This is a genomic window from Corynebacterium anserum (assembly GCF_014262665.1).
Taxonomy (GTDB): Bacteria; Actinomycetota; Actinomycetes; order Mycobacteriales; family Mycobacteriaceae; genus Corynebacterium; species Corynebacterium anserum.
On sequence record NZ_CP046883.1, the window covers coordinates 1,557,128 to 1,614,798 of the forward strand.

Annotated in this window: 47 protein-coding genes, 2 tRNA genes and 1 pseudogene (2 of these 50 running past the window's edge); 26 read left to right on the top strand and 24 right to left on the bottom strand. The window is 54.8% G+C overall.

From position 1 onward, the window contains the following. Nucleotides 1–327: the final stretch of an acyl-CoA dehydrogenase family protein gene (locus tag GP473_RS06480; RefSeq protein ID WP_185770103.1), read on the top strand. It extends 849 nt beyond the left edge of the window; the window shows 327 of its 1,176 coding nt (coding positions 850–1,176); its start codon lies beyond the left edge, outside the window; it ends in the stop codon at nt 325–327. A gap of 291 nt (nt 328–618) precedes the next feature. Here the strand turns inward: GP473_RS06480 and GP473_RS06485 are convergent, their stop codons facing one another. Then, on the bottom strand, nt 619–1,278 hold the full coding sequence (locus GP473_RS06485) for an isochorismatase family protein (RefSeq protein WP_185770104.1): 660 nt from the start codon (nt 1,276–1,278) through the stop codon (nt 619–621). A 3-nt stretch (nt 1,279–1,281) separates the two neighbouring features. Next, a complete protein-coding gene (glyA, locus tag GP473_RS06490) occupies nt 1,282–2,568 on the bottom strand; it encodes a serine hydroxymethyltransferase (RefSeq protein WP_185770105.1) in 1,287 nt (428 codons plus the stop codon). 133 nt (nt 2,569–2,701) lie between these two features. On the opposite strand from glyA, the gene coaA reads away from it, so the two are divergent. Further along, a complete protein-coding gene (gene coaA, locus GP473_RS06495) occupies nt 2,702–3,790 on the top strand; it encodes a type I pantothenate kinase (RefSeq protein WP_185770106.1) in 1,089 nt (362 codons plus the stop codon). Between the two features lie 146 nt (nt 3,791–3,936). On the opposite strand, the gene GP473_RS06500 is transcribed toward coaA, so the two are convergent. From GP473_RS06500 to mca, 3 genes are all read right to left on the bottom strand, one after another. Then, entirely contained in the window at nt 3,937–4,710 is a 774-nt protein-coding gene (locus GP473_RS06500) for an isoprenyl transferase (protein WP_185770107.1), read from the bottom strand. Nucleotides 4,711–4,730: 20 nt separating this feature from the next. Then, nucleotides 4,731–5,141, bottom strand: a complete 411-nt coding sequence (locus GP473_RS06505) for a hypothetical protein (RefSeq protein ID WP_185770108.1) — start codon at nt 5,139–5,141, stop codon at nt 4,731–4,733. A 76-nt stretch (nt 5,142–5,217) separates the two neighbouring features. Further along, on the bottom strand, nt 5,218–6,018 hold the full coding sequence (gene mca, locus GP473_RS06510) for a mycothiol conjugate amidase Mca (protein WP_390625318.1): 801 nt from the start codon (nt 6,016–6,018) through the stop codon (nt 5,218–5,220). A gap of 268 nt (nt 6,019–6,286) precedes the next feature. Between mca and GP473_RS06515 the strand changes: the two genes are divergently transcribed. Beyond that, nucleotides 6,287–6,733, top strand: a complete 447-nt coding sequence (locus tag GP473_RS06515) for a DUF4307 domain-containing protein (protein WP_185770109.1) — start codon at nt 6,287–6,289, stop codon at nt 6,731–6,733. Between the two features lie 331 nt (nt 6,734–7,064). Then, the gene (gene greA, locus GP473_RS06520) at nt 7,065–7,586 is read left to right on the top strand and encodes a transcription elongation factor GreA (RefSeq protein ID WP_185770110.1); all 522 of its coding nucleotides are present in this window, start codon (nt 7,065–7,067) and stop codon (nt 7,584–7,586) included. Between the two features lie 152 nt (nt 7,587–7,738). Here the strand turns inward: greA and GP473_RS06525 are convergent, their stop codons facing one another. Next, the gene (locus GP473_RS06525; RefSeq protein WP_246394992.1) at nt 7,739–8,659 is read right to left on the bottom strand and encodes a Bax inhibitor-1/YccA family protein; all 921 of its coding nucleotides are present in this window, start codon (nt 8,657–8,659) and stop codon (nt 7,739–7,741) included. A 292-nt stretch (nt 8,660–8,951) separates the two neighbouring features. Between GP473_RS06525 and GP473_RS06530 the strand changes: the two genes are divergently transcribed. Further along, entirely contained in the window at nt 8,952–10,541 is a 1,590-nt protein-coding gene (locus GP473_RS06530) for a succinic semialdehyde dehydrogenase (protein ID WP_186276740.1), read from the top strand. 3 nt (nt 10,542–10,544) lie between these two features. Here GP473_RS06530 and GP473_RS06535 read toward each other — a convergent pair whose 3' ends face one another. Continuing rightward, nucleotides 10,545–11,297 (bottom strand): SDR family oxidoreductase, encoded by a 753-nt coding sequence (locus GP473_RS06535; RefSeq protein WP_186276741.1) that lies wholly within the window; start codon nt 11,295–11,297, stop codon nt 10,545–10,547. Between the two features lie 41 nt (nt 11,298–11,338). Continuing rightward, on the bottom strand, nt 11,339–13,309 hold the full coding sequence (locus GP473_RS06540; protein WP_186276742.1) for a bifunctional ADP-dependent NAD(P)H-hydrate dehydratase/NAD(P)H-hydrate epimerase: 1,971 nt from the start codon (nt 13,307–13,309) through the stop codon (nt 11,339–11,341). Between the two features lie 465 nt (nt 13,310–13,774). On the opposite strand from GP473_RS06540, the gene GP473_RS06545 reads away from it, so the two are divergent. From GP473_RS06545 to GP473_RS06565, 4 genes are all read left to right on the top strand, one after another. After that, nucleotides 13,775–15,838: an acyltransferase family protein gene (locus GP473_RS06545; RefSeq protein WP_185770114.1), complete on the top strand. Its 2,064-nt coding sequence runs from the start codon at nt 13,775–13,777 to the stop codon at nt 15,836–15,838. Nucleotides 15,839–16,242: 404 nt separating this feature from the next. Then, complete coding sequence (locus GP473_RS06550) at nt 16,243–17,349, top strand: hypothetical protein (RefSeq protein ID WP_185770115.1); 1,107 nt, start codon at nt 16,243–16,245, stop codon at nt 17,347–17,349. A 1,466-nt stretch (nt 17,350–18,815) separates the two neighbouring features. After that, on the top strand, nt 18,816–19,025 hold the full coding sequence (locus tag GP473_RS06560) for a hypothetical protein (protein ID WP_186276743.1): 210 nt from the start codon (nt 18,816–18,818) through the stop codon (nt 19,023–19,025). Between the two features lie 249 nt (nt 19,026–19,274). Then, on the top strand, nt 19,275–19,502 hold the full coding sequence (locus GP473_RS06565) for a hypothetical protein (protein ID WP_185770118.1): 228 nt from the start codon (nt 19,275–19,277) through the stop codon (nt 19,500–19,502). Nucleotides 19,503–20,299: 797 nt separating this feature from the next. Here the strand turns inward: GP473_RS06565 and GP473_RS06570 are convergent. Next, complete coding sequence (locus GP473_RS06570; protein ID WP_185770119.1) at nt 20,300–20,656, bottom strand: 3'-5' exonuclease; 357 nt, start codon at nt 20,654–20,656, stop codon at nt 20,300–20,302. A gap of 1,008 nt (nt 20,657–21,664) precedes the next feature. Between GP473_RS06570 and GP473_RS06575 the strand changes: the two are divergent. Then, nucleotides 21,665–22,114, top strand: a pseudogene (locus tag GP473_RS06575) (helix-turn-helix domain-containing protein); the annotation flags it as partial. Here the strand turns inward: GP473_RS06575 and GP473_RS09370 are convergent. The 11 genes from GP473_RS09370 to GP473_RS06625 form a co-directional block, all read right to left on the bottom strand. Then, complete coding sequence (locus GP473_RS09370) at nt 22,099–22,605, bottom strand: DUF2938 family protein (protein ID WP_221891930.1); 507 nt, start codon at nt 22,603–22,605, stop codon at nt 22,099–22,101. The pseudogene GP473_RS06575 and the gene GP473_RS09370 overlap by 16 nt on opposite strands. Nucleotides 22,606–22,730: 125 nt before the next feature. Then, complete coding sequence (locus GP473_RS06580) at nt 22,731–23,135, bottom strand: hypothetical protein (protein WP_185770121.1); 405 nt, start codon at nt 23,133–23,135, stop codon at nt 22,731–22,733. A 592-nt stretch (nt 23,136–23,727) separates the two neighbouring features. Then, nucleotides 23,728–23,801 (bottom strand) — tRNA-Leu (locus GP473_RS06585). Nucleotides 23,802–24,015: 214 nt separating this feature from the next. Continuing rightward, nucleotides 24,016–24,996 (bottom strand): Ppx/GppA phosphatase family protein, encoded by a 981-nt coding sequence (locus GP473_RS06590; protein WP_186277294.1) that lies wholly within the window; start codon nt 24,994–24,996, stop codon nt 24,016–24,018. Nucleotides 24,997–25,053: 57 nt separating this feature from the next. Next, on the bottom strand, nt 25,054–25,602 hold the full coding sequence (locus GP473_RS06595; RefSeq protein ID WP_185770122.1) for a DUF501 domain-containing protein: 549 nt from the start codon (nt 25,600–25,602) through the stop codon (nt 25,054–25,056). Nucleotides 25,603–25,717: 115 nt separating this feature from the next. Beyond that, on the bottom strand, nt 25,718–27,214 hold the full coding sequence (locus GP473_RS06600) for a hypothetical protein (RefSeq protein ID WP_186276744.1): 1,497 nt from the start codon (nt 27,212–27,214) through the stop codon (nt 25,718–25,720). Between the two features lie 125 nt (nt 27,215–27,339). Next, nucleotides 27,340–28,311, bottom strand: coding sequence for an ABC transporter ATP-binding protein (locus tag GP473_RS06605; RefSeq protein WP_186276745.1), 972 nt, complete (start codon nt 28,309–28,311; stop codon nt 27,340–27,342). A 204-nt stretch (nt 28,312–28,515) separates the two neighbouring features. Next, on the bottom strand, nt 28,516–29,418 hold the full coding sequence (locus tag GP473_RS06610) for a septum formation initiator family protein (RefSeq protein ID WP_246394734.1): 903 nt from the start codon (nt 29,416–29,418) through the stop codon (nt 28,516–28,518). Nucleotides 29,419–29,794: 376 nt separating this feature from the next. Continuing rightward, on the bottom strand, nt 29,795–31,072 hold the full coding sequence (gene eno, locus GP473_RS06615; RefSeq protein ID WP_186276746.1) for a phosphopyruvate hydratase: 1,278 nt from the start codon (nt 31,070–31,072) through the stop codon (nt 29,795–29,797). Between the two features lie 161 nt (nt 31,073–31,233). Next, entirely contained in the window at nt 31,234–31,992 is a 759-nt protein-coding gene (locus GP473_RS06620) for a lytic transglycosylase domain-containing protein (protein ID WP_246394735.1), read from the bottom strand. A gap of 161 nt (nt 31,993–32,153) precedes the next feature. Then, on the bottom strand, nt 32,154–33,032 hold the full coding sequence (locus GP473_RS06625) for a metal-dependent transcriptional regulator (protein ID WP_186276747.1): 879 nt from the start codon (nt 33,030–33,032) through the stop codon (nt 32,154–32,156). Between the two features lie 187 nt (nt 33,033–33,219). On the opposite strand from GP473_RS06625, the gene GP473_RS06630 reads away from it, so the two are divergent. From GP473_RS06630 to GP473_RS06640, 3 genes are read left to right on the top strand one after another with little or no spacing between them, the layout of a single operon-like run. Further along, entirely contained in the window at nt 33,220–34,155 is a 936-nt protein-coding gene (locus tag GP473_RS06630) for a metal ABC transporter substrate-binding protein (RefSeq protein ID WP_185770127.1), read from the top strand. Then, the gene (locus GP473_RS06635; protein WP_185770128.1) at nt 34,152–34,865 is read left to right on the top strand and encodes a metal ABC transporter ATP-binding protein; all 714 of its coding nucleotides are present in this window, start codon (nt 34,152–34,154) and stop codon (nt 34,863–34,865) included. The genes GP473_RS06630 and GP473_RS06635 overlap by 4 nt, the downstream gene beginning before the upstream one ends. Then, nucleotides 34,862–35,713 carry a metal ABC transporter permease gene (locus GP473_RS06640; RefSeq protein WP_185770129.1) on the top strand — a complete coding sequence of 284 codons (852 nt, stop codon included), beginning with the start codon at nt 34,862–34,864 and terminating at the stop codon, nt 35,711–35,713. Before GP473_RS06635 ends, GP473_RS06640 begins: the two co-directional genes overlap by 4 nt. 168 nt (nt 35,714–35,881) lie before the next feature. Here GP473_RS06640 and GP473_RS06645 read toward each other — a convergent pair whose 3' ends face one another. Both GP473_RS06645 and mfd read right to left on the bottom strand, forming a co-directional pair. Next, nucleotides 35,882–37,402, bottom strand: a complete 1,521-nt coding sequence (locus GP473_RS06645; protein WP_186276748.1) for a MazG nucleotide pyrophosphohydrolase domain-containing protein — start codon at nt 37,400–37,402, stop codon at nt 35,882–35,884. A gap of 129 nt (nt 37,403–37,531) precedes the next feature. Then, entirely contained in the window at nt 37,532–41,287 is a 3,756-nt protein-coding gene (gene mfd / locus GP473_RS06650; protein WP_186276749.1) for a transcription-repair coupling factor, read from the bottom strand. 90 nt (nt 41,288–41,377) lie between these two features. On the opposite strand from mfd, the gene GP473_RS06655 reads away from it, so the two are divergent. The 13 genes from GP473_RS06655 (at nt 41,378) to GP473_RS06715 (ending at nt 55,303) form a co-directional block, all read left to right on the top strand. Then, nucleotides 41,378–41,449 (top strand) — tRNA-Gln (locus GP473_RS06655). A 118-nt stretch (nt 41,450–41,567) separates the two neighbouring features. Then, nucleotides 41,568–42,950, top strand: coding sequence for an MFS transporter (locus tag GP473_RS06660; RefSeq protein ID WP_246394736.1), 1,383 nt, complete (start codon nt 41,568–41,570; stop codon nt 42,948–42,950). A 224-nt stretch (nt 42,951–43,174) separates the two neighbouring features. Beyond that, a complete protein-coding gene (gene glmU, locus GP473_RS06665; RefSeq protein ID WP_246394996.1) occupies nt 43,175–44,656 on the top strand; it encodes a bifunctional UDP-N-acetylglucosamine diphosphorylase/glucosamine-1-phosphate N-acetyltransferase GlmU in 1,482 nt (493 codons plus the stop codon). Nucleotides 44,657–44,774: 118 nt separating this feature from the next. Next, on the top strand, nt 44,775–45,746 hold the full coding sequence (locus tag GP473_RS06670) for a ribose-phosphate diphosphokinase (RefSeq protein ID WP_185770133.1): 972 nt from the start codon (nt 44,775–44,777) through the stop codon (nt 45,744–45,746). 114 nt (nt 45,747–45,860) lie between these two features. Further along, nucleotides 45,861–47,018 (top strand): AI-2E family transporter, encoded by a 1,158-nt coding sequence (locus GP473_RS06675; protein ID WP_186276751.1) that lies wholly within the window; start codon nt 45,861–45,863, stop codon nt 47,016–47,018. 339 nt (nt 47,019–47,357) lie between these two features. Continuing rightward, on the top strand, nt 47,358–48,017 hold the full coding sequence (locus GP473_RS06680; protein ID WP_185770135.1) for a 50S ribosomal protein L25/general stress protein Ctc: 660 nt from the start codon (nt 47,358–47,360) through the stop codon (nt 48,015–48,017). A 314-nt stretch (nt 48,018–48,331) separates the two neighbouring features. Beyond that, entirely contained in the window at nt 48,332–48,895 is a 564-nt protein-coding gene (gene pth, locus GP473_RS06685; protein ID WP_185770739.1) for an aminoacyl-tRNA hydrolase, read from the top strand. A 7-nt stretch (nt 48,896–48,902) separates the two neighbouring features. Continuing rightward, entirely contained in the window at nt 48,903–49,652 is a 750-nt protein-coding gene (pth, locus tag GP473_RS06690; RefSeq protein ID WP_186277297.1) for an aminoacyl-tRNA hydrolase, read from the top strand. A 106-nt stretch (nt 49,653–49,758) separates the two neighbouring features. Next, nucleotides 49,759–51,189 (top strand): TrkH family potassium uptake protein, encoded by a 1,431-nt coding sequence (locus tag GP473_RS06695; RefSeq protein WP_246394737.1) that lies wholly within the window; start codon nt 49,759–49,761, stop codon nt 51,187–51,189. A gap of 46 nt (nt 51,190–51,235) precedes the next feature. After that, nucleotides 51,236–51,892: a potassium channel family protein gene (locus tag GP473_RS06700; protein WP_185770742.1), complete on the top strand. Its 657-nt coding sequence runs from the start codon at nt 51,236–51,238 to the stop codon at nt 51,890–51,892. A gap of 39 nt (nt 51,893–51,931) precedes the next feature. Next, entirely contained in the window at nt 51,932–53,581 is a 1,650-nt protein-coding gene (locus GP473_RS06705) for a peptide chain release factor 3 (protein WP_185770136.1), read from the top strand. Nucleotides 53,582–53,779: 198 nt separating this feature from the next. Beyond that, nucleotides 53,780–54,421 carry a TetR/AcrR family transcriptional regulator gene (locus GP473_RS06710; RefSeq protein WP_186276752.1) on the top strand — a complete coding sequence of 214 codons (642 nt, stop codon included), beginning with the start codon at nt 53,780–53,782 and terminating at the stop codon, nt 54,419–54,421. Between the two features lie 153 nt (nt 54,422–54,574). Continuing rightward, on the top strand, nt 54,575–55,303 hold the full coding sequence (locus tag GP473_RS06715; RefSeq protein ID WP_185770138.1) for a nicotinamide mononucleotide transporter family protein: 729 nt from the start codon (nt 54,575–54,577) through the stop codon (nt 55,301–55,303). 174 nt (nt 55,304–55,477) lie between these two features. Here the strand turns inward: GP473_RS06715 and GP473_RS06720 are convergent, their stop codons facing one another. Next, on the bottom strand, nt 55,478–56,521 hold the full coding sequence (locus GP473_RS06720; protein ID WP_185770139.1) for a 3-hydroxyisobutyryl-CoA hydrolase: 1,044 nt from the start codon (nt 56,519–56,521) through the stop codon (nt 55,478–55,480). 347 nt (nt 56,522–56,868) lie between these two features. After that, on the bottom strand, nt 56,869–57,671 hold the 3' portion of the coding sequence (gene ppk2 / locus GP473_RS06725; protein WP_185770140.1) for a polyphosphate kinase 2. Its footprint extends 241 nt past the window's final position; only the last 803 of its 1,044 coding nucleotides appear in the window; the start codon falls outside the window, past its right edge; its stop codon occupies nt 56,869–56,871.

A 57,671-nucleotide genomic window follows, 5' to 3' on the forward strand; every position in this document is an offset into this window, starting at 1 on the left:
TTGATTGATCACCAGGCATACCGTTGGGAGCTCGCCAAGATGGCGACCGAAATCCAGGCAGCGCAGTCCTTCGTCGACGCCGCCATCATGGAGAAGGTTCGTGGCACCCTGGACGAAGTCACCGGTGCAATGACCAAGTACCACACCACCGAACTGCAGATTAAGGTCGTTAACCAGGCTCTGCAGCTGCATGGTGGCTACGGGTTCATGATGGAATACCCAATCGCTACCCACTACTTGGATTCTCGCGTCCAGCCAATCTACGGCGGTCCAAATGAGATCATGATTGAAATCATCTCCCGCAAGCTGGCAAAGGGCGACAAGTAACTCCCGAGCTCGCATTATCAAAAGGGCGATAAGTGAATAGCGATAAGTAAACACAAGCCCTAGGTTTCTGTCGGTCTCGCCTACAGAAACCAAAAGAAAACCCACCCATCCTGCACTGCCAGGACGGGTGGGTTTTCAGTATCTCGGTGCGTCAGCGCAGATCTAGCACATAAAAGAAACTCTCTGCGCATCAACACAGCTCTCGAGGTCCACACCGATTCGACAATTATGCTCCTGCGCACGCCACAGACCCACTGGGCAACGCCAAAGGAGCCAGCACAACGCCTACCTTTAGCTAATAAGCACTCCAGCAGCGCGAAGTTCCTCGCATGCTTCAGAAGCACCTTCTTCAGAAACCGGTGCACACAATTTCTCAATTACGGTGGTGTGAAAGCCAGCCCTCTGAGCATCTAAAGCGGTAGCTTTCACGCAAAAGTCAGTGGCAATGCCCACAACATCCACATGAGTAATCTCACGATCCTTCAGCCATTCCTCTAAGCTCTGAGTTCTTTTACGCAACGTCAAGCCACGTCCTTGGCCAGAATCGGCAAGAGCTTCACCAGGAACGCCACCCATCAGCGCTCCTAGAGCACTCGCAGCAGGAACCAGGTACCCCTCAAAACCCGAATAGGCCGCCGAGTATTCGCCCTTACGGAACCACGCCTCAATTGGCTCAGTATGCAAAGCCTTGAAGGGCTTGGCGCCATCTGATCCCGCCACGCAGTGAACCGGCCACGTCTCTGAATAATCTGGCTCCTCACCTTCCGCAACAAAATGGCCGGAGGGATCAATATGCCAATCCAGGGTTCCCACGATGTGATCGTACTTGGTGGCGTCGGTATCAAAATAAGAGGAGATAGCGGCGGCAACTTCGGCACCGCGTGCCGTTCCCAAAGAGCCGTCCACGAAATCATTCTGGACATCAACAACAATCAACGCGCGGCGAGACATCAGCTACACCAACTTCCAATCCTCAAGGCCCTCATACAGCGGGAAGTCCGCGGCGACCTTCTCCACGCGAGCGCGCAGATCAGCAACATCAGCCTTACCGGTAAGAGCGGTAGCAATAACATCAGCTACCTCGGTAAAAGCCGCAGTGTCCAGGCCGCGAGAAGCCAATGCTGGAGTACCGATACGCAAACCAGAAGTGACCATTGGTGGACGAGGGTCAAACGGCACAGCGTTACGGTTGACCGTTATTCCCACCTCATGCAGAAGATCCTCGGCCTGCTGGCCATCAAGCTGGGAATTACGTAGATCCACCAACACCAGGTGAACGTCGGTACCGCCAGTAAGAACCTGAACACCGGCAGCCTTGGTGTCCTCAGCAGAAAGCCGCTCAGCCAGAATCTGTGCCCCATCTAACGTCAGCTGCTGGCGAGCCTTGAACTCATCAGAGGCGGCGACCTTCATGGCAACAGCCTTCGCAGCCACAGCATGCATCAGCGGACCGCCCTGCTGCCCCGGGAAGACAGCAGAATTCAGCTTCTTAGCCCACTCCTGCTTTGCCAAAATCATTCCAGAGCGCGGACCGCCCAACGTCTTATGCACCGTGGTAGAGACCACATCGGCATGCGGTACCGGAGAGGGATGCACACCAGCGGCAACCAAACCAGCGAAATGTGCCATGTCCACCCAGAGCTTGGCGCCTACCTCATCCGCGATGGAACGGAACGCCTCAAAATCCTGGTGACGAGGATACGCAGACCACCCAGCGATCAAAACCTGTGGTTTTTCTGCTAGAGCCTGCTCACGGATCTTGTCCATATCCAGACGCATCGTATCTGGATCAACCTCGTACGCAACAACCTCGTAGAGCTTTCCCGAAAAATTCAGGTGCATGCCGTGCGTAAGGTGCCCGCCGTGAGCTAGAGACAGACCCATAATCTTGTCACCTGGATTGGCCAAGGCCATCAGCACCGCGGCATTGGCTTGTGCCCCTGCGTGGGGCTGCACGTTTACAAATTCCGCGCCAAACACCTGCTTCGCGCGGTTGCGCGCCAAATCCTCAACAACATCGACAAACTCGCAACCGCCATAGTAACGACGGCCTGGATAACCCTCAGCGTATTTATTGGTGAGAACAGAGCCCTGTGCCTGCAGTACTGCGCGGGGCACAAAGTTCTCAGAAGCAATCATCTCCAAGGTGTTGCGCTGGCGACCCAGCTCACCCGCGATGGCCTCTGCCACCTCCGGATCGAGCTCTGCAAGAGGCAGATTATGCTGGCGCGGTTCGGACATAAAATCTGGACCTTTCTAGGCAAGTTTCATCATCAGTTATTCACTGCTACCGCCATGATAACGTTCCACCGGCGTGCCGTTAAGCGTTGGGATGATTTCCCCTACCACTTAAGGAGGGTGCACAATAGGGTGCATGACTCAGCCCTCTCAGCAGCCCTTCGAGGTTTTCGGCGACGACCCGCGGGGATTCGGCGACTCCCACTTCGAAGCAGACTTCGCTGCCGACTTTGGATCAGAGGGCCAAGCGCCCGTCACAGATGAGAGCTTTGAAGCGGAATTTCCTGAGGGATACCGCAAACAATCAACCCCGGATAACAGCCCATACATCGAGATGCGGCGCGACCAGTGGTTAAAATTGCGCAAGTCAATGCCCCAGGTTCTCACCGAAGATGAGCTGGAACAGCTACGCGGCATCGGTGATGAGATTGACCTCGAGGAAGTCTCGGAGATTTATTTGCCCTTGAGCCGTCTCATCAACCTCCGTGTAGAAGCTCACCGCAAACTCAACGAGGTGTCTTCAACCTTTCTTGGGGAGTCTTATACCAAGGTTCCCTACATCATCGGTGTCTGTGGATCCGTAGCCGTCGGGAAGTCCACCACAGCCCGCGTGCTCCAGGTGCTATTGCAGCGCTGGGAGTCCAGTCCTCGAGTGGATCTCATCACCACCGATGGCTTCTTGCTTCCAACTAAAGAACTCGAAGAAAAGCGGTTAATGCACCGCAAAGGTTTCCCCGAGTCCTACGACCAAGCTGAACTGTTGCGCTTCGTCACGAAGGTAAAATCGGGGGCTCGCAACGTGACGGCTCCCGTCTATTCACACGAGGCATACGATCGCGTCCCGGACAAAGTCATCACCGTGGATCAGCCCGATATCCTCATCGTCGAAGGGCTCAACGTGCTGCAAACTGGCCCAACACTCATGGTCAGCGATTTATTCGATTTCTCCGTCTATGTCGACGCACGGCGCGAAGATATCGAGGATTGGTACATCGACCGCTTCCTGCGGCTAAAGAACACCGCCTTTCAAAAGCCCGACGCGCACTTCCACCACTTCGCCGATCTCTCCGACATGGAAGCCACTTTTGTCGCGCGCGAGATTTGGCAAACAGTCAATCTGCCGAATTTGATGGAGAATATATTGCCGACCCGCGTACGTGCATCATTAGTCTTGCGCAAAGGACCAGATCACCTCGTTCAAAAAGTGCGCATGCGCAAGATTTAATCCCAGAGGCGAAGTCCGTAATCCCAGAGGCGCAGAAGTTTTAGCCCAGCGGCGAAACGGCATTCCGACAAACCAGCAGAAAAACCGCACATTTCAGTGCCACTGCCGGCAGCCCTCTAGAACTATTAGTGCCGCTCCTGGTGCTACTAAAGACCAAAGCGACGATGACGAGCCGAATACGATCGCAACGCCCGTAGAAAATCGACGCGCCGGAACGCGGGCCAGTAGGTGTCTGTGAACCAGATTTCAGAATATGCGGATTGCCAGAGTAGAAAGCCACTAAGTCGCTGCTCTCCGCTTGTGCGAATCACCAAATCAGGGTCAGCCTGCCCCGAAGTGTACATGTGATTGCCCAGAGCCTCGGCAGTAATGCGTTCTGACATATCCTGCGCATTAACGCCCTGTTCAGCAAGCTCTTCAACGAGATCCTTCACGGCGTCGACAATTTCCTGACGGCCACCATATCCCACAGCGACGTTGACACGAACGCCGTGATGGTCTGCGGTGCGTTCCTCGTTCACCCGCAGGCGCTCCCGCAAATCCTGCGGTAGAAGGTCGAGATGCCCTACCGTACGCAAACGAAAATCAGCAGAATCCTTCGCTATCTCTTCAGCGACGTCTCCAATGATGCTGCACAGCAACTCTAGTTCCTCAGCGGAACGCTTCAGATTCTCCGTGCTCAACAGATAGATCGTGACTGTCTCAATACCGAGTTCATCGCACCACCGGCATAGCTCTGCGATCTTGGTAGCCCCAACTCGGTGACCATGGGACACATCTGTGAAACCGTTTTCACGCGCCCATCGCCTGTTGCCGTCAGCCATAATCGCGATGTGCTTTGGACTCGGCTTACCGCGTAACGAGCGTGCGAGTTGCGCCTCATAAGCGGGGTACAGGATATGCGGTATGCGAGCGTTCACGGCTTCAAATTCTACTGTCTCTACTGATCGTTCAACTTATCCTGTTGAGTTTCCGTTTGGGCGCGACGTTCAGCGTCAATAGCCTCTGCTCCCGTTTGAATACCCGACGCAGGTTCAAAACGAGCATCCGTCTGTGGAACCTCAGTACGTGCATACATGATGCCGCCCTTGGTGGTCTCTTCATAACCGGCTTCCTTCATAGCCTGTTCCAGACGCTCAGTATCGAACAAATCAATGCCATGTTTATCGGCAAAAGCCCGCCGACGTTCCAAGCGGCGGATGCGCTTATTCATGAGAAAGCCCAAAGCCAAAACGACCACCAGCAGAGCCAGGATCACGAACAGGCCGACAGGTGCGGCCTTGCCGAACTCTGGACCCATTGGGCCTTCATTGATCTGCTCCTGCGCAATGATCAGCGAAACGGTATTCATCGGATAGTCAGTGTCCTGTCTGAGGGTCAGTGATAGATCGTTCGATCCATGATGTACACAGTCCAGTGTGGTCTGTCTAGAGGCCAGCGAACAAGTCGGTTTCTGGAATGTGTGTTTCTACTCTACTTTTCGCTAACTCGAATTCCTCGGTAGGCCACACGCGACGTTGAATATCAAGATCCGCAACGAAAAACGGGCCGTCGGGATCAACCTGTGTGGCGTGGGCCCGTAATGCATCATCGCGCCGTTCAAACCACTCGCCAACCTCCACTCGCGTGGTCACGCGCGGATAAATGTCCGGCATGGCTTTCCACATACTGAGGCGGTCAAGAGCTGCCCGGGGAACATCCGAGCATTCGGAATGTTCTAACGCCGCCGTGAGCTCTCTTTCGATGAGTTCGAAACGTCGACTGACGAAACCGTGAGTGTAGTAAAGTTTCTTCACCTCCCACGGCTCCCCAAGTTCCGGGTGGTAGCTCGGGTCAGCAGCCGCATCCCATGCACGCATCGAGACGGCATGGACTTTGATGTGATCCGGATGGGGATAGCCACCATTTTCGTCGTAGGTGATGATCACGTGAGGACGGAAACTGCGCAGGTGCTCAACCACATCACGTACGACAGTTTCGGTGTCCTGCAAGGCAAAGCAGCCCTCCGGTAATGGGGGCAGTGGATCCCCTTCTGGCAGACCTGAATCTACATAGCCCAACCAAGAATGCTCCACGCCGAGAATACGAGCGGCCTTCGCCATCTCTTCTTGCCGAGTGCGAGACATATCGTCCACGTGCTCTATCTGCGGATTAAGGATGTCACCGCGTTCTCCACCAGTACAGGTCAACACACGTACTCGATGCCCTTCATCGGAGTAACGTGCCATAGTTGCTGCGCCTTTACTAGATTCATCGTCTGGGTGCGCATGAATGGCGAGCAGTCGGTAGCGCTGATCAGTGACACTCACAGCGTGCTCACTCCTTTTCGCCAGGTGTAACTGCCTGGCCTCGCGCCGGGCATAGTTTCCAATCCTCTTGCCCGGATTATGTACTGACAGAAGCTAGAAATAGGTGTCGTCTCCACTAACTTACTCTCCCCCGCTTACTTGCTTGCATTCCGGTCGCACCGTGTGGGTGTTATACGATGGAGCCATCATGAAAACGGTAGATACCCCTGTACTCAAGGAACGTTACGGCAACAGCCGCGACAACAACTTCGCCGGTAAGATCCTGGTCATCATCTTTGCTGCCATGATCATCGCCGCGGGTATCTACATCGTCTCTATGATGACGCGCATGAACGAAGCAAAGGTTGATGGCGTGGAGACCGGTGGAACCATCAACTCTGATCATTTACTCACTAGCCAGATCGACATCACCCGTGACGATCCTTCCAAAGCCGCATACTGCATTATCACGGCACTGAATTACGCCAAGGCTGAAGTGGGGCGTCGTGAAATTCTGCTTCCTCCTGGAGGCCAACGAGTCACCCGAGTGGAGATGCAGATTCCCACGTTCGAACGGGCTCATGCTGCCAAAGTCTACGGCTGTTCCAACACCATTCCACCCCATCTCAGCGAGGAAGCAACGGCTCGACAATAACACTGATCAGCGATAGATTGCACAGCCGAAAACGTTATCGGCCAGCGTGTATGCTGATTGCCATTCCTAAGCCCTCCCCTCTGCAATTTGTTCTCAAGCCCCTGCTTATTTGTTCTCAAGCCCCCCACCCCCAGCACATGACATGTGCCTAGCCCCTTCGCAAGAGAACTCATAAAGTGGGGTTCTTAGTGCTTAGTGCGGAATGCAACCTAAACCTCGTAAACCTACTCCCAGCGTTGACATAAAAGGTATGGCTAGCGTTACTCCTCCTGGTTACAGTGTTACACTGGCTCGGACTATTCACACCACGTACAAAGGATGTGTAACCACAATGGCAGATGACCAGACTCGCTGGCTCACCCAGGAGGCTTATGATCGCCTCAACGCTGAGCTCATTTCTCTCAAAGAGAACCGTCCAGTTCTGGCCGCTGAGATCAACGAACGTCGTGAAGAAGGCGACCTCAAGGAAAACGGTGGCTACCACGCTGCTCGTGAGCAGCAGGGTCAGGAAGAAGCCCGCATTGCCTATCTAGAGGAACTTCTAGACAGCGCCACCATCGGTGAAGCTCCCCAGGAGTCCGGCATCGCTGTCGTCGGATCCGTTCTCCACGTTTACTACGACGATGACGAGGACGATAAGGAAACCTTCCTGCTGGGTACCCGTGGCCTCGAAAGCTCCAATCCAGATCTGGAGACATATTCCACCGACGCACCACTGGGTGCAGCCATCGTTGGAGCAAAAGACGGCGAGTCTCGCGAATACCAGACCCCCAATGGTGAGACCGTAAAAGTCACCTTGATCACCGCGGAACCATACGACCCTGAACGTGACGTTCCTCGCTCCCAGCAGTAAAAACTCGAACCTGGCAGCTGCATGATGACGCAATCATGCAGGCGGCATCATTGAGATGTGAAGCCGCCACTGACAGAAAATCCCGCCTCTAGCCCTTGGGCTAGAGGCGGGATTTTCTGCTTTCACACAACTGCTATCCCAAAGAAGGAACCCTAGTCGTTTTGTATATAGCTAAGAAGGCGCAGAATTTCGGTGTAGAGCCACACGAGAGTGACTGCGAGTCCCAGTGCCACTCCCCAAGCCATCTGCGAAGGAGCTCCGGCACGCACCATCCGATCAGCCTGATCAAAGTCCAGCAAGAAGCTCATCGCTGCCAGGCCGATGCAGAGCAGGGAGAAAATCCACGAAATCGCGGAACCATCGCGCAACGGACCAGCCCCGTCGCCCAACAAACCAATGATCAAAGAACCGAGCGACATCACTAGAACGCCAATCATCGCTCCGACGAAGAAACGGGTGAATTTTGGAGTCACGCGGATAGCTCCCATTTTGTATACGAAGAGCATGCCTACGAACACGCCGATAGTTCCCAAAACAGCCTGGCCAATGATAGCCCCGGCATTACCACCCGCAATGTTCATTCCCGCCACGATGTAGGTGAAACCACCCACAAACAGACCTTCACAAGCCGCGTAGGCCAAAGTGACCACCGGGGAACCGTACTTCTTGCCGAAAGAAGCAATGAGGACAGCGACGAGGCCACCGATCATGCCCACGAAAGTAAGCATCATAGCTAGACCAGGGTTGTTCACTCCGATGAAGTAGTTCACAGCAGCCAAAACAACAATCACCGCCAAAGTGATACCCGTCTTGGATACGACATCATCAACCGTGATCGGGCGGTCAGCTGGTCCAGCGTGGCCATAATTAGCAGCTCCTTGGGCACCATATTGGTGAGCCGCAGTGGCTAACCCACCCTGGGCAGACGCCATCCCCTGCATTCCATAAGGGTTCTGTGGCCTCTGCTGGCCATAAGGGTTGTTCGGCTGAGCCCCCTGCGGGTGCTGGGCGAATGGGGACTGGCCCTCATCCTTGGCCAGCGCGCCCATGAACGGGTTGGAAGATCGTTGCATCTTATTCACTCCAAAAGTTGATCAATTGCTGGTCAAAAGCGGTTCGTGTTCCACAGGCACCGTATCCACCAAGACACATCACCGTTTCTTACGCCGTCTCTCGAACGTATGAGCGCAACGTAGATACTCAGACATATACGGCGAATACGACCCGTGAACCTTCATTTGTGTAACGTACGCCAACCCCAGAAAGTTCCCGGAACAGCGAAAAGTTCATGACGCTGCGTCGGAGAAGAACCAAAAGCGCCAAACCGCATACTGCACGGACCTAATTTCAGTAGTATCTGGGAGCATGACACCACAGCGCTTGAAAATAGGACCCCTACCTGCAGAATTCGCAGCTGAACTGCGAGGACTCTCAGCCAATGCCCGTATCGATCGCATTGATGAAAACGCTGACGACAATCTCATCATCGAAGCTCCCTGGACAGGAGAAACCATCGGCTGGGTCGCCTCCGGCAACGAAGAGACCGTGAACGAAGCATTCCGCCGCGCCCGTCGCGCTCAGAAATCCTGGCGGCACGTACCAGTGGCCGAGCGTAAAAAGATCTTCTCTCGCTTTCACGATTCCGTTCTGAAAAACCGCGAACTCCTTGCTGACATGGTGCAGTTGGAAACTGGAAAGTCCCGCAACGGCGCCTTTGATGAAGTTCTCGACGTCGCCAATAACACCCGCTACTACATCAACCGCGTAGAGAAGCTGATGAAGCCTAAGAAGCGTCGCAGTGCGGTGCCGGTTCTGGCGAAATCATACGAATACCGCCAACCACTCGGCGTGACTGGTCAAATCGCGCCGTGGAACTACCCATTGACTTTGGGCATCTCCGACGCCATCCCTTCCCTCCTCGCAGGCAATGGCATCGTGGCAAAACCAGATTCTTCCACTCCATTTACTTCGCTGCTGGTGTTCAAGCTTCTGTACGAGGCCGGGTTACCTCGCGACCTCGTACAACTGGTGACCGGCTCTGGCCGTGTGGTCGGTACCGCAATTTCCGAACAATGCGACTACCTCATGTTCACCGGATCTACAAAAACTGGCAAGATCTTGGGCGAAACCATGGGACGCCGTCTCGTGGGTTATTCCGCTGAGCTCGGTGGTAAAAACCCACTGATCATCGCTAACGATACCGACATGGACAAGACTGTCCGGGGCGCCGTGGAAGCGTGCTTCTCCAATTCTGGTCAACTGTGCGTCTCCATCGAGCGTATCTATGTGGAACAGCAGTCCTATGAGGAATTCGCCCGTCGTTTTGCTGAGCGAACCAAGGCTATGACGCTCGGCCCCGGCTTCGATTATGAGACCGAAATGGGCTCACTCGCGTCTGCGAACCAATTGAAGACCGTCGACGAATTCGTCGAAGATGCCCGTGACAAGGGAGCCCGGATCATCGCCGGTGGTAAGGCCCGTCCAGACCTAGGCCCCTACTTCTATGAGCCAACCGTGCTCACTGATGTTCCCGACGATGCTCGGCTTCTCACCGAAGAAGTATTCGGCCCCGTGGTCTACATTCAGCCTGTATCGGATCTGCAAGAAGCTATCCGTCTCGCGAATGACACCCCTTATGGTCTCAATTCCTCCGTCTGGGCGAAACCAGAAACGGCATGGAAGGTGGGGCCTCAGATCGACTCCGGTTCCGTGGCTCTCAATGATGGGTATGTTGCCCCGTGGTCTGCCATCGAAAATGCCTCCGGCGGTATGAAGGAATCTGGTATGGCAGCTCGCCATGGTGACACCGGTCTGCTGAAATACACCGCAGGCAAGAATGTCACCGAACAGCGCTTTATGTCTATGCGTGGCCCGGAGTCTCTCAGCCGCAAGAACTACGCACGCATCATGTCTAGCGCAATGAGGCTGGGCAAGCTATTTAAAATTCTGCCGTAGTACCTATTTGCCGTTGGAAGGCCGGATCACCAGTTCTTCAATAACGGCGTCTTCGCTTAGATCAACAGCGAGTCGCACGGTCTGGGCGATGGATTCTGGCTTGATGAACTGAGTTTCGTCGTACTCATTACCGCGGCTGGCCTGAATCTCTCGCTGCATATCTGAGTCTGCCTTTCCGGGGTAAATGGAGGTTACGCGGATTCTTCCGCGCTGTTCTTCCCGGAGTGCGTCTGTGTATGCGCGCAAGGCGTGTTTAGTGCAGGCATACGGCCCGTAGCCCACCCCGGAGTGGTTCCCGGCACCGGAATTGATGGCTACGAGAGTCCCGCCGGTTTTTTGGAGAGCAGGCAGCAATAACCGCGTGAGTTCAGCAACCGCAAAGAAGTTGACATCGAAAGCTTTCTGCCATTCAGGTGCGCTGGTTTCTGTTGTGGCCTTGTGGGCGACAACTCCCGCCCCGTGGACTATGACGTCCAGTGATTCGACGCCAAGACGTGCTATTTCCTGCTGAACTTTTTTCAGATCAGTAAGATCTGCGATGAATGGCTCCGCACTGGGAAGTTCCTTGGCAACTTCTGCTGCTGTCTGACTAGAACCGCCCACGATGATGTGGTGGTCCTTGGACAATTCCTCAGCGATTGCTCTGCCGAGTCCGCGGGTAGCGCCCGTGATAAAAGCAGTTTTCTCTGGACGTGTGCTGGTGGTTTTCTCTGGACGTGTGTTGGTGGCCTCGTGGTGGGCAGTCGTTGAAGTCATGCTCTCCGTTCTACCCCTTTAAAGCAGATCGGGTGTGAGTTTTATTGCTGGTGATACCTGGACACTCTGAAGAGTTTCATTGAGTAGCGATGGAGTTGAGCGATGGCCTCAGGAATCTTCTCCGCAATACGGGACGCACTTGTTGGAGCGAAGCCCTCCCCCACCTGGGCCGAAACAAAGGCTGCTGTCGAGTGGATGAATTGACCAACAAGGGCGGACTCAGCGGGTTCACCACGCTCAGCCAACAACGCACCAATAATTCCCGAAAGCACATCGCCGGATCCGGCAGTTGCCGCCCAGGACGACCCAGCATCAACCACATCGGCATGCATGCCATCAGTGATCACTGTGAAACGTCCTTTGAGTAGGATCGTGCACCCCAGCGCTCTCGCCATCGTCGCTGAGGCACCGATCCGGTCAGTGTCTAGGTCACATGTCCCGTCCAAATCACATGTCCTCTCCAGCGCTCGCGCGAGACGCACGAATTCACCAGCATGTGGAGTGAGAAGTGTCCGACTACCATGCAATGCCACCGTTGCCCCGTATGTTGCATCCGAACTAGCACAACTGCGCGCTTTAAGTTTGGCCATAAGTTCCGGGTTCTCGGCAAGTAAAGTGAGTCCGTCAGCATCCACCACCAGGGGTTCCGTGCGGCCAAGCAGGTAGGCCAGTTCTCGGGCAGCGGTGGCGTCGGTCCCTCTCCCAGGCCCGACAACCCACGCCTGCACGCGACCGCATTCCTCCACACGCGGGTGCGCTACTACCTCCGGGTTTCTCCATATGATGGCCTGGGGTTCCTCACCGACCCACCTCACCATAGAACTAGTGGTGCGCACCGCCGCAGTCGCCGTAAGAATTCCAGCCCCGGGAAATTTGTTACTTCCGGCGCATAGTCCCACAACGCCACCCGAATACTTATCACTGGTTGCTCCTGGTTCACCGGGCAAATCGTAAGGCAATGAGAGTCTTCGCACGCTACCATCCGGCCGCCCAGCGTTATCCCTGGTACTAGGACAATCCGAAGCCTCGTCGATGCCTAGGCGTCTGCTGTGATCCCAAGGGTTGCCAGAGTCTAGGCGTTGGCTGTGATTCGTCATAGACGCAGGGAAACTCGCCAACGACCAGGAAGAAACAGCGACAGGCGCAGGAGGCCCCATCAAATTAACGCTCAACTCCCCCGCGGCTTCTGCTTGCCTATTGCGCTCCAGCAAGGCTCCTGACAAGGTCTGTCCATCACGCAGCTGAATATCGCGACATATCACCCGCCCACATTCGGTACTTAAACCATGTGCTCGGCGCAACCCTCCAAAGGTGACAGTCACATCTGCGCGGACATGATCAGCAATACCCAAGGTTTTATCGACAACCGGTGGCAGTGCACCAGAGTTTCCTGCCACGCCACTGGGAATGTCGATTGCCAACACCGGTGCGCTCGAGCAATGCAGGAACGCGGCCACCTTCGGACCGACGCCACCCCTTCCCCCAAGACCAAATAGCCCATCGATCACCAAATCGTACGATTCAGAAGTTTTCCCAGCACCATCGCCAGACAAAACACCATCGCCCGCAAGCACACATTCTTCTGAAAGAAGACTGTGAAATGGTAGATCGTCCTGGAAGATTCCACCCTCATGTAGAAATGCCGCCCGGGCAGATGAGTACGTATTGTTCACCCCCTTGTAGGCGAAAGCCGAGACGCGAAAACCATCACGCAGCAACTCGCTGCCTGCATACAGAGCATCACCACCATTGCCGCCAGGGCCAACCAACAACAAGACACGTGCAGGACTAGCCTCGCGGTAACTGTCTCTCTCCGGAAGAACCGACAACACGTGTAATCCAACGTGATCATCCTGAGGATCACCACTACCGAGAGGTTCTGGCAGCAGCTTGCGTGCTTCCTCTGCCACGGCGTGGGCTGCTGAACGCATCAGCTCATCAGGCTCGGATTGCTGTGCAAGCAGATGGTTCTCAGCCTGTCGGACCTGTTCAACCGTATAGAGAAAACTCATGGCGCCCAGTGTAATAATCGCTGAGACACGCCGGGAGACCATCAGAGAACACGCTCGAGATGCCGCGGAGGTCTCTCGCAAAACCACGCACACACCCCAGACAACAGCACAGTGAGCCCAAAATAAGAGCAAACACTCAGTTACTCCCCACCTGGCGAACATAACGATCCCAGGCAGAGAAGCTAATTCCCTTAAGATGAACCCGAACTGCCACGCCGAGGAGAAAACCATTACAGTTTTCAGCCATCCTTTTAGTAGGTTGTATCAGGTGAACAAGCGCGCCTCATCACGCAACAACAGCACCCTGTGCACAACTTTCACGAACCATGAATATTTGCACTCTGACCAGTGCAAAATTGGTGTTGTCTGCGAGACACCGCGCGTACACTGCCGTTGCGCTCCCGTGGCGCAGACAGCAAAAACACATCACTAAACAACGCCATTCAATCGAGGTAATCCAAGCCAATGCCAAGGCCGATTAACAAGAACCACAACTACGTCTCCGGACTCGACGGGCTACGCACGCTCGCCGTGGCCGTAGTAGTGCTCTACCATCTCCACATCCAAGGATTTGTAGGTGGTCTGCTGGGAGTAGGCGTATTCTTCACGCTCTCCGGCTACTTAATCACTACCAACCTCATGCGTTCATGGGACAAACACGGCAACCTCGGTCTAAAGACCTTCTGGCTGAGGCGCTTCAGGCGACTCATGCCGGCAGTAATCCTCACCCTCATCACCGTGGTCATTCTCACCGCGGCTCTCGAACGGCAGCACCTTGGGCAATACTCCAAAGAGGCGCTGTCCGCTCTCTTCTATGTGAATAACTGGCACACAATTTTCCAGCAGAAGTCTTACTTCGATAACTTTGGTGGCCCAAGCCCACTGAGCCACATGTGGTCACTATCAGTTGAAGAGCAGTTTTACCTGTTCTGGCCACTGTTGCTGCTGCTGTTACTCGTAGTACTTCGCAGCCGGTTTGCCGCCATGATCGCCACGCTTGGCATCACCCTCGCAAGCTTTGTGCTGATGTGGGTATTAGCTGACCCCGCCATGGACAACACCCGCGCCTACGAGGGCACTGACACTCGCGCCGGCGGTTTGCTACTTGGTGCGGCACTCGCAATCTGGCTATCTTCTCGACGCCACAAAGGCCAGCAGACCATGCCTGATCTGAAGATAGCCAACATCTTTGGCTTCATTGGTGTAGCTGGCATTCTCATTCTCGTGGTACTTGTGCCGCAGGAATCCATCTTCCTCTACCGCGGTGGCCTCGTACTGCTGAGTGTGGCGTCGCTGATGGCAATTTTCTCGGTGTTGCACCCCGAGTCTTTCTGGTCCAAGGTGTTGGGTTGGACCCCGATTCGCTGGCTCGGAGAGCGTTCCTACGGCATTTACCTGTGGCACATGCCCGTCATTGCGTTCATGCCTCAGGCATGGCTGGAAGAGCACAAGCTCCGGGCCACCGCAATCACCGTGGTAGCCACCGTTGTAATCGCGGCATTGAGCTGGGCCCTAGTCGAGGATCCGATCCGCAAACATGGCGTCATTCCTCCTATCAAGGCATGGCTGAACAGCCGTAAAGCTACCCAGGAAAGCGGAGCAAACACTGCGGTTGCTACCGGATATCAGCGTCCTTTCCCAGCATTCATCGCGACGAGTGCCGCCGTAGTCCTCGCGGCAATTGTGGCCGTGGGAGCCACCCCGACCTTTGTGAATCCATCTCACACAGGTAACTCCACTGGTGTTCCACCGGTCATGGAATTAAGGCCTGAAGACAGACCAAATTCTTCCAATAACGGTGCACCTAATGCAGCCGGCTCTCACACTGGAGAGAACTCCGATACCACTGCTAACAAGAAGCCCGGGATGATGAGCTGCCAACGAGTTGTGCATGTCGGTGATTCCACCTCCATTGGCATGTTCTCTAGCCAGCAGGTGCAGGATCCTAAGGAAACTGCATTTGAAACCTACCGTGAATATGGCGCTGGTGACGTGGTGGATAGTGTATTCGGCGCCCGTTCTACCACTGAAGGTTGGGATGCTCCGGATGGTTCGGCCAGCTACCCATCCGCGGTGGACTCAGTAACTAAGCTTCTCAATGAGGTTCCCAAGGAAGGGACGTGCTGGGTTATTGCTACCGGTGTGAACGACGCAGCTAATGAATCCGCTGGCTCTCACCAGACCGATCAAGAGCGCATCGACGCCATGATGGATCTTCTTGGTAAAGATGCCGATGTGATGTGGGCAATGGTTACCACTAATACGGAAACCGGCCACTACGCGCGCTCTAACATGGATCACTTCAACCAATCCCTCAAAGATGCGCAGAACCGATACCCTCGTTTGCGGTTGTACGACTGGCCTTCCGAGTGCGACCACAATTGGTTCGCTCCGGATGACTACGCTCACTACGGTGCAGAAGGTAACACCCAACGGGCGAAGCGCTTCGCCGCAGCACTTGCTAAGGCCTTCCCCGCTGAAAAAAATGGCGAGCCTTCTGATCAGAAAGTGCTGAATTCTGGTCTCTAGTCTCTAAGAGAACTACAGCTAGGGGGAAAAGGCTGCTAAGAGCCCCCAGGTAAGTACTCCTCCAGTTCGAAGAGGCTAGCAACGCCCTGGCTGCCACTAGAGTCACGTCAACTAAACTGCGGGTTTATACACAGAAGGGGTCGGAACTGAATGCTCGGTTCCGACCCCTTTTTCCGCTGTTAACTCCCCCCTCCTTCAGGGGTACGCCCGGACGCGACAGCTCTCAACGGATAGTAGAAGTCCATCCTCCTAATTACTATTCCTACACATACGAGTTTTCACCGAATCTCCAATACCACTTTTCACGCGATGCATCGGACGATAGCTAACCACCACAGCGATCGGGGCTATCGTTTCTGTGCTCAATAAAACACGCCTCATTATTGGAATCGAAAGACCAGCACGTGACACATATTCCCTCACACAACGGCCGCGGATCCAACGGTTCACATGATCAGTACGCACGGTCCTCACAACCGAAGAATTACGCCAACCCGCAACCTCACCCTGTTCAACCTCCTGTGGCACAGCCAGCGCCGACAAAGACAAAGTCCAGGCTTCCAGTAGTACTAGGGACACTGGCCGCCGTTCTCCTCGTCTTAGCAGGCGGTGGATACGCTCTCAGCCAGACAGGCATACTTCACAAAGAAACATCTGCCGACCACAATCAGGCCGCCCAAACCACGGGTCAGAACAAGGAAAACAACAGTACCGATAGAAGTCAATCAGCCCCATCGGGTGAATCTCGGCGGGAGGATAATTCCCAGATCAGCACCGATGACGCTGATGCTGAAACAGGACCGGTCTCTCACAAGACCCGTACTGTCACCCCCTCAGCATTTGAAACTAGTGATTCCATCTACCTCATCACCTTCGAAGGGAAACGAGGATGGTGCCTTGCTAAATATTACGAAAACCAATTTGGCCTCAATTGCGGCCCCACAGCGCTAGTCACCGACTTAAAAAAGGCCTATACCCAAGATCCGCCGATTCTATACGCTCCTATCAGCCAGGTGAATTGGGATCCCGCAGCTCAACGTTTTGGTGTCTTTTCGAGCCCCGTATCTGGCACCCCGGGCGGATCACTTAAAAAACCGAGAACCCTCAAGGAAGGCGAGTCCACAACGATTAGAGACTTCACTTGTTATAACCTCAACGACCGTTTTGGTTGCGACGGCCCTCATTCCTACTTCGAAGCGGTTGACAATGAAGGGGTTTTTATCGATGGTTCACCGCATCCAGTAGGTGCTGAGTGTGGAAGAGTCGGCGACGGAAACACTCGCCCCTGGCGCATACGTACGTATGACGGGAACGTTGACTGTAATGACGCAGTAAGCGTAGCCAGTCAACTGCTCAAGGAACCAAAAAATGGCTCGAAGACACAACATGTCATCAGGAATGGCAAGGACTGGGCATGCACAAAACTTTCTGGGGATGAAATCACCGAGAAGGGATACTTCAGAATCTGCACAAATAATTCACGACCAATGGGCAGCTTTGTAATCCAATAACGCTTTGCAATTGAGTAAGCAAAGCTGGTGCATACATGATGTAACCGAGAATACTGAAAACTGATCTACCTCCACACAACAAATCCCCTTTTTAATTCGATTCATTTGAGAAAACATTAGATCGCAGCAGCAGCACCTCCGGTAGGACTCGAACCCGCACTGTGCGGGTGTTGGTTCTTTGTATTCTCTTTTCTCACTGGGCCTATCTGTTATGCATTTCACCTGCACATATAGCTAACATTTTCTATCCAGTGTCGTTCTTTTCATCCCATTGCACTCTATTATTTGGGAAATTTTGAGAGCTCTAGCACATCAACACTCGCATGCGCATCCTTCGGTCTTCCCACTCGGTTGGGACTTCGAGCACTAATCGTAAGCATCGCTTGAGCCCTGCCTGTGTTCTATAGTTTTCTACTTTCAATACTCTGGGAACACATTCCAAATGTTTCAGTGTTTTCCGCCTTCCCATGAAGCCGGGTGACCTCGTCCGTTCAGGCGAGGCCAGGGGAGGCTTCTCACGGCTACTGGGTCACACGACGCACGAGCGAGCAAACCGATGAGAATGGCTCAAGTGGGGTGGTTGCCGGCACACGGATTGGCGTCACTGTGTCGGTAGTGTGCCGGCCAATGTGGGCCGAGGTGTGCGCCCGTCAATGTTCTCTTTGTCGCCTCACCTCAATAACGCAGAAATGAAAGTGTTCAAACACTCCAGTCAATGTTTTCTGGTGTATGTCGCACACCAGAACTAGTGCTTTCACCCACCAATTCCCGGGAGGGCACCATGGGTACTGACGACCACAACGTCGCCACCGTCCGCGCATCAATGACCATGGCCAGCTACCCCATAACACATGCCGATGAATCCCGTAGGCGCTGAAATCTCCGCGATGACATCACCGGCGATGAAGTCGCACTCGAAATCATGGAGGAGAAGGGTTGCGGCGATAGTAAGCGTGCCACATTCCTCCGCTAACACATCACTGAGGCGAACAACTCCACCCGCTAACACTCAAGCCAAGTGACACACTAAATGTGAATCAACTTGCCTGTGTCCACCACACCGACCCCATTGACATAAACCCGCTCCCCATGACTGTCATCGCACACCCAGCAGGAGAGAAGTATCTTTACCACCGTCAACGACTCTCCACAGTCATCTACACACCATATGCGATGCCAGTAAAAGGAACAATGATTCACTCCGCCACTCACATATTTTGTCTTCGACGTCACCTAGGAAAGGACACTCATGATTACACCCAACGGCCATCCTACTAACGATGAGGGCAGCCCACCCAGCAGCGACGATGCAGGAGGCCAAAAGGTAGTTCCAGCAGATCAACAAACCCTGCACAGAAGGTTCGAGGAAGTGTCTCATCTGCAGCTCCAGAAAATGGACACAGGACAACGGCAAAGAACAGGACGGTCTGACCTGGGGCAGGATTCTAAATCGGGCGCGTATCGACATGGAGAAGCAGATTCGCCAGGAATATCTGGCGGATTTGACGGAGATCATGGTGCGACGTCAGAAAGAAACAGGAACTGGAGGAAGCCATTGGATCGACACGGAGCTGTGGAAGACCGATCCGTGGGAAATTCAGGTGAGGAACTCGATCTTTAGTGAAGTGTTCGAAGTGCGATCGGAGAAGTCACTCGAGTGGACGATCTTCGTTTGAGCACTGTTCCAGACGATGCAGCGACAGGACAAGGACACACCGTGTTTCCCGGAAGACGAATGGCTGCCAGCCTTGGATGCGATGATCGGCGAAGCATATAATACTACCCCACAGACGATCCGACAGCGACAAACCGCGCCGTAAAACATCATGTCGGGCACCCGTAGTTCTGCGAGCTGGAGTTGCCTTTCGGATCATCCCCCTCTTTCTATATCGACATGCAGAAGGCTCCAGGTGTAGTAAGGAACTATGGCGTCAAAAACATACACCGCCGCGGTCACGCGAGAAGGTCGGTATTGGTTAGCGACGGTGACCAACCTCGATGGTGTGAACACATGGGCTTATTCATTCAGTCATCTTGATGCATGTGTCAGGGAAGCGATTACACTCGCTGAGGCTCTTCCCGACGGTGCAGAAGACGCCATCACTGTGAAGTGGATCATGACTAGTGCTCCCGAAAGCCACGAAGAACAGTAGTGAAACACTACGGAGCATTCTTTACTGCATACCCCCTCAGCGACCATAAGGAAGCCCCATAAAGCGACTAGAGCGACACCAGCCTCTTTCACATGCAACTTCACTCCCTCCCTCCAGAGGAGTGAGTTTTTAGTTTTCGCAGGTCACCCCTGCTCAGATTTACCCTCACGACTTTTTCTGCTGCACCTATGTACTGTCGAACGTCAGCGGGTCATAGCAGCTGAACCACCTCGGACAAACCTTTCCCCAACGGGGTTAACTTGTCTACATGAGTGGGTCAGTAATCAATCTGCGTATTAACGACGAGCAGAAACAGTGTCTCAACGCTTTATCCCAGCGCACGGAGCGACCCAGTTAGTTCTACCTCCGGGAAGCACTGAATACACATCTATCCGAACTTGAAGACGCCTACCTCCTCGAGGAAGAAGCCGCCGAGATCCGACGGGAAACATCGCTACAACCTCCTTGGATGAGTTAGATGTTGACTGTGGCCTGAAAGATTGAGTTTTCCCTCGGGCGGTCAAAGTGTTCAAAAACTGAGAGCCACCGAACAACGACAAATAACCGAATTCCTCCGAGAAACTCTCACATTCGATGAGCCCAGATCCCGAGCAAAGAACTCACCACTATCAAGACTCAGCAGTATCCGGCTTCTCGAACCTTGTTGCACCATCCCGTAGCCCCTGAGATACCCGGTACACCTTGGGTCCCATCAACCACCGCTGCATACGCATTCGGGTTATGTACTCCATACTTTTGCTAATGCTTCCAACCAATATCGGCCAGTCGTGGGCTGTCTAGCCAGGCTGATCGTGTCGACGAACGTGAAAAAACACCGTCGTATCCAGATCGGTTAGCCAATCGCATTCATTGGCGATCATTCCAGCATCAAAGTTTGCGTTATCCACCAACACGATCCTGCCGTCTAACAGATCAAGCAATTCCCCACAAATCTCACGGAACGTAGGGGCATCAGTTACCATGTCGTCGGTGATGCCGTGAATATTCGCGTTCGGAATCGTGTTCTCCGGGTTGATCAGGGTTGACCATCGCGATAATTCTTTAAATTTCGCGTTGAGGAACACGACATCAAGTTTGACGATCCCAGCGATGGGACCCAAGTACGTGGTCTCTGTACCGACAATCGCGAACACAGGTTCATTCGGGTCAAAAAGGATCCATTAACCGATTGGAAAACCCTATGAGCTGCCATGATACCCACTGTGTCGCGCCACAGCTGAACAGCTACACACTACCGCTACAATGTCACACGGTTCTTCCGACCACTTCCTTCACGTAAGGAGTGAAATAGAAAGACTCCCCTCGTCGTTGGCGCATGCTTTTTGCCGCCTTACGGCGGAGCTGCTAGGCCACAGCTGGCGTGCGGGACCGCTCACGATGAGGGGGAGGTACCAACGATAGACGATAGTTACATAAGGCATACCTGCTGCAGGAGCACAGAAAGCCCCCTGACTTCGACCAACCTAGCAAACTGGATATCGCAACCAAGGAGCTCACTGTCACTTCTACGGCAATGGGTTTGATCACCAAGATCATTGAGTTGATCCACGTGATCTGACCGATCGTGGGAGGCTAAACCTCCCGCGCGATCCTCGCAGTACTAGCACTACTGCAGGGCTTCTTTGGTTGTCAACGTTTCCCGCGAGGGGAGCTGATATCCCTGATCATACAAAGCTAACAACGCCCCGCTAACAATCGCCGTACCCGGAACTCACCGCATGAGCGGAACCTAAAGAGAAAACGATCCCTGCCCCACCTTCTGGGAATCACGAGCCAGCGTTAACAATGGAACTACACGTGAACCCTCTCTCCGGCCAATAACAAAAAGTACGAACCATGACACGAAATCAACTCACCCCTAGCCCTACGCAAAACCCGCGCCCGTATTGCTGTCAACGCCACCGCTGAAAAGCAACACCCACCTCCAAAGCAGACATAACCCCTCGTCTATTTCCATAAACATCATCAAATCAGAACCACAATCACCCACAGCACCACCCTATCAATCACAGCCCTCGACGTCGCATGGCAATCACAAAATTCCATCCAAACACCTTGGACAACTGCGGGACAATAACATGAGATCAACGCAGCGTTGGCTGCGCAATACTCGCCCCTTTTACTAAACGCGAGAATAGGAAATGAAAGAAGTCCCCGAGAATCTGGGATTGCGCCTGCGCAGGGCACGAACTGCTCGTAACATAACCCTAGATAATCTCTCACAGGCAACGGGAATCTCCGCCTCAACCCTGTCTCGACTGGAAACCGGCAGCCGAAAACCGACACTGGAATTACTACTTCCACTAGCTCAGGCTTTCCGACTAACGCTTGACGACCTCGTTGGAGCACCCCAAATGGGAGACCCGAGAATTCATCCCCGGCCAGTCCGCCGCAACGGCATGACGATTGTCCCACTATCACACATCCCAGGTCCTCAGCAGGCAGTCAAAATGATCATCCCCACCGACAAAAGCACTCCAAGATTGACACGACACGAAGGGTATGCATGGATGTACGTTCTCAATGGTGAACTGCGACTTATCGTAGGCGACCACGACTCGATTTTATTACCCGGTCAGGCAGCAAAATTCGACACACGAACCGCCCACTGGTTCGGTAGCACCGGACGCGGACCAGTCGAGATTCTCAGCCTGCTGGGCCTTCGCCGCGCTTGTAACGGACGGGGAGTCTTCGATGCCGCCACTCCAAGACCGAACGCCGGCTGCATCACAAACCATGGAGCCACTACCGTCACTAACCCCATCGAGACAGCCGGCATAAACCACGGATCATTAACCCACTTCGAATCGGCAAGTAACAAGGCCACCCCGAAGCCAGAGCCGATTGCGTAATGAGCAATCCACCCTACGGCTTTCTCACCTGGAATAGCTTCGGCCGTCATGATCGACTCATACCGAAATCGACTAGCTGACATATGCCCGATCCAACGACCTACCAGCGCATAATCCAAAGAGTTGATACCGCGAATACGCCGCAACACCTCCGCCGTCAAGTCCATCACTGCCGTTGCTCCAACTCCCACGACAATCCCCTGCACAAACCGACTCACTGAAGGCTTCACGCTGCACCTCTCTCGATCTACAACGAACCGCCATTAGACTCGCACTCGTATCGAAACAGCAAGAAAAATTGCCACACTAGCAAAGCGATCAGCACTTCCGGATGAAATGCCCCGGGTTTTTGTTGCTAGGCATGTGCCTTGTTTTCCATTACTTCGTGGGCTGGGTTATGCTCCCACAACTTGATCTCCCCTCGATCGGCGTACGGTAGCTGAGACTCTGTTGAAGCCGTCACTCGTTCCACCGCGTAACCCACACGAAGGTTGCGATTTCCACGTCGACACCATCGTTGCATGGGCGGATATGGATGAGCGCGTTTGTAGCAACCGTTGACGTTGTCAGCCAGCGCATTGTCATTAAACTCACCAACAGTGCCGGTCGACGCAATAAATTGCATACTCAGCAAGGCATCGGTTATAGAGGTAATAAGATCCATGGTTGCATGAACCAAAGCCGTTGTGTCCTTCGCATACGCTATCGCCTGGTTAAGCACCTGCGAGGGCAAGACTAGAAGCAAGACTTCAGTTCGCATCGAGTCCAGATAACGCCACCCTCACGATTCGTCTTAACGTCGAACAAATGAACTCGATCGAGAAACTCTCACGATCCCCATCGATGACCCGGAGCATGTGGTCGTGGGCCTGGCTTCGGCGCCACTGCCTGACACGCAGCCTGCATCGGCATATTCTCCGCCACAATGCGGTTCGCAACGAGGCGGAGAATACGATCGCTGGCATCTTGGTCTAACTTCTTCGGTATGTTCCAGGTTTCCCATCTACTCAAACAGAACAAAACCGAAGGCCCTTCAATGTTCCTGGGGTAAACTGCGCGCTGAAAACACATATCAAAAATCCAACATTCATCACAGACCCTAAAAACACCCCCGGTGATAAAACGACTCCCCTGTTACTATTCACTGACGATGAGGTTGTGGCCATCACACAAAACGACCAACACACCCCAGGGGGATACCCCCAAACCCCCACTAGGCAGCCACGGAAGGCAAAGGCGCTAAGGCTCTGCCTAAGTCTGGGATTTTTAGCAGGGGGTTTATTTTTTGGGAAGTTTTTAGGGGAGTTACCGCATCTAACTCCCCTAATTTCCAGCGTTTTCGCTGGTCATAGTGCCCCCAGTGGGACTCGAACCCACACTGTGCGGATTTTAAGTCCGCTGCCTCTGCCAATTGGGCTATAGGGGCGCACTCACAGGTTAGCCAAGCGGAGCCTCGTCACCAAACTCGATGCAGCTTGCGAAGTTCAAACAACGACTCACGTACCGTGAACTCAGATCTATCGGGGCCACATCTCATCTCGGAGGGTTCGGGCACTGATTCAGTGCTCGATATCACCGAGAATAATAACACCAGCTCAGAGCCGCGGTGTACCAACGTCAACCACGCGGCTGACTGACCTTTAACGGTTGCGCTTAACTACCTCAGCGAGGATACCGTCAAGAATATCTTTCTCGCTAATGGTGATTGTCATCAACCCCTGGTTAAGGAACAAAGTGGTGATCGCATCTACTACGACGGCACCTCCGCCAATGACATCCGCGCGCCCAGGATGCATGGGTCCCAATTGCATACGCTGGTCAGTTGTGCGGTTCAGTAGGTCACGTGCTGTCGCTCGGAAGTCCTCCAACTTATGCGTGCTCATGTGATTACGCTCTGGATCGTATTCAGTCAATCCCAAAGTGAGCGAACTCATTGTGGTCATGGTGCCCGCTACCCCAACAACCCGTTCCACTGTGGCTAGTTCCACAGTCTGCTGCACATCTTTTAGTAACTGCTGCACGTAATCCTGAGCAGCGGCTATCTCCTGTTTTGTCGGTGGCTGGGTGTGTAGATAGCGTTCGGTGAGCCGCACACACCCCATGTTGGCGGAATAGGCTTGATCTACCGCGCCGTCAGCGGTGCGCACCACGAATTCCGTCGAACCGCCACCGAGATCAATGACGCACACGCGCTCCTGCGGATCCAGCTCTCCCAGATCCATCACAGCACCGTTAAAGCTTAACTCCGCCTCTCGCTCACCAGAGATCACCTCGGCACATAGACCGTCTTTGACACGGGAGAGGTGCCTCGCGGTCAAAGAAAAGAATTCCTCCCGGTTTTCTGCATCTCGCGTCGCTGATGTGGCTCCCATCATCACGTCTTCCACCCCATATCCCACCATTCGGTCAGCGTAAGTGGCTAGCGCTGCATCCACGCGCTCCAGAGCTTCGTCTGCAAATCGTCCGGTCGCATCCACGCCTTGCCCTAACCGAACGATGATGTTATCTCGGTTTAGTTCGCGGAGTGACCCATCCGGTAGCACTTCGGAAATCACCAAACGAATCGAATTTGTACCACAGTCGATTCCAGCGAAACGCCGGTTGCCCTGTTTATCCGTCACAGTGAAATCCCCCACCTCCACCGCATCTGAATACGCCTTCTTCTCGATGCTCACGGTTTAAAGCTCCTCAGTACTCGCCGTAGACATGGACGTACCTAGTGACTGTGCGCTCGGCCAGTCCGCGGGCAAGGCGGTTCCCACCAATTTTGGGTTGTGCTCGCCCGCCAATGCCACAGCTTCAGTGCCTAAACGTACGCGTTCTGGCCCTTCGGCAAGCGCATAAGCGATCAGTACGTGAAGACACTTCACCCGATCCGGCATACCTCCACCGGAAAAATCGGTACCAAGGTCCTCCATCGCGTTGCGCTCAGCCAAGTAATGCTCATGCGCTGCTTGGTAGTCTGCTGCTAGTTCCTCATCTTCTGCCAGACGTGCTTGCATGGTTTTCATCACGCCTGCGACTTCCAACCTTGATGCTTCTGCGGTCAGTCGAGGATCCGTCAGGTAGTACAAAGTGGGGAATGGTGTTCCATCGTCCAGGCGCGGCTTTGTTTTTACTACCGCTGGCTGGCCATCGGGAGTGCGGTAAGAAACCTCCACAGCTCCTCGCGGTCGGCGCCCCAACTGAGTCTCCATGATGTCCAGATCAGCCTCGGATACGGCCACAATCTGCTCCTTGCATCGGCTATGTATTCTCCGCTGATTGTAACCGGTCTTCTCAGCTGCCTCGCTCCACGCCTCTACAGATCACGTCCCTTGGAGCCAACATCTCTGTGATTGTTTAGCCAACGTCCCTGCCTTTTATTCCAACGACGCCACCGGCTCCCAGTACCACTGCACCCAACAGCATTATCGCTTGTGCCCACAACTCGGTGGGATTATCCAGTTGCGAATACGTATGGTTAAAAACCGAAAGGTTGGTTACAGCCGAACTAAGTTTCAGCATCGGCCCCACGATACTGAGCAGGGCAGCAGCAACGATGAGTAACCAACCGATAGCAGAAGCGCGTGGAAACCACCCCACGATGAACAGGGCGAATGCACTACATAACACTGCAGGAGCTACTGCCGTAGCCGTTCCCCAAGCGAGAGCTTCAACAGAATCACTGACATTTTCAGCTTGCAGCCGTAGTCCCATTCCTCCAAGAAGAAAGGAGCAAACGCTGGCAGTCACCACTGTAAGTATTACGCTAGCAGCCACGGTCACAGCGGGCGTACTGCGGTTTATACCCGTAGAACGCACGATATCTACAGTACGGTTCTTCTCAGCAGCACGGTAACGCATCACGATGCTCACGCCAGCCACTGCAATCAGAATGCTGAGAAAGCGGATTGCGAAACGTACATAAGTGATCTCCAGTTCACCTTGAGAAAGGAACTGACGGAATACCTCCGCTGTGTTCTCATCACTGGAGAGGAGTTCTCTCATAGAACCGATAAGAAGCATGAAGAATGCAGAACACCCCCCTGTCACCAGCACCCACGTAAGGATGATCGGTCGGTCAAGTACAAACCGCAGCCGGTATGGTCCACCCATGGCGCGTGATGTGTAGGTCTTTTTCGTAGCGGGGCCTCGTATTCCTTGATCCCACTCACGAGAGATATTTAAGTGCACTATGAGCGTGGAAAAAATTATGTTGAGAAAAAGGATAATGACAGCACACACCCACGAATCATCAGTAAACGGCGATATTACTTGACGCCAACCAAGCGGAGTAAACCAACTCAGAATGATCCACGATTTGCTATCAGCTATAGATCGAAGGATAAAAGCGAACGCAACGGTTATCAAAGAGATTCGAGTAAGCGCTGTGGATTCACGTGCCCAGAGGATCACAAATAAGCCACAAAGAGCCGAACCGAATGCACTCAAGGCAACCATCACACCATAGAGAGTGCAGCCATTGATCGGCAGGCCATCATACATCACACCAAACGCTAAAAGGATCGCGCTTAAACCTAGGCCAATGATGAGCGCAACAAAACCTAGAGTGTTGATTTGTGACCACGCTACAACTCTTTTGCTTACTCCGGCTGAGCGAAGAATTTCATCGACACCTTGGTGCTCAGGACTGCGCACGAGCTTCGAGGCGAAAAGAGAGAGCATGATGGCAGGCAGCAGTGTCATCCAGAGGCCACTTTCCCACGCCAAAATCTGGCCTAAGCTTCCTGGCATCTCGATAGTGCCGTACATGGCCACCAGCCCAGCGTTGCTCTCAGTACTCTTGACCAATGCCATTCGGGACTCTGCAGATGGGTAGTAATTGTGATATGCCACCACAAAGATTGTCATCAAGGCCCAAATGCACGTTCCCCAAATAGTGAGGAATCGACGATGCAAGCGTAAATGGAACGTTGTCAGACATCCAATTTCAGATAGTCCATGTCTTCTCGCTACCACTGTCATTGCTCGACCTCGCCAGACTTTTCACGGTCACGAGTGCTCTCTCGATAAGGCTCACCAAGCTCATAGTGATGCAAGAAGATTTGTTCCAAACTAGCCGGATTACAAGTGATGTCCTGCGCACCATCATCCAACAGGCGCCGGAGTCTTTCTGCGGACTGATCCCGCGGAACAGTAATAGTAACTCGTTCTGTGCTCGATTCCCCCGATGACGGTGACGGTTTTACAGCGGTAATTACCACGTCCGATAAATGCCGCAGATCCGCTACTGACCCCGTATCCACCGCATAACCCTCTTTGATCACAGTAATGTGGTCACATAGCTTCTCCACCTCACTCATAATATGACTTGATAGCAGGATGCTCGCACCACGATCCCGTTCCTGACAACACCACTGGGTAAATACGTTCTCCATCAAAGGATCCAACCCAGCGGTGGGTTCGTCGAAAATATAAAGCTCAGCGTTGAAGGAAAAAGCAGCTACAAGCAACACTTTTCGACGATTACCCGTGGAATACTCCCGCACCTTTCGGGATGTGTCCAAGCAAAAATCACTAATGAGTTGACGCTCTTTGCCCCGATCCACGGAAACTCCACGCAGTTTTTCCAAAGCGCGAAGAGTCTCCTCACCCGTAAGGTTTGGCCACAAAGCAACCTCCCCAGGGACATAGCCTACTCGGCGTAACACCTCTGGATGGTTATGCGGCGAGTACCCCAGCAGTTTCACCACCGTACCAGCGGCCTTTTCTGGGCTGAGGAGCCCCAAAAGAGTGCGAATGGTGGTCGACTTGCCTGCACCATTAGGTCCGAGAAATCCGTGAATACTGCCTCTGTACACGCTAAGATCCAAGCCCCTCAGCGCTTTCGAATTTCCAAAAGACTTATAGAGACCACGCACCTCAACCACAAGTTCGGACGATGTGGGGTTCTGAGTTACCGTCGAGGAGATCTGCGGAGAAGAAGCTGTCATACGTCCACCCTATACGTCCAAATAGACGACAGAGCGGGTTTTCTCTTGCTCAGCGGATCAGTCCCACACAGAACAAGCTCTTCCCCAATCCCTAGCTCTACCCCTTTCAGCCTCAACGCCAATAGAACGGCACTTCTGTGATCCTTATCTCATGTAAGAATCTCCTCCGAGGCCATTGTGCGCTGTAAGCCAGCTTCACTGGCTCTATTGGTTATGTCCGGAATTGTCTTCCGGCACGGTAGGCAGCTGGTTGTCTATGACGTGGTTGCCCGTTGGCTTCTCCTCTGGCGGAGGTGTAGCTATGGCGTCCCATAGCTGTTCATACCACTCACCGCGTTGGCCGCCCTGTTCCTCCTCGACGCCAGGAGTACTCCCCGCAGGATTTGCCTGGATTTTCGGGCTGAGGATGCGGTAGACGGATTCCCCGGGCTCGATCAATCCCAGACGGGTTCGAGCCTGTTCACGGATGTAATCGTTGTTGTTATAGCGGTTCAGTTCCTCAGTCAGCTGATCACGTTGTTGAGTCTTGTGATCAATCTGCGCGTTGAGCTCTGCCAGCTCCGCCCGTTGACTGAAGTAATTGCGCAGTGGCGGGGCAATAGAAACCGCGAGGAATATAACGAGGAAAGCAGCGACGGTGAGCACCGCAGGATTAACCTTCTGCGGAAGCTGCTTAAATGACCGAGCAATACGGGCAGGCACTGCTTGAGCCCGCTCACGCAAATGCTCCTGACGCTCCACACTACGAGCGCGCGGAAGTCTTTGACGCAAATCACTCGGTTCCACGCCCTCAGGTTCTTTATTAACCTTTGTGGTCCGTGAACGCTGCGCCTTCGCAATTTCCGCGGCATCGCGATCACGAGCGACAATAACGCGTTCGGCCTCACGTTGCGCTTCAATTTTTTCGGTAGCCATGCGACGGGAGGCGTGGCGTCGTTCTTGAGCAGCCAAACGTTCCTCACGAGAGGTTCGCGAGGCCGCCCGAGACGAACCGCGTGCACCCGAACGCGGAGTGGAACGTCCCTGTTTACGTCCATCTTTCACGCGCGCAGAATCACGATGGGAGCCACGGAAACCCCCAGCACTGCGGTCGCGCTTGTCTGTCATATGTTTAGACCTTACAACGTTCGCACAAATTAAACCCTCACGGCGCGCCTACAAGTTGCGTGGAGAGCCAAACCTGCACGTTATCTGAAGGAAGAAACTTGCACGTTGCGTGGAGGGTGCAGCTCGCACCTTGCATGGAGAATGAAACCTGCACGTTGCGTGGCGAAGTAAAAACGGCGAAGTGAAAACACAAGCTGGCCGAACGGACTGCAAAAACAAAGCCCCGCCCAGCGATCAACGCTGTGCGGGACTTCAGACCATGGAGCCGATGTGGAAGGACAGACGGTCATCTGCCATCCCACTAGCGACCTGCTAGATCTCAATGCGAGTCATGACAACTAGCTCTGAATGATACTTTGAAAACTCGTCGTGAAGACTAGCCCTGGAAACGTGGGAAGGCAGAACGACCAGCGTACTCGGCGGCATCGCCCAGGATCTGCTCAATGCGCAGCAATTGGTTGTACTTCGCAACGCGCTCAGAACGCGCAGGGGCGCCGGTCTTGATCTGGCCACAATTCAGAGCAACAGCCAGATCGGCAATGGTGACATCCTCAGTCTCACCAGAGCGGTGAGACATCATGGTGCGATAACCGTTGCGGTGAGCGAGCTCGACGGCATCGAAGGTCTCAGTCAGAGTACCGATCTGGTTCACCTTCACGAGCAAAGCATTTGCAGCCTTCTTTTCAATGCCTTCCTGTAGACGAGCGGGGTTGGTTACGAAGAAGTCGTCACCAACAAGCTGGACCTTATCTCCGATAGCCGCAGTGAGCTTGGTGTAACCCTCCCAATCATCCTCCTGTAGGGGATCCTCGATGGAAACAATTGGGTAAGCCGCGATGAGTTCCTCGTAGACCTTAGCCATTTCCTCAGCGGTATGTTCACCACCCTCGAAGTGGTACTTACCGTCCTTGTAGAACTCGGAGGAAGCAACGTCCAGAGCCAGCGCCACATCGGCACCGACCTTGTATCCAGCAGCTTCAATGGCATCAACAATCAAATCCAGTGCAGCCTTGGTGGACTCTACGGACGGTGCAAAACCGCCCTCATCGCCCAATCCTGTAGACAGGCCCTTGTTCTTGATGACCTTCTTCAGGGAGTGGTACACCTCAGTGCCCATGCGAAGAGCCTCGGAGAAAGACTCGGCACCGATTGGAGCGATCATAAACTCTTGAACATCCACACCGGAATCAGCGTGCGCACCGCCGTTAAGAATGTTCATCATCGGCACAGGCAACACGTGGCCATTCGGACCACCCACATAACGGAAGAGTGGAAGACCAGCAGACTCAGCGGCGGCATGAGCCACAGCCATAGACACGCCCAAAATGGCGTTAGCACCCAAGCGAGACTTGTTCTCAGTACCGTCCAGCTTGATCATTGCCTGATCAATAGCTCGCTGGTCATCAGCTTCATATCCAGCGAGCTCTTCATCAATTTCGTTGATGACATTGTCTACAGCCTTCGACACGCCCTTACCCAAGTAGCGGTCGTCGCCATCACGCAACTCGTGGGCCTCGTGGACACCGGTAGATGCGCCGGATGGAACTGCAGCACGGCCGATCGAACCGTCATCCAGACCCACCTCCACTTCCACAGTTGGGTTGCCACGGGAATCCAGGATTTCGCGGGCGATGATCTGCATGATTTCGGCCATGTGTGAAGCCTCCTCGGGCTCGTTACGTTCCGGTTACAGCGCATGACGGATGCGGAGCATCAAACCCACAGCACCACGGCCATGCGATACACCCCTATTCTTCCACTAATGGCGATGGTTTTCTCCCGTGTTTGCCCCCGTTGCGGGGTTACACATGAACGTTAGAAACGGCTCGGAGTCTGATTCAACGCGTAATTGGCCGCGGCATCACGCACTTTGATGACGTATTCGTCGCTGAGGTTGTATGCGTGAATAGCCTTCGTCCACCCCTCTGGGGTAGCTAAATTTCTGTGGAAATCGCAGAGCAAGCGTACAGCTGCTGCGGCGGCGTCGTCGATGTTTTGAGGAGATGACTTACCGTCACCGTTAGCATCCACACCGTACGTCTCCCACGCCTGGGGAATGAACTGCATGGGCCCCATCGCCCGATCAAACTCTTTGTCACCGTCAAGTTTGCCGTGATCAGAATCCTCCACGCGCGCAAACTCCCCGCCATTAAGCTGCGGACCGAAAATCGGCGGCTCCGCAAACCCCTCATCATTCAACTTGGACACCCCATAATGCTGGCCGTCATACGTGCCATGAAGGGTCTCCACGTAACCGAGCCCCGCGAGAGTATTCCACGTGATGCCACATTCCGGGCGAGTCTGCCGCGCAATCACCTCAGCGTTGCCATAAGCCATTAACGCCTGCACAGGGATGCCCGTTTTTTCTGCCAAAGGCTCAGCCCACTGGCGTAGCTGAAGAGCGCTGCGGCCCGAACCGTGAATATTGATATTCGGAGCAGGCTGTGCCGCAGCCGGTGGAACATCACTAGGTACGGGCATTCGCTCGGAGCTCGAGTGCCCCTTGCTCGTCATCGCCGCAACCAGAAAACCAACCAATGCGATGACGGCAAGCAGTGCGACAACGACCAACATGAAACCACAACCTCCACGCATCCTCCGGCTTCGGTTGTGCGGCGAACGATGCCCTCGCATCTGACGTGTCGCGGTAGCACCCCTACTCCACTGCGGATAGGAAGTGCGCTGACGCTTCGGGGCGGGAAGACTACCGACGCTACGCTTGGCACTATTTGCCATTACGGCATCACCCCAGTGCCAGGCATAGCTGCACCATCATTGTCTTCCAGCCCGGCATCAGCGTTACTATTCCGCCTCACGCTCGTTTCAGCGTGGCTAGCCGCCTTCCCCTGCGTTTCAGTGTGGCTAACCGCCTTCCCCTGCGTTTCAGCGTGGCTAGCCGCCTTCCCCTGCGTTTCAGCGTGGTCAGTCGCCTCTTCACACAAAACTGCACTGAGAGATTGGATAGGAAGCTGCACCCGCGCTCCGCTCGCGGAGGGCTGGCATCCCCCTACAATCTCCAACTCCGCCAATTCCGGGTAGGGACGTTCACGCATACGCAACGTTACCCCCGGCAATACTCCACGATCGCGCAAATAGCGCAATAACTCCGGGTCACGATCACTTATGCGGTCGACTAGGTATAAGGCACCACAGGTGGCGTCGGATAGAGAAAGAACCTCCGGGACATTTACCGCGCCGGTAATAGAGGGGATAGGGTCACCGTGCGGGTCACGCTGCGGGTGCCCCATCCGGGCGCTAATACGCTCCAGAAAACGATCAGACACGGCATGTTCGAGAATCTCAGCCTCATCATGCAGCTCGTCTAGTCCATAACCCAACTCGTGGAACAGGTATGTCTCAACCAACCGGTGCCGACGCACAATCTGAACCGCAAGCTCCTGCCCTTTGTCCGTCAACACGACATCTGCATAAGGGGCATGTTCCACCAAACCCTGTTTAGCTAAACGCTTAATCCCCTCTGAGGTTGTTGACGTGCGCTGCCCCAAGCGTTCAGCTATTTTGCCGAGGGTCGCCCGGTCATCGCCCCACTCGTGGAGGTCAAAAATGGCCTTCAGATAGTCCTGAGACTTATGTGGCAGATCCAAGACATGCATGGAGGCAAGTTTACGGGATGAACATCACAATTCATGCGAACTTGCTGCTGGCGGGGCAATTATGTGACTTATTGAGTAATTGAGAAAACACGCATTTCTCGAGTAAAATCCCGCCCCTATTGACAATCATTCTAATTATAGGTTTAAGTGTTCAAGTCATTGAACTTTTTATACCTTGAGAGTGAACATGTTGAACATACGCACGCACGGACACCACACCCGTACCAACACAACGCGCACAATCTTCGCAGCGTTGAGCGCCGCAACGCTCATCAGTAGCCTCGCCGCATGCAGCAGCGCTACCGATCATGAAGGCGGCAAACCCCGCGTCCTCACCACCTTCACCATTCTCGAAGACATCACCAGGACGATCGGGGGCGATGCCGTCGAAGTCAGCAGCATCACCGAACCCGGCGCGGAAATCCACGGCTACGATCCCACGCCATCCAACATCGCCGAAGCATCCAAAGCTGATCTCGTACTGGAAAACGGCCTGGGACTCGAACACTGGACAGACAAACTACTCGAGAACTCCAAGGCCAAACGAGTCACCGTCAGCGACGGCGTGGAGCCAATCAACATCGAAGGAACCGATTCCCCCAACCCCCATGCGTGGATGAGCCCGCGGCTGGTCAAGATCTACGTCGACAACATTGTTCGTGCTTTGAGCGACATCGATCCGAACCACAGCACCACATTTGAAAATAATGCGAAGGAGTACAAGAACAAGCTCGACGGAGTAGATAACAAACTCACTGAAGGGCTAGAAAAACTACCGAAGACGAAGCGTGCGCTCGTCACCTGCGAAGGAGCATTCAGCTACCTTGCGAAGGAAGCGGGAATGGAAGAGGGATACATCTGGCCAGTCAACACCAAGGGCGAAATCACCCCAGGCCAAATACGCCAGGCTGCGGACTTCGTCAAGGAACACCACGTACCCGCGGTATTCTGCGAATCCACCGTTGAGCACGGTCCGCAAGAACAACTCATGCGCGAAACCGGCGCTGCGGACGGCGGCACGCTCTACGTGGACTCCCTCTCTCCGGAAGACGGTCCAGTTCCTACTTATCTGGATCTCATCAACCATGACGTCACCACCATCGTGGAAGGCTTAAACAAATGACCGTAGCGCTACGCGCGCACAACATCAGCGTGCACTATGGTTCCGTCTCAGCACTGGAGAACGTGGACATCACCCTGCGCTATGGACAGATCCATGCACTCATCGGAACGAACGGATCGGGCAAGTCCACCCTCTTTAAGACTCTCATGGGACAGGTACAGCCAGACTCCGGACAGGTGGAATTGGACAACCCTGCGCCCGGTGCGGTGGCTTATGTCCCCCAGTCCGAGGCTGTGGACTGGAACTTCCCTATCCGCGTCAAGGACGTCGTGGCATGTGGACGACGAGCTGGTCGATGGGGCAGGTGGTGGGGCAGGCTGAGCACTGAGGACACGGCAATCGTCGATGAGGCCCTCGCCCGTACCGACCTCACTGACTACCGCAACCGGCAGATCGGCCGCCTCTCCGGTGGCCAAAAAAAGCGCACATTCGTGGCACGAGGTTTGGCTCAACAGGCCCGCATACTCTTTCTTGACGAACCCTTTGCCGGTGTCGACGCCACAAACCAACGCCACATGACTGAATTACTGAGAAGCATCAGCGCGGAAGGAGCAGCCATTCTGATCAGCACCCACGACCTCGACAAGCTCTCTGAGCTCGCCGATGAAGTAACGTTGCTTAACCGTACAGTCATCGCCCACGGAAGCGTTGATGAAGTACTACAGCCTGAGAAGCTACTCGCCGCCTTTGGAGATGGTGCTGCCTCATGAGCCAGCTCGTAGAACCATTTCAATATGCATTCATCCAGCAAGGCCTACTGGTAGTGACCTTTGTGGCCATCGCCGCAGGACTTCTGTCCTGTTGGCTGATTCTCGTCGGCTGGTCCCTACTCGGCGACGCGATCTCTCACGCAGTGTTGCCCGGCGTGGTTCTCGCTTTCGCACTGGGACTCCCCTTCGCTGTGGGTGCGCTTGCTGCAGCGTTGTTGGCCGTTGCACTTGTGCATGGTGTCGGTAGCCGAACATCGCTCAGGGAAGACACGAGTATCGGCATCGTGTTCACCTCCCTATTCGCCATCGGTTTAGTTTTGATTTCCGTCACACCAGCTTCCGGCTACACGCAAGAAATACTCTTCGGAAACCTCCTGGGAGTATCAAAGTCGTCGTTTGTTCAGGTGATGATCTGCAGCACCGTCGCGATCATTATTGCGTTGGTATGTCGCCGAGCATTTACCATGTGGGCGTTCGATCCGATTCATACCGGCACACTCGGTTTTCCCGTGAAGCTCATCAGTGCTCTGCTGCTCATCGCCATGGCGATGGTTGTTGTCTCTGGAGTTCAGGCCGTCGGTGTAATTCTTGTCGTGGCTCTCCTCATCACCCCGGGGGCTATCGCCTATCTACTCACAACAAAGTTTGAGCGCATGCTTATTATCGCTCCCCTCGTGGCGTGGATTAGTGGCGTCGGAGGCATCATCCTCAGCTATCACCTCGACATTTCCAGTGGTGGAACGATTGTCGCGGTGCAGTCGAGTATTTTTGCTGTGGTGTACCTGTTTGGCCCTCGGGAAGGGTTGGTCACCCGTCTCATCACCCGCCGACAAACCCACCAGGCTTAACTTGCTTCATCCAGGGCTAGCCAGTCTTTATTCGCCGCAGTGACCGCTGCGGCGAACACCAACCGGCACAAGATCCTCTTGACCGTTGTGAGCCATCTCTATGGCTAACACCACGTGGCACTTATCATCGCGCCGGTTACCGCCGGGAAACAGTTGCCGCCTGTCGGGTTAATTCTGAATCTTCTTCAAAGCCTCGCGGAAATTCTGGACCGCATCCTTGAGACGGCGATCCGCTTCACCCGGCTTGTCCATTTCTAAGCCCACCAACGGGTAACGGATGTCCATTGGGATTTCCGAATCGCTCAGCCCCAATTTTCGAGCATCCCTGATGACATTTTCAGCTGCCTGCAATCCTGATTCCCCTGAGGAAGAAGCAACTGACTGTTGCACTGAGTTCGCGGTCTTCTGCTTTGCCAACGCCCCAGCGTGTTCACGTGCGCCCTCAGAAACATCATCCTTGGCATTAATCAATTCAACATAGGCTGGACCGTCCGCGCCGAGAGACTTCTCGCGCTCCTCACGCTCACGCTTCTTGCCTTCCTCCCACAGTCGGTCTTGTTCAGTCTTAGGAACCTGGCGTTCCACCGACTCAAACAGGTACGGCGCACGCGACCGCAATTTCGCCACAAACGCTCCTGCCACGTGTCCGATGTCAAAAGCACCACGGCGATTCGCAATTTCTGCGTGGAACAGCACCTGGAGAAGCACGTCGGATAGCTCCATGCAGAGTTCCTGCTCAAGCCATTGTGGTACATCTCCCCTGTCGTCGGAGCTGGTGCCATTGTCTGCGTCCTGCTGACTCTCTCCGTCGCTGCCCGCAGTGTCTGTGGCCGTGATCTTTTTTGCTTCGGCACCCTGAGCCTCAGCATCCACGTTCTGCTCGCCTTCGTCTTTGGCTTTAGTCTGGACGGAGTGTTCTATTACGTCAACAATGCGAGCAAGTTCTTCCGTTTCCTCCCGCAGAAATGGGATCAACGACGAATGCGTCATACTCTGCTCCCATTCTCCCTGGCGATGCGCACGTGCCATGAGAGCCACAGCATCCTCAACTTCATCCATCACAGATGCGGGAACTTCCGTACGCTGTGTGCGCCGCATGCCTGCCACCGCCACCGTGTGTTCGTCCGTACCCACGACTGTGCCGTCCACGACTCCACCGCCGGAGTATTCCACTACCTTGTCAGCACCAGCCTCACCACTACCTGATGAACTCTCCGCAGCGGAGTCAGAATTCTTAACCTCATCCTGACCAGAACCCGCCGCTACCTTCTGAGCTGATGCCTGTGCTTCCTCTGGAACAGATGCTTGTTCTCCATTGGTCGCCGTGTTCCGGGAGGCAGTGTGGCGAGAAAAGTCCCCCTTAACCGCTGATGCGCTCGGCATCTGGGGCGCCTTTTTCTCGCTGTGACCAGAACCTTCTAGCTGACGCTGGGGTTCCATTTCAACCAACAGGGAGGGCGCTTTCACCAACTCCTCACCTTCGGAAAGGCGGGCACGAACGGCATCATTAGTGAGATCCGTGGTGACGAGAACATCTGAATCGTCGACAGCATGCCCGCCTAAATCTAAGATCGTCCAGCGCACGCGCACCGGCACTTCCTCCGTGTAAGAGACATCACCCTGAAGAAGAGGAACGGACTCGACAGGGATCATCGCGGGGAAACGGGGATCGAGCAATACGACAGACATGGCTCCACATCTTACCCGTGTCTTATCTAACTCACAGGCAAGCAAACCCTTAGTAACGAGCGGTTCACTGAGTTCTCAGCAAGTCGCTGAGCGATAGCACACAGAACCCCTGAGCAGTAGCTCACTCAACTAGCGGGTAATCACGTCTTCGCCGCGCATATTTCGCTCCGGAATGCCAGCCAACTGAGTCAAGGCATCGGCGCACCACTGGACCAAATCCACGTCACGCAGAGCCACGGCACGCATCCCCGCTCCTTCCTTGGGAGCAGGAATTAGCACAACTTTCGTCGTCGCCCGGTACACCGCGGAAGGGAACAAACGCTTGAGCCGAACTTGGCCAGAATCAGCAAGTTCGATAGGACTGAAGCTTATTTTCGTACCTGCCTGCACCACCTCGCCAACTTTGAGATCACGGCACAACATGCGCAATCTCGATACAGCAGCAAGGTGCATCACCTGCTGCGGGGACTCACCATAGCGATCCTGGAGCTCATCCAGTACCTTCACGACGTCTTCATCGGTCTCCACCTCAGCAAACTTGCGATAAGCCTCCAAGCGCAGGCGTTCCGATGCCACGTACTCCGACGGGATATGCGCATCGATAGGCAGATCTACACGGATCTCCTTCTTTTCCTCCTCGCGGCCATCAACCACTTCTCCATCGGCCATCGCACGGAAGGCCTCCACAGCCTCTCCCACCAAGCGGACGTAAAGATCAAAACCCACTCCGGCAATATGTCCAGACTGTTCTGCTCCCAGCACATTGCCCGCGCCTCGCATCTCTAGATCCTTCATTGCTACGGCCATACCTGCACCCAAATCGTTATTAGCCGCGATAGTAGACAGGCGGTCATATGACGTTTCCGTCAATACCTCGCCCTTCGGATAGAGGAAATACGCATAGCCACGGTCGCGCGAACGCCCCACGCGGCCGCGCAGCTGGTGCAACTGAGACAAGCCCATGTGGTGTGCATTCTCCACGATGAGGGTGTTGGCATTAGATATATCAAGGCCCGTCTCCACAATCGTGGTACACACCAGCACATCGAACTCGCGATCCCAAAAGCCTTTGACCGTAGTCTCCAGTTGTTCCTCGGACATCTGCCCATGTGCCACAACCACACGCGCTTCCGGCACCATCGCGCGTATGTCACCGGCCACCTTCTCAATATCTTTCACCCGGTTATGCACGTAGAAAACCTGCCCATCGCGCAGTAACTCACGTCGAATCGCCGCGGCAACGTGCTTATTTTCTTGTGGTCCCACGTAGGTCAAAACGGGGTGACGATCCTCGGGAGGGGTCAAAATCGTCGACATCTCCCGGATACCCGCCATCGACATCTCCAGCGTACGCGGGATAGGGGTGGCCGACATGGTCAGCACATCAACATGGGTGCGCAGCGCCTTGATGTGTTCCTTATGCTCGACGCCAAAACGCTGTTCCTCATCAACCACGATGAGCCCCAGATCCTTCCACTGCACTCCCGTTTGCAGCAAACGATGCGTGCCGATCACGATGTCCACCGTGCCATCGGCCATGCCTTTCAGCACATCCTTAGACTCCTTGGGGCCGGTAAAACGGGACAGCTCCCGAATGGTCGTCGGAAAATCCTGCATGCGTTCAGTGAAGGTGGCGTAGTGTTGCTGCGCCAAGAGAGTAGTCGGCACCAACACCGCCACCTGTTTACCCGATTGAACAGCCTTAAAAGCGGCACGAACGGCAACCTCCGTCTTGCCGTAGCCCACGTCACCAATGATCACGCGGTCCATCGGCACAGCCTTCTCCATATCTGCTTTCACAGCCTCTATGGCATTCCACTGATCCTCGGTTTCGGTGTAGGGGAACGCTTCTTCCATCTCCCGCTGCCACGGGGAATCCGGCGCAAAAGCGTAACCCGGTGCAGCTTGGCGCTGCGCATAAAGCTGCACCAACTCCGCAGCAATTTCACGCACTGCTCCCCGAGCCTTACGCTTCGTACTCTTCCAATCTGCGCCGCCCATCTTCGACAGCGCTGGCCGCTCCCCGCCAACATAGCGGGACAGCATGTCTAGCTGATCCATCGGAACGTAGAGCTGATCGCCCGGACCGCCGCGCTTGCTCGGGGCGTATTCCAGCACCAGGTATTCACGACGAGATGCATCCGCTCCCCGCCCGACTGTACGCTCAGTCATCTTTATAAACTTGCCGATGCCATGACTGTCATGCACCACCAAGTCACCCGGTTCCAAAGCTAAAGGATCCACCCGGTTACGCTTCTTAGCCGGTTTGCGCCGACCAGTGGCCGCAGCCTCCACGCGATTACCCGTGAGGTCCGTTTCTGTCAGGAACAACATGGGCGGTTGACTGTCATCCCCGGCAAATGGGAAATCTACACCGGCGTGGCTCACCGCATGATAGATACTCACGGTTCCAGCGGCAGGTTCATCCGCGCATGTGAAGGCACTTTGTCTCACGCGTCCTAAGCCCCGCTGCCCCTTAAGATCCACCCCGATAGCCTCGGCATGGATGCCGGCTTCTTTCATTCGACGCAACATCCGGCCTGCCACTGTTGGCGTCGGCGCAGCGAAGGCTACCCGGCCGCCTCCTTCGACCCGACGCCGGATCTCCCCCATCAACGCGCCAATAGCATCCAGATCCCCATGTGGTGCTGGCGCTGGCTGGTAGTCGAGCTCCAGAACATCTGACGCGAAGCCGTTATCCGCATCCGCCATCCCCATTGGCGACAAAGTCCACCACGGGCAGTCATGCTGAGCATCCCGAACCTCATTCACGTCGAGATACGCCACACCTTCCATCGGAGCTGCCCCGCCCATAGCCGCAATATCCCATCCGGCCTCCATGAACTGCCGACCAGTCTCGATAAGATCCTGGGCGCGTCGATACACCCGTGCAGGTGCCGTGATCAGTGTGTGAGTTCTCTCTGGCATCAATTCCGGCAACGTCACAAGCGGGCCATCATGTAAGACAGGTATCAAAGACTCCATCCCAGGCGCGGCGATCTTTTGACTGATCTTATCCAGCAGATCCGCCAGTTCTGGGTTACTTGCGCGTTCCACAGAAAGCTCTGCCGCTCTCTTCGTCACCGAATCGGTTAACAATAGTTCACGGCACGGATACACATTGATTGCTCGCTCAATCTGACCGGGGATAGTGCGCTGGTCTCCTACGGAAAAAGCACGTACCTCGGAAACCTCATCACCCCAAAACTCCACACGAACCGGCAGCTCCTCTGTGGCAGGGAAAATATCCACAATTCCACCGCGAACTGCGAAATGACCACGCTTAGCCACGACATCCACGGGAGAGTAACCGAATAGGACTAGCCGTTCCTGCAGCCGTTCGAAATCGATTTCCTCACCTTCGAGCAAACGGATTGGTTCTACCTCACCCAGGTGTTCCTGAATGGGCTGTACCAAGGATCGCGTGGGCGCCACGACTACCCGTAGAGGCGGAGTAGTGGCGTCGCTCTCACCAGAGCGAGCCAAACTAAGCCGACGCATTACGCGCATGCGTTGAGAGACGGTCTCCACCCCCGGACTCAGGCGCTCATGGGGCAACGTTTCCCACGCCGGGAACACCTCCACCACATCACCTAACATGGCGCGCAAAGCCACCCCTAAGTCATCTGCCTGCCGACCAGAAGCAGTCACCACCAATAATGGAGCATGCTGTGCAATGGTTCCGGCGATGAATGGCCACACCCCCTCCGGCGCCTGCATATGCAATGTCGGTTCTCCGATATGCGTCACCACACCCCGGAGCTTCGAATCTCGCGCAGCTGCGCGCAAAACACCGGCCAAACTGGGTATTTTAGCGTTGATGGTTGTGGAGGATCCGGCCGAATCGGCATTAGACACAGCAGACTGGGAAGCTTTTGGGCTCATGGCACACAAGTCTAACGGGCGGAGCGACGAAGATATTCGACGGTCCGGTTCACACCCTCGCGCACTTATGTTGTAGAGTTTCTATCCGAATCTCCCATGGTGTAATTGGCAACACTGCGGTTTTTGGTACCGTCATTCTAGGTTCGAGTCCTGGTGGGAGAGCTTTTCACAGACCCGTAGGTAACAATTTCACTTTCCACCTGCGGGTTTTTCGCATCTCAATGGATACCACCAGAACCACTAACCCCACTGCAACCACGAAAAGATAGCGGGCACAACCATGTCTAGCCCCCACAGACCACATGACTCCCACGGCCTGGCCTCCACTACGAAGAAACGTCGTGGCGAAAGCAGCCGAACTTCTCTACTCATTACGTTCTCCCACCGCGTCCTCGGAGAACCACCAGCAAGTGAGCTCCCGAACGTACCGGAAAACGCGGCGCGTTTTTCCCTGGGGTTCGGATCTCAAAACGTAGGCGACCAGATTATCTCTGCAAAGTCCACGCTTCCCTGGTTCCTTACCTCGGTCGGTGCTCCGGCCTGGATTATGCCGCTCCTCGTGCCAATTCGCGAGTCGGGATCGATGCTCCCCCAAGCTGCATTGCGACCATGGCTGCAGCGTCAGGCGCGCCGTCTCCCCCTCATGCAGGTAGGCACCATTGGGCAGGGAATCTGCTGCCTGGTGATGGCACTTGCTGCCCTGTTCACCTCCGGACTGACAGCTGGTCTGATTTTCCTCGCTGCACTTGCGGGATTGTCCTTATTTCGGGCTCTCGTTTCGCTAGCCTCCAAAGACGTCCAGGGACGCACGATGCCAAAGGGCTTCCGCGGCCGAGTGACCGGATTTTCCACCACTGTATCCGGCGCGGTGACTATCGTCGTGGGGCTCATTCTGGCTGTTCTTCACGGTGGCCTGACACCTCGTCTTTTCGCCGTACTGTTCGGGGTTGCAGCGCTATCTTGGTTTGCGAGTTATGTGCTGTTTAGCCGGATTAAGGAGCCCGCTTCGGAGCCAACACAGACTGATATTTCTCTCTCCACGATCGTGGGTGACATTATCGATCTCGTCCGTTCAGATGCGCCTTTCCGTAACTTCGTCGGCGTACGTTCGCTGATGCTCGTCTCCGCGTTGTCTCCGTCGTTCCTCGTCGTTTTGTCTTCCGAGTCGTCGTCCGCCGACGCCAACACCATATCGTCAGCTTCTCTCGGAGGCCTAGGGCTGTTCGTGCTGGCTGGCGGCTTAGCGTCATTGCTTGCGGGACGTGTCTCCGGAGCTCTGTCAGATACCTCGTCGAAGAACACTCTTACTGGGGCTGCGGTGTTCGCCTCTGTCGTATTGGCAGCGACGATAGCGGTGGCGGAGCTGTGGGAGAGTTCGCTGGGGTGGTGGTTACCACTGGCGTTTTTCCTTATCTCGGTTGCACACGCGGCGATCCGCGTGGCGCGCTCCACTTATGTGGTGGATATGGCCGAAGGCGATCTGCGCACGCGTTATGTGTCCGTCGCTAACACGCTCATGGGGCTCATCTTGTTGGTCGTCGGCGCATTGACATCCGTATTGGCCATTGCTGGAACTCTGTGGGCTCTCGGCGCATTGGCCTTCCTGGGACTGATTGGCGCGTTCATGGCTGTGCGCTTACCCGAGGTTTCTCGCGGGACGTAACGCCTCATTTGTGTCACTGTGCCTCCTCGCCATGAGGTGAGCAGCCATATTGCGAGCAGCCTTGTTGTGAGCACGTCGAGCTCCCACGATTCAGGTGTTTCCTCGCTACACTGTGACTCATCTCTATTCGTGAGGAATCTTTAGAAAGAGTGCACAGTAACGTGAGTAATTCTCCGAAGCAGCCCGTCGCCGTGGTAGTTTTGGCCGCCGGCGCCGGAACGCGCATGAAGTCCGCCACGCAAAAGACCCTGCATGCTATCGGTGGCCGCACCCTCCTATCACACTCTCTCCACGCGGCTGCGGGAATCAACCCTGAGCGCATCGTCGCCGTAGTGGGGCACGGTCGCGATCAAGTGACGCCCGCCGTCAATAAGGTGGCCGAGGAACTCGGACGCACCATTGACAACGCTGTTCAGGAAGAGCAGAACGGTACGGGTCATGCCGTGCAGTGCGCCATGCCAGTGCTAGAGGGCTTTGAGGGAACCATTATCGTCACGAACGCCGACGTTCCTCTATTGCGCTCAGAAACGCTTGCTCAACTGCATAAAGCGCATACGGAGGTGCCTACCGCCGTCACTGTCTTATCCGTGAAACAAGAGAACCCAACCGGCTATGGCCGCATTATCCGCACCGACGATGGCGAAGTCACAGCCATTGTTGAGGAAAAAGACGCCACCGATACGCAGAAGGCCATCACGGAAGTAAACTCCGGAGTCTTTGCTTTCGACGCCGCCATTTTGCGCACCGCTCTCAATGAGCTAGATAACGATAACGCACAGGGCGAGCTCTACCTGACCGATGTTTTAGGCATTTCCCGAGGCAAAGGACACCCCGTTCGCGCTCACACTGCGAAAGATGCCTCGGAGCTCGCTGGCGTCAATGACCGCGTTCAGCTCGCAGAGGCAGGCGCTGTTCTTAACCGACGCAACCTTGAAGCTGCCATGCGTGCTGGGGCCACCATCGTGGACCCCCGCACCACGATGATCGACACGGAAGTACAGATCGGGCAGGATGTCACCATCTATCCAGGCACCCAGCTCAAGGGGCGCACCGTCATCGGAGATAAGGCTGAAATTGGTCCGGACACCACATTGGAAAATGTCACCGTAGGCGAGGCTGCCAAAGTAATCCGTACCCACGGTTTCGATTCTGAAATTGGGCCTCGAGCTGACGTCGGTCCTTTCACCTACCTGCGGCCTGGCACCAAATTGGGCGAAGAAGGAAAACTCGGGGGCTTCGTCGAAACCAAGAACGCCACCATCGGTTACGGGTCCAAGGTTCCTCACCTCACTTATGTGGGCGATGCCACCATCGGAGAGCACTCCAATATCGGCGCCTCCAGCGTGTTCGTCAACTATGACGGGGTGAATAAACACCACACCACCGTAGGTTCTCATGTGCGCACCGGCTCCGACACGATGTTTATCGCCCCCGTTGTGGTCGGTGATGGCGTGTACTCCGGTGCAGGCACAGTGATCAAAAAAGACGTTCCCCCTGGATCACTAGTGGTCAGCGGCGGACACCAGCGCAATATCGCCGGATGGGTAGAAAAGAAGCGGCCTGGTACCCCAGCAGCGCAGGCAGCAGCTGACGCAGCCAAGCGGGTTGCTGAGGGAGGCTCCCCTACCAGCCCAAGTTCCCGCTCAACAACCGCTGAAGCTACCAGAGGGGCTGCTGGGCAAGCAGACACACATGTCCAGCAGTAGCTGCAGCTAACCCCGATCATGCGCGGCAATTTCCGCGTTGTTTGTTCAATTGATTCCTGCACCATTATCGTTGGATACGCCAACAAATATTCCGTCGCCAAGTCTGGAAGGCTAACTCTTGTCCACCACCCACTGGATTGACAATCAGAAGAACTTGATGCTGTTTAGTGGTCGCGCACACCCCGAGTTGGGTGAAGCTGTGGCCCGCGAGCTGGGTGTGGAGCTGACCCCCACCACTGCACGCGACTTCGCCAATGGTGAGATCTTCGTTCGCTTCGAGGAATCCGTACGCGGCTCCGATGCATTCGTCTTGCAATCTCACCCACAGCCACTCAATAACTGGCTGATGGAGCAGCTCATCATGATCGACGCTCTCAAGCGTGGGTCTGCCAAGCGCATCACCGCTATCCTGCCGTTCTACCCCTACGCCCGTCAGGACAAGAAGCACCGCGGCCGCGAGCCTATCTCTGCACGTCTCATCGCCGACCTGCTGAAAACTGCTGGTGCTGACCGCATCGTCTCTGTGGATCTCCACACCGATCAGATCCAAGGTTTCTTTGACGGCCCGGTCGACCATATGCATGCCATGCCGATCCTCACCGATCACATTCGGAAAAACTACGACCTGGACAATATTTGTGTGGTCTCTCCTGATGCCGGCCGCGTGAAAGTTGCGGAGAAATGGGCCGACGTTCTGGGTGGAGCTCCCCTCGCTTTCATTCACAAGACCCGCGACATTGACGTAGCGAACAAGGTTACTGCCAACCGCGTCGTCGGTGACGTGGAAGGCCGCACCTGTGTCTTGCTCGATGACATGATTGACACCGGTGGCACCATTGCCGGTGCCGTGGGTGTGCTCCGCGAGGCTGGCGCCGGCGACGTCATCATCGCCACGACCCACGGTGTGTTCTCCGGACCTGCCCGCGAACGCCTCAGCTCCTGCGGTGCGCGCGAGGTCATCACCACCGATACATTGCCTCAGAACACCGAAGGATGGGACAACCTCACCGTTCTTCCTATCGCTCCGCTGGTCGCTAAAACTATCCACGAGATCTTCGAAAACGGTTCCGTGACACACCTGTTCGAGTAGACGCCCTGTTAGCGTTAACATGCATGCACCTTTACAGGAAGTTCACAGCGAATTTTCAACACCCCTCGAGCTCGCTAAAGGCGAGTTCGAGGGGTGTTGTTTTATACCTTGTCCATGACTACAAATCAGGGCGAAACGCGTCTGACCGAGCGCCTTCAAAGAGACATCCCCTACCCGGTCATTGTCACCGCCGCATGGTCCATCTGCGCACTACTCATTGCCGGTGGTCTTTGGCTAGTAGGCACCTTCACCAGCAAGGTCATGATCGTAGTGGTTCCCGTAGCCATCGCCATGCTCCTCGCCGCACTTCTCACCCCCATGCACGTCAAGCTGACAACAAAACTGCATTTCCCGCGGGGTCTGTCTGCTCTAACATGTGTTCTGAGCCTCATCACCATCGTGGCCTTGGGGCTCACATTCGCGGTGAATCAATTTGCCTCGGGGTATGTCACTCTGGCGTCGAAGGCTCAACAGGGGCTCGATTCTCTCATTGATTGGCTCCACACCGGGCCATTCCAGATTCCACAAAAAAATGGCGCATCCATGTTGGACAGCGTCAGTGAATTCATGAAGTCCAACTCGGACAAACTAGTGAGCAATGCCGTAGACGCCGGAGCCACCACAGTGGATTACATCGCTGGCGTGTTAATTTGCCTCATCGCGATGTTTTTCTTCATCTATGACGGACCTCGCATCGCGCGCTACCTGCTGGGATGGCTGCCAAAGAATATTCAAGCTCCAGCCTGGACCGCAGCGGCGGCTGCATGGGTCTCTCTCAAGGGCTACACCCGTATGCAGGTCGTTGTCGCAGCAATCAACGCAACGGGCATCGGCATTGGAGCCTGGATCTTAGGAATTCCCCTCGTTATCCCCGTGACCGTCGTCGTATTCCTCTGCTCCTTTGTCCCCATCGTCGGCGCCCTCATTTCAGGTGCCATTGCCGTACTCATCGCTTTCGTCGACGGTGGCATCGTGCATGCGCTAATCATGCTGGGCATCGTCATAGGGGTTCACCTAGTAGAGACACACGTCCTTCAGCCTTTCCTTATGGGGCATGCGCTCAGCGTCCATCCGCTCGCCGTGATCATCGTGGTGGCGATGGGCACGTATCTCTTCGGACTACCCGGAGCACTCTTCGCGGTTCCTATCACGGCCATGCTCAATGCGGCGGTGAAAGCTGTTCAAACCACTCCCGTCCCTGACCAAGAAGAGCACTTATCAAAGTATCCCTATGGAAAGGCAATTGGTCCCGGTGTGCGGAACACTGATTAGTAGTAAAACACTATGCGATGCTAAGATTCCACGGTGAATCTCGGCGAGGGCTGGTTGGTGTGCTCAAGTGTAGTTCCGAACTGGCCGTTATCGGCGCGAACCACACTCCCAGACATGTTCACTCTTTTCCATCGTTCATGGCAAATGTGTGCTCTAACGCTGTCTTCTCAGCATCACAGCACACAGTGACTATGGATGAAACGGTGGCCACATCTGAACATGCTGCGGGAGGTTTCCCCACGCCGCGAGTCACCACGCGGCTTTTTTGTTGCGTGGAAAACGCGATTTAGAGACAACCGCAGCTGTCCTACAGCTCAGGCATGAAAAAGGAGATAGAACATGGCAACTAATTTGACTGTTCTCGCAGCACAGCCACGCAACGAATTCGGTAAGGGCGCTGCCCGCCGTCTGCGCCGTGATGGCCGCGTCCCAGTGGTCGTTTACGGCCTGGGTCTGGAGCCAATGCACGTTCACGTAGACATCCTGGAATTCCAGGCAATCCTGCGTAACGAAGGTGTAAACGCCGTACTCGAACTCGAAGTCGAGGGTGAGCAGCACCTGGTCATGGTGAAGGCTGTCGATCAGAATGTTCTCACCCTCAATGTTGACCACGCTGACCTGCTCAACGTGAAGCGCGGCGAAAAAGTCGAGGTGGACATCCCAGTCGTATTCGAGGGTGAGCCTGCACCAGGGGCGCTTGTTACGCAGGATGCGGACGTCATCACCGTCCTGGCCGACGTTCTCAACATCCCAGAAGAAATCACCATCGACGTCGAGGGTCTGGAGATCGGTCACCAGATCACCGCAGGCGACATCCAGATGCCAGCAAACTGCGAGCTGGTTACTGAGGCCGATCACCTGATCATCAACATCGTTGAGCCACAGGAAGAAGAGCTGCCGGAGCCAGGCGAAGATGTAGAGGAGCCTGCAGAGCCAGAGGCAGACAACGGTGCAGAAGATGCCGAAGGTGACAATGCCGAGGGCGAGACCGAGGAGTAAAACTCCCCAACACCTCTGCCACGCTTGATCCCCGGGTGTTCACGCGGTGCGGTATTCAGGCACACATACGTGGTTCCTATAGAGTTCTGGGCCACCTCAGCCCGCCAAGAGCCAAGGAACCTTCATGTGGCCACCGCACCAGCGGAACTCCCGGGTTGTGTCATTTTGTGACAGTCTCACACGCCCTCGACGCCTAGCCCCACCCCGCATCGCGGTGTCACTCATATGCCACAATATCCCTCGTGAACACAGCAAAGAAGTCCCATGCTGCCCATCGGGCGACGCAGAGAAAAACCAGCGCAGCCCCACCGAACGTGGATCCCCACGCTCCATGGTTGGTCGTAGGGCTAGGCAACCCAGGGCCTCAATACGAAAACACTAGACATAATGTAGGTTACCTAGTGATTGACGAGGTGGCGTCGCGCCACATACCCACCCCGACGTTTAGCGCACACAAAAGAACAAACGCCAACATCGCAGAAACGATCCTCTCAATCGGAGGAGAGAACAAAAAGACCATCCTGGCCAAACCACGCACTTACATGAATGAGTCAGGCGGGCCGGTGAAAGCCCTCGCGGCGTTCTTCAAAGTTCCCGCCCAACACATCATCGTGGTTCATGACGAGCTAGAACTCGACCCAGGACGCGTCACATCCCGCCTCGGCGGTGGGGACAAAGGACACAACGGCCTCAAGTCCATTAGCAAGGCAATAGGAACCAAAGATTACCAGCGCATCAACTGCGGAATCGGCCGGCCACCGGGGCGCATGGCACCCGCGTCCTATGTCCTCAAACCTTTCCCCAAAACCCAAGCGGCTGACGTAGCAATTATGTGTGCGGACGCGGCGGATGCGATCGAAAGGCTCATGGCAGACTAGTTTCGTGATGTTCCTCAAGAAAATCTTAAGCTCATTCCGTGGAAAAAACAGTGCTCACCCTACTGCGGAGCACAGCGAACCAGCTACGTCCAATACAAATCCCTTCGCAGGACTCGAGCTGGCGGAAAACAGCAGTCCAGCGATAACGCCGGATAGTAGCATCGAGGCTCCTTGGCTCATCATCGGTCTAGGTAATCCCGGCGCGAAGTATGAGCCAACCCGCCACAACATTGGATACATGGCTGTGGATCGCCTGCTCGATGACATCGCTGACAAACAAGCACAGGCCGCGTTTTTAGTGCCGGCGGAGGCAGTCGACGCCCAAGTGTTTTGTAGCCGTCTGGACGGTCAACCGGTCATCATCGCACGGGCTAACAGTTACATGAATGATTCCGGAGTAGCCATCGGCCTCCTTGCCAGGAAATTCGACATTCCGGCTGACAAGATCGTGATTGTGCACGACGAGCTAGACCTTCCACTAGGACAAGTGCGCATCAAAGAAGGCGGAAGCGAGAACGGTCACAACGGGTTACGTTCCACTACCGAGCACCTCGCCACCCGCAATTACGTCCGCATACGCATGGGAATTGGACGGCCGCCAAAGGGCACCAAGGTAATCGACCACGTACTGGAACCGTTTACAGAGGACGAAACGGATGGATCACTCGAGAGGAGCGTGAGCAACGCAGCACAAGCGGCTTATCTTGTAGTGACTGAAGGCGTCCCCAAAGCCCAAAACATTATCCACAGCGCCTAAAACCGGTGTCGGAAGAGCGCCTTTTCACCTGCATATTTACATCACACAGGAAAAATATTCAGCGTGCATCTAGACATGCAGCTCATCTAGGCGTAGTGTTCGCGCAGTGACTGGACAGATGTCTCAAGCGTCGAGAAGCCACCCTGATACAGGTGGGCGAAAAGGCAAGACAAAACCTTCCGCCGGCCTTCAAGCGGCGCGCATCACTGCGGGGTCTTTCCTCCTTCTCATCGCCATAGGTGCTGTTCTTCTGGCATTACCTATCTCCACGCGCGGTGGAGGTTCAGTTCCTCCCCTCGATGGCATTTTCACCGCCACCTCAGCGGTATGCCTCACCGGTCTAATCGTGGTGGATACGGCAGAATACTGGACACCATTTGGACAAGCGGTGATTCTCGTTCTCATCCAAGTAGGTGGCTTGGGAATTATGACCCTCGCCACCTTGACCGGGATGATCCTGATCCGAAAAGTCTCGGTCCGATCCCGCAGACTGGCCGAAGCAGAAAGCCGGCCATTCCAGCTTGGTGGAGCCAAGCGCACAATTGTCGCCACCGTACTGCTAACTTTCGTTACCGAAGGAGTCATCGCTGCGGTTCTGGCCTGGCGTTTTTATTTTCACTACGGGTTACCTCTCGGATATTCACTGTGGTCGGGTGTCTTTCACTCGGTCTCAGCGTTTAACAATGCGGGCTTTTCTTTGAGGTCTCAAAACCTCATCGAGTATCACAACGATTGGTTTATTCTGTCTCCGATCATGCTCGCCATCGTTCTCGGAGGCTTGGGATATTCAGTATTGGCTGAATTGGTAAGACGAATTCGTATCCGTATGCGAGAACGCGGAACCCAGCGCCACCGCGCACTAGGTCCTCTCTCCGTGACCACCCGCATGACCCTGTTTGGTACCGCGGCTCTATTGGCGGTCGGCTTCGTGGTCTACCTCCTCGCTGAGTGGAATGGAGCCTGTGCCTCTTTCGACGCCGCTACCTCCGTCCTCAACGCATTATTCGGTTCTGTAACCGCCCGCACCGCGGGTTTCAATGCCATCGACTATTCGCAAGTTTCGGACACTACCTTGCTCACCACAGATGCACTGATGTTCATCGGCGGTGGTAGCGCTGGTACGGCTGGTGGTGTGAAGATCACAACCTTGGTGGTACTTCTCGCAGCTATGTGGACGGAACTTGTGGGTGAAAAAGAAGTGATCATTGGACACCGTCGCATTCCGGAGGGGGTCGTGCGCCAGGCAATGACCGTAGCCGGCGCTGGTGCCCTTGTGGTTTGCTGTTCAGTAATACTTCTACGCATCCTCAACCCACACCTGGATCCGGACTACGTGACTTTTGAAACGATTTCTGCTTTTGGAACAGTAGGACTGTCCGCAGGCATTACGGCTCAGCTCACAGCTGTGTCGCAAGGCATCCTCTGTTTGCTCATGTACTTAGGGCGTATCGGTCCCATCACTCTGGTAGCGGCGCTAGCGGCGAAAAAAACGTCTCGACACTTCCACTACCCCGAAGAAAGGCCTCTCATTGGGTAAGTATTTTCCTTTTACAGGTTCTGGTTCCCACGCCAAGGGAAAGCCGTTGGACTCCTCAGTCACGGTGATAGGTCTTGGCCGTTTTGGTCTGGCTTTGGCCCGGGAGCTGACTGGCTACGGTGTTGAGGTTTTCGGCATTGATAATGATGAGAAACTCCTGCGCGAGCACAGCACTGACTGCACTGACTTCGCCGTGGCAGATACCTCTGACCCACAAGCGTTGCGTCAGTTAGGTGTGGATGAAGCTCGGTGCGTGGTTATTGGGATCGGCTCAGATCTCGAATCGAGTATCCTCACGGCTTCCAACGTGGTGGAATTCGGTGTACCAAATATTTGGGCTAAGGCCGATTCGGATGCGCATGCGCGCATTCTCACCCAAATCGGCGTGCACCACGTACTGCGGCCTGAGCGTGATACGGGGCGCCGTGTGGCTCACTTGTTGGGTGGGCGTTTTGAGAACTTTGCCGAAGTCGATTCGGATTTCGGCATGATCAAAATGTCCACCCCGTCGATTCTGAGCGGCAAAACAATCGACGTAGATCGGCTCTGGAGCAATAGGAGGGTGCACATTGTCGCAGTGAAGTCCACAGGTCAGGGCTGGCGGCCTTTCACTCCGGATACACAGCTGACGGTTTCGGATTTGATCGTTATCGGTGGGAGCCCTACACGCTTGGAGGAGTTTGCTCAGCGACCAGCGCAGTAGTTTCAGCTCAGCCGGCTTCGGGAAGTATCCTTGGGTGCTATGAGCTCAGCTGCCATCGCCTCTGAAACTAGTCGCCGCCGTACGTTTGCTGTCATCGCCCACCCCGATGCTGGTAAGTCTACGCTAACCGAAGCGTTAGCCCTCCACGCACACGTCATCGCAGAAGCGGGAGCCGTTCACGGTAAAGCTGGACGCAAGTCCACCGTCTCCGACTGGATGGAGATGGAGAAAGATCGCGGTATTTCAATCGCTTCGTCCGCACTTCAGTTTGAATACGCCCCTGAGGGTTGTGCAGGCGAGCCATACATGATCAATCTGGTGGATACCCCGGGTCACGCAGATTTTTCTGAAGATACTTACCGTGTGCTTTCTGCTGTCGACGCCGCCGTCATGCTCATCGATGGCGCCAAGGGGCTGGAACCACAGACCCTCAAACTATTCCGTGTGTGTAAAGCACGCGGCTTGCCTATCGTGACTGTGGTCAACAAGTGGGATCGTCCGGGTCGCTCCCCGCTGGAGCTGGTGGATGAGATCGTCAATGAGATTCAGTTGCAGCCCACGCCACTGTTCTGGCCCGTGGGTGAAGCGGGCGATTTTCGCGGCTTAGCTCGTATCAGCGGTGATGGTGACGCGGAAGAATACATCCATTTCATTCGCACGGCCGGCGGTTCCACAATTGCCCCGGAAGAAAGCTACACCCCTGACGAGGCGCTCGCTCGTGAAGGGGATGCCTGGTCCACTGCTGTGGAAGAGGTGGAGTTGTTGACGATGGACGGAGCGCAACATGACCAGGAGCTGTTCGAGCAGTGCGTGACTTCACCAATGATCTTCGCGTCCGCAATGTTGAACTTCGGTGTGCATCAGATTCTGGACACGTTGGTATCTCTCGCTCCCGCGCCGCATGGCCGCGCGTCTGACCCGAAGGTTCTCAACGCCACCGGTGGCGCTTCGGCTGCAGTGCAGGAGTTCCGGGACACTAGCGATGAGTTCTCCGGAATCATTTTTAAGGTTCAAGCCGGTATGGACAAAAACCATCGCGACCATCTAGCTTTCATGCGGGTAGTGTCCGGCAGATTCGACCGTGGTATGCAGGTCACCCATGCCCAGTCCGGCCGTAGCTTTTCTACTAAGTATGCGCTCACCGTCTTTGGCCGTACCCGGTCTACAGTGGATTCGGCATTCCCTGGCGATATCGTTGGCCTAGTCAATGCTGGTTCTCTGGCTCCCGGCGACACTATTTATGCTGGGAAGAAGGTTCAGTATCCCCCTATGCCGCAATTCGCCCCGGAGCACTTCCGCACTCTTCGTGCTAAGTCTTTGGGCAAGTACAAGCAGTTCCGCAAAGCTCTGGAACAGTTGGACTCCGAAGGTGTTGTGCAGATTCTGCGCAACGACGTGCGCGGTGATGCCGCCCCAGTCATGGCTGCCGTTGGCCCAATGCAGTTTGAGGTCATGCAGGCTCGTATGGAGGTGGAATACAACGTGGAAACAGTAACCGAACCTGTTCCATATTCCGTTGCCCGCCGTACCGACGCAGAGTCCGCACCAGAGCTCGGTCGCCAGCGCGGTGTGGAAATTTTCACCCGCAGTGATGGTGAGTTGATCGCCCTGTTCGGCGATAAATGGAAATTAGCATTTGTAGAAAAAGAGCACCCAGACCTAACGTTGGAGCCCCTGGTCGCCGACTAGTAAATGAACGCTCCAACTTATGGGGTATTTTGGGGTTTGGTACACGTCATTTTCACGTCACACGGCACCTCGGGATTAAAAGCTTCCCTCATTGCGATTCACAGTTGTATGCTGAAATCGTCTAAAAGTGAGCGGTGGCTCGCACTCCATCGTTTTTCTCACTGCTCAGCATTGTTGCACCGAAAAGAGTAAAAGACCATGGCCGTGATGCACGTCCCTTCGAAAGAAGCGGCGAACAGTTCTCGCGAACAAATGTCGCTGCGTGAACGCAAGAAGGCTGAAACTAGGGACCGACTCGCCCGCGCCTCCGTCGAACTCTTGTTAGAGCAAGGCATCGATCAGACCACCATCGCAGAAATTACGGCTCGCGCAGGTGTCTCCACCCGCACCTTCCATAACTATTTCGCCCATCGCGACGATCCTTTCCTCCATTACATCGAAGGCTTCTTTCAGCGTCTGGGTGCATCGATCGAGTCTTACCCAAACCCGACGCCAGTTATCGAGATGCTCAAGAATATCCTGTGGGATTTCATTGAAAACCCCGATGAGGATATGGCTTCTGCTCGACAGATCATCGCCGTTGCCGAGCAACTCAGTCTTTCACTACCTCAGGCGGAAAAGAACCGCACGACGGGCATCTTCGAAAACCTCGGTGATGTCCTATTCCGCAAGACCGACGGGGCGCTTTCCCGCTATCAAGCTTTGCTGGCTGTTCACCTAGTTCTGTCCGCAGCGACAGCTGCGATAGAAGCGCATGCATCTGGAACCGTCACGCGTGGTCGCGACCTAAAGTCTCTCTTCGATGAGGCTTTCGACCTTCTCCACCGCGGCTTGGGCTAAGCTCCGCAGCACGGGGAATGTGCACCCCGGCTATAAAACGGAGTGAGGATCCATCCGGTCTAAAAGAGTCTGAGAATCCACCGTCTCTAAAACGGTGTGAGAATCCGCCGCCCTTAAGACAGTGGGCAGCAACGACATGCCATACTAATTGCCATGAACCTGCTCACCCCGCTTCTCGACGCCACTCTCGTTATCGGTGGTTATCCCATCCTCTGGCGCGAGATCATCGGAAATCTCTTTGGCCTAGCCTCTGCTATCGGGGGCATGAAGCGCGTGGTGTGGGCCTGGCCAGTTGGCATCGTCGGCAACATGATCCTGTTCACCGTGTTTCTTGGCGGCGTGTTCAATACTCCGCAAAATCTAGATCTATACGGCCAGGCTGGACGACAAGTGATGTTCTTGATAGTCAGCATCTATGGTTGGTGGAACTGGTCGCGCGCACGGAATCGCGGCGTCCGGGAGCCCCAGGAGACTGATCCAAGCCGTTCGATCGTCACCGAACCTCATGACGATACCGCTGCTGTTCAACCTAAATGGGCAAGCCCCAAAAACCGCATAGGGTTAGTCATCGCAGCAGTTTTCGGCACCGTAGTTTTCGCCATGATTTTCAAAGCTCTGGGCAGCTGGGGTCCTTGGGCAGATGCTTGGATCTTCACGGGGTCTATGCTCGCCACCTACGGCATGGCTCGGGGTTGGACTGAATTCTGGCTTATCTGGATTGGCGTAGATATCGTCGGCGTGCCATTGCTTCTCGCCGCCGGCTACTACCCATCTGCCGTCCTATATGTCGTTTATGGAGCTTTCGTGTTATGGGGGTTCTTCGTCTGGCTGAAGATCCAGCGATCGGAAGCTGTGCACGGAACCCCTGCCGTAGCGAGCTGAGAACATCTCTTGAGAAAGTCTGGGCGTCGGGGTTAGCTTTCCCACAGCCCTGTGGACGGATCATCCATCCAACAGCCCAGCGCCCGTTTAATCCTACGGACGAATCATCCCCCCAACAGCCCAGCGCCCGATTAATCCTACGGACGGATCATCCCCCAACAGTCCAGCGCCCAACTAAACCAATAGTTTCGCATACAGCTGCGGATCGATCTTGCTCGCATCTGCTGGATCGAAGCTCGACTCACGATCTTTATCCACCAACACTGCTCGCACCCCTTCTGCGAAGTTTGGTTCGCGGCGCAACGCATTACCAACAGCCAATTCATTCTTCAATGCGGTAGCAATGTCCGTCTCTGCATTACGACGGAATAATTCCGTCATAGCCACTAAACTGGCCGGATTCGCAGCGCGCAGCATCACCCTCACCTTGTCCAAGAACTCTGCTTGACGGTCATCCTGAGGCTCAGTGGCACTAATACGGGCCTCAATATCCTGCCAATGCCCGGTGCCGAAAGTATCGATAATCCACGTCGCGTTCTGTTCCAATTCAGAATCCGGGTTCTCCAGCGAAGAACGACTCACCGAAAACCTCTCCTGTGCCTCATCCACAGAGCTTTCGCACAGTGCGTGACCGAAAGATTCGGCGTCGCTAACAAGAACATTCCCCAACCCTGTAAACAACATATCCGCAGGCGACAACCGCCAGCCCGTGCAACCAATAAACAAACCAATAGCACCATCCACCGGCAAGTGATTCAACACGTGCGACATACCCACGTCAGGGACGAAACCAATAGCAGCTTCGGGCATCGCCCCCATAGTGCGAGGCGTAATCACACGATGCGAACCATGCGCAGAAATACCAAAACCGCCACCCATCACAACTCCCTCCAACAGGGCGACAATCGGCTTGTCATACTGAGCCATGCGGAGATTCATCGCGTACTCATCCTCGAAGAACTCATCACCAGCCTTAAAATCGCCAGCCATATCCGTCTCCCGCACGCCGCGGACATCACCGCCAGCACAAAAGGCGCGGTCGGACGACGAACGAATTAATACCGCCCGTATTGAAGAATCATCGGACCACGCGATCAGTGCATCATCTATATCGCGCACCATCGAATGAGTTAAGGAATTCAACGCCTTCGGGCGGTCTAATTCAACGACGCCAACAAAGCCCTCAACACACGTCTTCACAAAATTCTCATTAGTCATGCACTCCACAATGCCAGAAAACGAGCACCCCAGGAGCAAAAGATATACTCAGATAACTAGCTGGTCACAGGCCTGGCAACGGCGTGTGGAGACTGCACCGAGGTCTCTACGCACAGATGTTGAAACCGGTGAGGGCACAGGAGACGACCATCTCACACCTGAGCAGCCTAGGATTACACCCAAGCAGCCTAGTGACGCACCTGAGCAGCCTAGTAGGTACGAATGGCACACAATCTCCGCAGGCGAATATCCCGGGGGATCAGACTAGCCTGGCAAACACATAAACAAGTGACTACAAAATCACGGGCCCAGATGAAGTAGGAGCCAAAGTAAAGACGAATGTTGACCTAATCCTTTGACTTCTTCTTCGATTTCTTCGGTTTCGAACCGGACTTAGAATCGGGCTCCAACCGGTGCGCATCCTTCCGCTCAGATTTCCCCTTATGCTTGGCCTTCTTCTCGGCCCTCTTGGCGGCTTTCCTCTCAGCCTTCTTTGCAGCTTCGCGAGCCTCAACTTTGTCCCGTTCCAGTTCAGCGGCAGCATCCGGCACATAACGGAATTGTGTACGGGGAGGACGCTCATAATTTGATGAAATCTTCGGACGTTCAGGAATCTTAGGAACCTGCTTTTCCACGTATTCCCACGGAATAGTGTTCAGCAAGTGATTGATGACATTGATGCGGGAGCGTTTCTTATCCTCAGACTCGACTGTGTACCACGGCGCAGAAGGAATATCAGTATGAACAAACATCTCATCCTTCGCGCGAGAATAATCCTCCCACCGTGTAATGGACTGCAAATCCATAGGTGATAGCTTCCACTGACGCAACGGATCCTCGCGTCGAGCAGTAAATCTCCTCACCTGCTCATCATCAGATACAGAAAACCAGTACTTGCGCAGGATAATGCCGTCTTCAACCAAGAGACGCTCAAAAATCGGAGCCTGGTGCAAGAATCGGCGGTACTCCTGCGTGGTGCAGAACCCCATCACACGCTCCACACCTGCGCGGTTATACCAAGATCGGTCAAAAATAACGATTTCACCCGCCGTAGGAAGCTTCTCAACATAACGCTGGAAATACCACTGTCCTTGCTCACGGGAGTTAGGAGCTGGCAGAGCCTCTACCCTGCACGTACGGGGATTGAGAT

What these genes read in the sequence shown, in the direction of transcription:
- GP473_RS06485 (WP_185770104.1), bottom strand. Translation starts at nt 1,278, where the DNA reads ATGTCTCGCCGCGCGTTGATTGTTGTTGATGTCCAGAATGATTTCGTG.
- GP473_RS06535 (WP_186276741.1), bottom strand. Translation starts at nt 11,297, where the DNA reads ATGACTTCAACGACTGCCCACCACGAGGCCACCAACACACGTCCAGAG.
- GP473_RS06545 (WP_185770114.1), top strand. Translation starts at nt 13,775, where the DNA reads ATGCCAAGGCCGATTAACAAGAACCACAACTACGTCTCCGGACTCGAC.
- eno (WP_186276746.1), bottom strand. Translation starts at nt 31,072, where the DNA reads ATGGCCGAAATCATGCAGATCATCGCCCGCGAAATCCTGGATTCCCGT.
- GP473_RS06710 (WP_186276752.1), top strand. Translation starts at nt 53,780, where the DNA reads ATGGCCGTGATGCACGTCCCTTCGAAAGAAGCGGCGAACAGTTCTCGC.
- coaA (WP_185770106.1), top strand. Translation starts at nt 2,702, where the DNA reads ATGACTCAGCCCTCTCAGCAGCCCTTCGAGGTTTTCGGCGACGACCCG.
- glmU (WP_246394996.1), top strand. Translation starts at nt 43,175, where the DNA reads ATGAAGTCCGCCACGCAAAAGACCCTGCATGCTATCGGTGGCCGCACC.
- GP473_RS06620 (WP_246394735.1), bottom strand. Translation starts at nt 31,992, where the DNA reads ATGTTGGTCGTTGTCGCACTGCTTGCCGTCATCGCATTGGTTGGTTTT.
- GP473_RS06680 (WP_185770135.1), top strand. Translation starts at nt 47,358, where the DNA reads ATGGCAACTAATTTGACTGTTCTCGCAGCACAGCCACGCAACGAATTC.
- GP473_RS06515 (WP_185770109.1), top strand. Translation starts at nt 6,287, where the DNA reads ATGAAAACGGTAGATACCCCTGTACTCAAGGAACGTTACGGCAACAGC.
- GP473_RS06660 (WP_246394736.1), top strand. Translation starts at nt 41,568, where the DNA reads ATGTCTAGCCCCCACAGACCACATGACTCCCACGGCCTGGCCTCCACT.
- GP473_RS06635 (WP_185770128.1), top strand. Translation starts at nt 34,152, where the DNA reads ATGACCGTAGCGCTACGCGCGCACAACATCAGCGTGCACTATGGTTCC.
- GP473_RS06580 (WP_185770121.1), bottom strand. Translation starts at nt 23,135, where the DNA reads ATGCGAACTGAAGTCTTGCTTCTAGTCTTGCCCTCGCAGGTGCTTAAC.
- glyA (WP_185770105.1), bottom strand. Translation starts at nt 2,568, where the DNA reads ATGTCCGAACCGCGCCAGCATAATCTGCCTCTTGCAGAGCTCGATCCG.
- GP473_RS06625 (WP_186276747.1), bottom strand. Translation starts at nt 33,032, where the DNA reads ATGCATGTCTTGGATCTGCCACATAAGTCTCAGGACTATCTGAAGGCC.
- GP473_RS06640 (WP_185770129.1), top strand. Translation starts at nt 34,862, where the DNA reads ATGAGCCAGCTCGTAGAACCATTTCAATATGCATTCATCCAGCAAGGC.
- greA (WP_185770110.1), top strand. Translation starts at nt 7,065, where the DNA reads ATGGCAGATGACCAGACTCGCTGGCTCACCCAGGAGGCTTATGATCGC.
- GP473_RS06530 (WP_186276740.1), top strand. Translation starts at nt 8,952, where the DNA reads ATGACACCACAGCGCTTGAAAATAGGACCCCTACCTGCAGAATTCGCA.
- mfd (WP_186276749.1), bottom strand. Translation starts at nt 41,287, where the DNA reads ATGAGCCCAAAAGCTTCCCAGTCTGCTGTGTCTAATGCCGATTCGGCC.
- GP473_RS06525 (WP_246394992.1), bottom strand. Translation starts at nt 8,659, where the DNA reads ATGCAACGATCTTCCAACCCGTTCATGGGCGCGCTGGCCAAGGATGAG.
- GP473_RS06540 (WP_186276742.1), bottom strand. Translation starts at nt 13,309, where the DNA reads ATGAGTTTTCTCTATACGGTTGAACAGGTCCGACAGGCTGAGAACCAT.
- GP473_RS06720 (WP_185770139.1), bottom strand. Translation starts at nt 56,521, where the DNA reads ATGACTAATGAGAATTTTGTGAAGACGTGTGTTGAGGGCTTTGTTGGC.
- mca (WP_390625318.1), bottom strand. Translation starts at nt 6,018, where the DNA reads ATGGCACGTTACTCCGATGAAGGGCATCGAGTACGTGTGTTGACCTGT.
- GP473_RS06505 (WP_185770108.1), bottom strand. Translation starts at nt 5,141, where the DNA reads ATGAATACCGTTTCGCTGATCATTGCGCAGGAGCAGATCAATGAAGGC.
- GP473_RS06560 (WP_186276743.1), top strand. Translation starts at nt 18,816, where the DNA reads ATGGAGAAGCAGATTCGCCAGGAATATCTGGCGGATTTGACGGAGATC.
- GP473_RS06675 (WP_186276751.1), top strand. Translation starts at nt 45,861, where the DNA reads ATGACTACAAATCAGGGCGAAACGCGTCTGACCGAGCGCCTTCAAAGA.
- GP473_RS06610 (WP_246394734.1), bottom strand. Translation starts at nt 29,418, where the DNA reads ATGACAGACAAGCGCGACCGCAGTGCTGGGGGTTTCCGTGGCTCCCAT.
- GP473_RS06715 (WP_185770138.1), top strand. Translation starts at nt 54,575, where the DNA reads ATGAACCTGCTCACCCCGCTTCTCGACGCCACTCTCGTTATCGGTGGT.
- pth (WP_186277297.1), top strand. Translation starts at nt 48,903, where the DNA reads ATGTTCCTCAAGAAAATCTTAAGCTCATTCCGTGGAAAAAACAGTGCT.
- GP473_RS06630 (WP_185770127.1), top strand. Translation starts at nt 33,220, where the DNA reads ATGTTGAACATACGCACGCACGGACACCACACCCGTACCAACACAACG.
- GP473_RS06565 (WP_185770118.1), top strand. Translation starts at nt 19,275, where the DNA reads ATGGCGTCAAAAACATACACCGCCGCGGTCACGCGAGAAGGTCGGTAT.
- GP473_RS06645 (WP_186276748.1), bottom strand. Translation starts at nt 37,402, where the DNA reads ATGTCTGTCGTATTGCTCGATCCCCGTTTCCCCGCGATGATCCCTGTC.
- GP473_RS06705 (WP_185770136.1), top strand. Translation starts at nt 51,932, where the DNA reads ATGAGCTCAGCTGCCATCGCCTCTGAAACTAGTCGCCGCCGTACGTTT.
- GP473_RS06605 (WP_186276745.1), bottom strand. Translation starts at nt 28,311, where the DNA reads ATGACAGCTTCTTCTCCGCAGATCTCCTCGACGGTAACTCAGAACCCC.